Source organism: Lamprobacter modestohalophilus (genome assembly GCF_016583905.1).
GTDB lineage: Bacteria > Pseudomonadota > Gammaproteobacteria > Chromatiales > Chromatiaceae > Lamprobacter > Lamprobacter modestohalophilus.
The window spans coordinates 1-56191 of sequence record NZ_NRRY01000007.1; the positions used below are offsets into that span (position 1 = coordinate 1).

Annotated in this window: 51 protein-coding genes and 5 tRNA genes (1 of these 56 cut by a window edge); 36 read left to right on the forward strand and 20 right to left on the reverse strand. The window is 61.2% G+C overall.

The annotated features are described in order from the left end of the window. Together CKO42_RS06155 and CKO42_RS06160 are read left to right on the forward strand one after the other, a co-directional pair. A partial coding sequence (locus CKO42_RS06155) for an IS1 family transposase (RefSeq protein ID WP_242479167.1) occupies positions 1–315 on the forward strand: 315 nt, incomplete at its 5' end. Between the two features lie 61 nt (positions 316–376). After that, positions 377–604 carry a hypothetical protein gene (locus tag CKO42_RS06160; protein WP_242479168.1) on the forward strand — a complete coding sequence of 76 codons (228 nt, stop codon included), beginning with the start codon at positions 377–379 and terminating at the stop codon, positions 602–604. 39 nt (positions 605–643) lie between these two features. Here the strand turns inward: CKO42_RS06160 and CKO42_RS06165 are convergent, their stop codons facing one another. The 3 genes from CKO42_RS06165 to CKO42_RS06175 form a co-directional block, all read right to left on the reverse strand. Continuing rightward, entirely contained in the window at positions 644–6937 is a 6294-nt protein-coding gene (locus CKO42_RS06165; RefSeq protein WP_200240655.1) for a GNAT family N-acetyltransferase, read from the reverse strand. A 586-nt stretch (positions 6938–7523) separates the two neighbouring features. Beyond that, entirely contained in the window at positions 7524–8978 is a 1455-nt protein-coding gene (locus tag CKO42_RS06170) for a phosphatidylglycerol lysyltransferase domain-containing protein (protein WP_200240657.1), read from the reverse strand. 195 nt (positions 8979–9173) lie between these two features. Then, positions 9174–10154 (reverse strand): hypothetical protein, encoded by a 981-nt coding sequence (locus tag CKO42_RS06175; RefSeq protein ID WP_200240659.1) that lies wholly within the window; start codon positions 10152–10154, stop codon positions 9174–9176. Positions 10155–10514: 360 nt separating this feature from the next. Here CKO42_RS06175 and CKO42_RS06180 point away from each other — a divergent pair, with 360 nt between their 5' ends. From CKO42_RS06180 to CKO42_RS06205, 6 genes are all read left to right on the forward strand, one after another. Then, entirely contained in the window at positions 10515–12407 is a 1893-nt protein-coding gene (locus CKO42_RS06180) for a glycoside hydrolase family protein (RefSeq protein ID WP_200240661.1), read from the forward strand. Positions 12408–12649: 242 nt separating this feature from the next. Continuing rightward, on the forward strand, positions 12650–13378 hold the full coding sequence (locus CKO42_RS06185) for a hypothetical protein (RefSeq protein ID WP_200240664.1): 729 nt from the start codon (positions 12650–12652) through the stop codon (positions 13376–13378). A 10-nt stretch (positions 13379–13388) separates the two neighbouring features. After that, positions 13389–14333 carry a phosphotransferase gene (locus tag CKO42_RS06190; protein ID WP_200240673.1) on the forward strand — a complete coding sequence of 315 codons (945 nt, stop codon included), beginning with the start codon at positions 13389–13391 and terminating at the stop codon, positions 14331–14333. A 98-nt stretch (positions 14334–14431) separates the two neighbouring features. Continuing rightward, positions 14432–15397: a tRNA dihydrouridine(20/20a) synthase DusA gene (dusA, locus tag CKO42_RS06195; protein WP_242479179.1), complete on the forward strand. Its 966-nt coding sequence runs from the start codon at positions 14432–14434 to the stop codon at positions 15395–15397. A 232-nt stretch (positions 15398–15629) separates the two neighbouring features. Continuing rightward, positions 15630–16535, forward strand: coding sequence for a DMT family transporter (locus tag CKO42_RS06200; RefSeq protein WP_200240678.1), 906 nt, complete (start codon positions 15630–15632; stop codon positions 16533–16535). Positions 16536–16662: 127 nt separating this feature from the next. After that, positions 16663–17190: a DNA-deoxyinosine glycosylase gene (locus CKO42_RS06205; protein ID WP_200240681.1), complete on the forward strand. Its 528-nt coding sequence runs from the start codon at positions 16663–16665 to the stop codon at positions 17188–17190. Between the two features lie 168 nt (positions 17191–17358). Here CKO42_RS06205 and dinB read toward each other — a convergent pair whose 3' ends face one another. Next, positions 17359–18555, reverse strand: coding sequence for a DNA polymerase IV (gene dinB / locus CKO42_RS06210; RefSeq protein ID WP_242479169.1), 1197 nt, complete (start codon positions 18553–18555; stop codon positions 17359–17361). A gap of 111 nt (positions 18556–18666) precedes the next feature. Then, positions 18667–19284: a hypothetical protein gene (locus tag CKO42_RS06215; protein WP_200240683.1), complete on the reverse strand. Its 618-nt coding sequence runs from the start codon at positions 19282–19284 to the stop codon at positions 18667–18669. Positions 19285–19548: 264 nt separating this feature from the next. On the opposite strand from CKO42_RS06215, the gene CKO42_RS06220 reads away from it, so the two are divergent. From CKO42_RS06220 to CKO42_RS06230, 3 genes are all read left to right on the forward strand, one after another. Further along, positions 19549–19884, forward strand: a complete 336-nt coding sequence (locus CKO42_RS06220) for a UPF0175 family protein (RefSeq protein WP_242479170.1) — start codon at positions 19549–19551, stop codon at positions 19882–19884. Positions 19885–19976: 92 nt separating this feature from the next. Continuing rightward, complete coding sequence (locus CKO42_RS06225; protein ID WP_200240685.1) at positions 19977–21239, forward strand: DNA cytosine methyltransferase; 1263 nt, start codon at positions 19977–19979, stop codon at positions 21237–21239. 35 nt (positions 21240–21274) lie between these two features. Then, positions 21275–22453, forward strand: a complete 1179-nt coding sequence (locus tag CKO42_RS06230; protein ID WP_338034860.1) for a hypothetical protein — start codon at positions 21275–21277, stop codon at positions 22451–22453. Positions 22454–22621: 168 nt separating this feature from the next. On the opposite strand, the gene CKO42_RS06235 is transcribed toward CKO42_RS06230, so the two are convergent. Beyond that, positions 22622–23503: a phosphoribosylaminoimidazolesuccinocarboxamide synthase gene (locus CKO42_RS06235; protein WP_200240689.1), complete on the reverse strand. Its 882-nt coding sequence runs from the start codon at positions 23501–23503 to the stop codon at positions 22622–22624. A 181-nt stretch (positions 23504–23684) separates the two neighbouring features. Between CKO42_RS06235 and CKO42_RS06240 the strand changes: the two genes are divergently transcribed. Beyond that, on the forward strand, positions 23685–23990 hold the full coding sequence (locus tag CKO42_RS06240) for a DUF4160 domain-containing protein (protein ID WP_200240691.1): 306 nt from the start codon (positions 23685–23687) through the stop codon (positions 23988–23990). Then, positions 23987–24268, forward strand: coding sequence for a DUF2442 domain-containing protein (locus CKO42_RS06245; RefSeq protein WP_200240693.1), 282 nt, complete (start codon positions 23987–23989; stop codon positions 24266–24268). The genes CKO42_RS06240 and CKO42_RS06245 overlap by 4 nt, the downstream gene beginning before the upstream one ends. 151 nt (positions 24269–24419) lie before the next feature. Here CKO42_RS06245 and CKO42_RS06250 read toward each other — a convergent pair whose 3' ends face one another. The 3 genes from CKO42_RS06250 to CKO42_RS06260 are packed head-to-tail and all read right to left on the reverse strand — an operon-like array spanning position 24420 to position 27054. After that, positions 24420–25616 (reverse strand): ABC transporter permease, encoded by a 1197-nt coding sequence (locus tag CKO42_RS06250; RefSeq protein ID WP_200240696.1) that lies wholly within the window; start codon positions 25614–25616, stop codon positions 24420–24422. Positions 25617–25628: 12 nt separating this feature from the next. Next, on the reverse strand, positions 25629–26846 hold the full coding sequence (locus tag CKO42_RS06255; protein ID WP_200240704.1) for an ABC transporter permease: 1218 nt from the start codon (positions 26844–26846) through the stop codon (positions 25629–25631). Then, positions 26833–27054, reverse strand: a complete 222-nt coding sequence (locus CKO42_RS06260) for a P-loop NTPase family protein (protein WP_200240708.1) — start codon at positions 27052–27054, stop codon at positions 26833–26835. The genes CKO42_RS06255 and CKO42_RS06260 overlap by 14 nt, the downstream gene beginning before the upstream one ends. 182 nt (positions 27055–27236) lie before the next feature. Here CKO42_RS06260 and CKO42_RS06265 point away from each other — a divergent pair, with 182 nt between their 5' ends. Together CKO42_RS06265 and CKO42_RS06270 are read left to right on the forward strand one after the other, a co-directional pair. Continuing rightward, a complete protein-coding gene (locus CKO42_RS06265) occupies positions 27237–27818 on the forward strand; it encodes a Uma2 family endonuclease (protein WP_200240710.1) in 582 nt (193 codons plus the stop codon). Between the two features lie 43 nt (positions 27819–27861). Next, positions 27862–28413, forward strand: coding sequence for a Uma2 family endonuclease (locus tag CKO42_RS06270; RefSeq protein WP_200240713.1), 552 nt, complete (start codon positions 27862–27864; stop codon positions 28411–28413). Between the two features lie 149 nt (positions 28414–28562). Here CKO42_RS06270 and CKO42_RS06275 read toward each other — a convergent pair whose 3' ends face one another. Then, entirely contained in the window at positions 28563–28805 is a 243-nt protein-coding gene (locus tag CKO42_RS06275; RefSeq protein ID WP_200240714.1) for a hypothetical protein, read from the reverse strand. Positions 28806–29067: 262 nt separating this feature from the next. Here CKO42_RS06275 and CKO42_RS06280 point away from each other — a divergent pair, with 262 nt between their 5' ends. Both CKO42_RS06280 and CKO42_RS06285 read left to right on the forward strand, forming a co-directional pair. Then, on the forward strand, positions 29068–29427 hold the full coding sequence (locus CKO42_RS06280) for a DUF6444 domain-containing protein (RefSeq protein WP_200240716.1): 360 nt from the start codon (positions 29068–29070) through the stop codon (positions 29425–29427). A gap of 152 nt (positions 29428–29579) precedes the next feature. Next, the gene (locus CKO42_RS06285; RefSeq protein WP_200240718.1) at positions 29580–30077 is read left to right on the forward strand and encodes a Uma2 family endonuclease; all 498 of its coding nucleotides are present in this window, start codon (positions 29580–29582) and stop codon (positions 30075–30077) included. 67 nt (positions 30078–30144) lie between these two features. Here CKO42_RS06285 and CKO42_RS06290 read toward each other — a convergent pair whose 3' ends face one another. The 3 genes from CKO42_RS06290 to CKO42_RS06300 all read right to left on the reverse strand — a co-directional run bounded on the left by CKO42_RS06290 (position 30145) and on the right by CKO42_RS06300 (position 33060). Next, entirely contained in the window at positions 30145–30822 is a 678-nt protein-coding gene (locus CKO42_RS06290) for an ABC transporter ATP-binding protein (protein ID WP_338034861.1), read from the reverse strand. After that, the gene (locus CKO42_RS06295) at positions 30812–31957 is read right to left on the reverse strand and encodes an efflux RND transporter periplasmic adaptor subunit (protein ID WP_200240722.1); all 1146 of its coding nucleotides are present in this window, start codon (positions 31955–31957) and stop codon (positions 30812–30814) included. The genes CKO42_RS06290 and CKO42_RS06295 overlap by 11 nt, the downstream gene beginning before the upstream one ends. 173 nt (positions 31958–32130) lie before the next feature. Next, entirely contained in the window at positions 32131–33060 is a 930-nt protein-coding gene (locus tag CKO42_RS06300) for a Uma2 family endonuclease (protein WP_200240724.1), read from the reverse strand. 202 nt (positions 33061–33262) lie between these two features. Between CKO42_RS06300 and CKO42_RS06305 the strand changes: the two genes are divergently transcribed. The 6 genes from CKO42_RS06305 to CKO42_RS06330 all read left to right on the forward strand — a co-directional run bounded on the left by CKO42_RS06305 (position 33263) and on the right by CKO42_RS06330 (position 39883). Beyond that, on the forward strand, positions 33263–33733 hold the full coding sequence (locus CKO42_RS06305) for a hypothetical protein (RefSeq protein WP_200240726.1): 471 nt from the start codon (positions 33263–33265) through the stop codon (positions 33731–33733). A 115-nt stretch (positions 33734–33848) separates the two neighbouring features. After that, positions 33849–34235 (forward strand): RidA family protein, encoded by a 387-nt coding sequence (locus tag CKO42_RS06310; protein WP_200240728.1) that lies wholly within the window; start codon positions 33849–33851, stop codon positions 34233–34235. A gap of 16 nt (positions 34236–34251) precedes the next feature. Further along, positions 34252–35505, forward strand: a complete 1254-nt coding sequence (gene mltB, locus CKO42_RS06315; RefSeq protein WP_242479171.1) for a lytic murein transglycosylase B — start codon at positions 34252–34254, stop codon at positions 35503–35505. Positions 35506–35526: 21 nt separating this feature from the next. Next, the gene (recG, locus tag CKO42_RS06320; RefSeq protein ID WP_200240730.1) at positions 35527–37827 is read left to right on the forward strand and encodes an ATP-dependent DNA helicase RecG; all 2301 of its coding nucleotides are present in this window, start codon (positions 35527–35529) and stop codon (positions 37825–37827) included. 180 nt (positions 37828–38007) lie between these two features. Continuing rightward, positions 38008–38976: a 4-hydroxybenzoate octaprenyltransferase gene (gene ubiA, locus CKO42_RS06325; RefSeq protein ID WP_200240732.1), complete on the forward strand. Its 969-nt coding sequence runs from the start codon at positions 38008–38010 to the stop codon at positions 38974–38976. A gap of 229 nt (positions 38977–39205) precedes the next feature. Continuing rightward, a complete protein-coding gene (locus CKO42_RS06330) occupies positions 39206–39883 on the forward strand; it encodes a thiol:disulfide interchange protein DsbA/DsbL (protein WP_200240734.1) in 678 nt (225 codons plus the stop codon). A 250-nt stretch (positions 39884–40133) separates the two neighbouring features. Here CKO42_RS06330 and CKO42_RS06335 read toward each other — a convergent pair whose 3' ends face one another. From CKO42_RS06335 to hemA, 5 genes are all read right to left on the reverse strand, one after another. After that, positions 40134–40670: a hypothetical protein gene (locus tag CKO42_RS06335; RefSeq protein ID WP_200240736.1), complete on the reverse strand. Its 537-nt coding sequence runs from the start codon at positions 40668–40670 to the stop codon at positions 40134–40136. Positions 40671–40790: 120 nt separating this feature from the next. Further along, entirely contained in the window at positions 40791–41201 is a 411-nt protein-coding gene (locus tag CKO42_RS06340; protein ID WP_200240738.1) for a hypothetical protein, read from the reverse strand. 32 nt (positions 41202–41233) lie between these two features. After that, positions 41234–42136, reverse strand: coding sequence for a peptide chain release factor N(5)-glutamine methyltransferase (gene prmC, locus CKO42_RS06345; protein WP_200240745.1), 903 nt, complete (start codon positions 42134–42136; stop codon positions 41234–41236). Between the two features lie 171 nt (positions 42137–42307). Continuing rightward, positions 42308–43387 (reverse strand): peptide chain release factor 1, encoded by a 1080-nt coding sequence (gene prfA, locus CKO42_RS06350; protein ID WP_200240747.1) that lies wholly within the window; start codon positions 43385–43387, stop codon positions 42308–42310. Next, the gene (hemA, locus tag CKO42_RS06355; RefSeq protein ID WP_200240749.1) at positions 43387–44661 is read right to left on the reverse strand and encodes a glutamyl-tRNA reductase; all 1275 of its coding nucleotides are present in this window, start codon (positions 44659–44661) and stop codon (positions 43387–43389) included. The genes prfA and hemA overlap by 1 nt, the downstream gene beginning before the upstream one ends. Before the next feature lie 261 nt (positions 44662–44922). Between hemA and CKO42_RS06360 the strand changes: the two genes are divergently transcribed. From CKO42_RS06360 to pth, 6 genes are all read left to right on the forward strand, one after another. Then, on the forward strand, positions 44923–46617 hold the full coding sequence (locus CKO42_RS06360) for a tetratricopeptide repeat protein (protein ID WP_200240751.1): 1695 nt from the start codon (positions 44923–44925) through the stop codon (positions 46615–46617). After that, positions 46617–47486 carry a 4-(cytidine 5'-diphospho)-2-C-methyl-D-erythritol kinase gene (gene ispE, locus CKO42_RS06365; RefSeq protein WP_200240753.1) on the forward strand — a complete coding sequence of 290 codons (870 nt, stop codon included), beginning with the start codon at positions 46617–46619 and terminating at the stop codon, positions 47484–47486. The genes CKO42_RS06360 and ispE overlap by 1 nt, the downstream gene beginning before the upstream one ends. A gap of 47 nt (positions 47487–47533) precedes the next feature. Next, positions 47534–47608, forward strand: a tRNA-Gln gene (locus CKO42_RS06370). A gap of 58 nt (positions 47609–47666) precedes the next feature. After that, on the forward strand, positions 47667–48620 hold the full coding sequence (locus tag CKO42_RS06375) for a ribose-phosphate diphosphokinase (RefSeq protein WP_338034864.1): 954 nt from the start codon (positions 47667–47669) through the stop codon (positions 48618–48620). 148 nt (positions 48621–48768) lie between these two features. Next, complete coding sequence (locus CKO42_RS06380; RefSeq protein ID WP_200240757.1) at positions 48769–49401, forward strand: 50S ribosomal protein L25/general stress protein Ctc; 633 nt, start codon at positions 48769–48771, stop codon at positions 49399–49401. Between the two features lie 101 nt (positions 49402–49502). Next, positions 49503–50087, forward strand: a complete 585-nt coding sequence (gene pth / locus CKO42_RS06385; RefSeq protein ID WP_200240759.1) for an aminoacyl-tRNA hydrolase — start codon at positions 49503–49505, stop codon at positions 50085–50087. A 193-nt stretch (positions 50088–50280) separates the two neighbouring features. On the opposite strand, the gene CKO42_RS06390 is transcribed toward pth, so the two are convergent. Together CKO42_RS06390 and CKO42_RS06395 are read right to left on the reverse strand one after the other, a co-directional pair. Continuing rightward, the gene (locus tag CKO42_RS06390; protein ID WP_242479172.1) at positions 50281–51813 is read right to left on the reverse strand and encodes an OmpP1/FadL family transporter; all 1533 of its coding nucleotides are present in this window, start codon (positions 51811–51813) and stop codon (positions 50281–50283) included. Between the two features lie 247 nt (positions 51814–52060). Further along, a complete protein-coding gene (locus CKO42_RS06395) occupies positions 52061–53398 on the reverse strand; it encodes a UDP-glucose dehydrogenase family protein (protein WP_200240761.1) in 1338 nt (445 codons plus the stop codon). 293 nt (positions 53399–53691) lie between these two features. On the opposite strand from CKO42_RS06395, the gene CKO42_RS06400 reads away from it, so the two are divergent. From CKO42_RS06400 to nusG, 7 genes are all read left to right on the forward strand, one after another. Beyond that, a tRNA-Tyr gene (locus CKO42_RS06400) sits at positions 53692–53776 on the forward strand. Between the two features lie 145 nt (positions 53777–53921). Further along, a tRNA-Gly gene (locus CKO42_RS06405) sits at positions 53922–53995 on the forward strand. Between the two features lie 66 nt (positions 53996–54061). Next, a tRNA-Thr gene (locus CKO42_RS06410) sits at positions 54062–54137 on the forward strand. Positions 54138–54232: 95 nt separating this feature from the next. Beyond that, positions 54233–55423, forward strand: coding sequence for an elongation factor Tu (gene tuf / locus CKO42_RS06415; RefSeq protein WP_200240763.1), 1191 nt, complete (start codon positions 54233–54235; stop codon positions 55421–55423). Positions 55424–55539: 116 nt separating this feature from the next. Further along, a tRNA-Trp gene (locus CKO42_RS06420) sits at positions 55540–55615 on the forward strand. 30 nt (positions 55616–55645) lie between these two features. Next, the gene (gene secE, locus CKO42_RS06425; protein ID WP_200240765.1) at positions 55646–56023 is read left to right on the forward strand and encodes a preprotein translocase subunit SecE; all 378 of its coding nucleotides are present in this window, start codon (positions 55646–55648) and stop codon (positions 56021–56023) included. Between the two features lies 1 nt (position 56024). Beyond that, positions 56025–56191, forward strand: partial view of a transcription termination/antitermination protein NusG gene (gene nusG / locus CKO42_RS06430; RefSeq protein ID WP_200240767.1) — the 5' end (the start) only. 367 nt of this gene lie beyond the right edge of the window; the window shows 167 of its 534 coding nt (coding positions 1–167); its start codon is at positions 56025–56027; its stop codon lies beyond the right edge, outside the window.

Genomic DNA, 56191 nt, shown 5'->3' on the forward strand with positions numbered 1-56191 from the left:
ACTGGCGTTGTTCTTGCCTATGTGTTTGGTCGGCGTACAGATGAGGTGTTCCTCGAGCTGAAGGCTCTTCTTGAGCCATTCGGCATTAGAATATTTTTTACTGACGACTGGGGAGCCTATCAACGTCTTCTACCGGAGCAGCAGCAAGTGACTGGTAAGGCCAATACACAAAAAATTGAACGCAAGCATCTTACGCTCAGAACACGTATTCAACGCCTGGCACGGAAAACCATCTGTTTTTCCAAACTCGACGTCATGCACGATACTGTCATTGGGCTTTTTATCAATCGGTATGAGTTCGGCCTTGCCGTGTGAGAAACACATGTAGAGCACTACCAGAAAATGGACCGCATGGCACCATCATATGGCGCTGGTCATGCTGGCCCTCTCGTTTCTGGTGAAAGAGCGTATTCAGCAAAAAGCGTCCTGCCCACTGTTGAGTGCGAGAGACATCCGTCTGTTGATCATCGCCATGCTCCTCAATGATCCTGATGCCGTTGATCGGCGCATCGCACAGATGGACATCCGGCATGAACAACGACGTAAAGATATCGAGCGATATTACAGAGAAAATGACACTGACAGCGCGAATGATACTGGTTGAGTCAGGGGGCTCGGAATTAATCTAACAAAGTAGTAATAGTTACAAGTTTTCATAATCAATGAGAATCTCGTCACCTGAAAAGATCTTGGTTTTAGCATAAAACCCATCTCTTCGCCTTTCCGCATTTGGAGTGTCGGAATGGTTAAGGAACCATACACAGTGCATTTGTGAAAAATCTTTAGGGCATCTTAACGTGCCGTTTTTGTTTTCAATGCAGTACATGCGGAGACCTTCTGGGATGCTTTCTCTTGGAACATTTTTGCCCACGGGTGTTGCCTGAGGCCTTACAGCAAGAAAGGTGCCTTTCTCAATATCATGAAGCGCAAAAGCACCGATTCCCGCATTCGGGATTGTTGATGGTTTTAAACGAAAAGAAAATTGATTGGTCCTGCGGGCCAATATAACGAAATCAATCAGCGAGCCAGCGACATCTCTCGCAGTTCCAACCGTCGGAAAATAATGCAAACTCAGATCCGGGTTCGTGTTGATCTCAATAATAGTCCAAAATTGATCCTCAAGTGGTCTGCTGATGTCTTGAGCGACGATGTCGATGCCGACATGGGGCGGATCAAACACAGCCATGCGTGCCTTCACCGCAATGGGCGCAAAGTCGGGGTGAACATGATCAGTGACATCCCGGCAGGTGCCACCAACACCGGTATTGGCCACTGTGCTCAGTTGCACGCTGCAACCTGCGTCAGGCACGGAGTCTTGCGTTCGTCCCTGAGCACGGAGATAACGCTGCTCGGAAGGCCCGAGCACAATCGGGCATTGGGCCAAGCAGGGATCATGTTCGCGCTCTCGATTTTGTGCCGCGACCAGTGCTTGGATGCTGTGTTGGCCATCACCCAGGATCTGAGCAGGCAGGACTTCCGCGGCCGCGACTAGGGCGTTGCCAACGACGAACAGGCGGTAGAGATGGCCTGCTGCATAGTCCTCGACCAAGATCTGCTTCGCCTTGGTCTGGAGCGCCAGTTGCCAGGCCTGTTCGAAAGTCTCCAGGTCGGTCACCTCGGTGGTCACACCGCGACCCCAGGAGCCTGATACGGGTTTGATCACGACGGGGCAGCCCCGACGTTGTAGGTAATCCCAGGCTTCGGCCTTCTGATTCGACCAGAAGCGTTGTCCGTTGGGCGTTGGTAGTCCGTTGGCGTCCAGCAACTGCTTCGTCCAAGCCTTATTGCTGCTGGTGGCGCGCCGCGCCACTGCCCGAGTGCCCGGTGACATGGTGTTGTAGAACAGGTATGGACGCTCTCCGTCCGTGATCCGGGTCACTTTCGAGGTGAGTCGCTTGGCGTCTAGTCCACGCGCTCGGGCGGCATGACGCAATAATTGCCCTTCCAATCGAGCGTCGAGGGCAAAGTCTTTCCCTGCGGGTGGATCAAAGACCGCTGCGGGACGCAGGCTGGGCGCTAGCTCCGAGGCGGGCCATTGCTTCCTCAGGCTCAGGGCATAATCCAGTAGTTCATCGGCGAGATTCAGCGCCGGACCCGAGGTCGGAAAGGCCAGGTCAGCAATCGCCGGTTTGCTGTCGATCTCGAGGATGCTGACCGTCTGACTGGAACGACTCTGCGCGGGATCGTCGCAGATCAGTGACACCGAAGCGAGGTGCAAGCCAGAGAGATTCTGCACCGCCTGTTCGGCCAACGCGCGCAAGGAGGGATGGAGGCGGTCGCCGAGCGCTACCGTATCGCTGCCATTGGTGACACTGGCTACATTGGACAGCTGCAGCGACTGCCCCGGATCGAGAATGCTCTCCATGCTGAAGGCAGAGTCTTCCAGCAACTCCTGCCGCACTCCTGGCCATTGACGCAGCCAGGGGTTGTGCGATCGGCGCTCCTGGCGCGCCTGAATCAACGTGGCCACTGTGTCGCGGCCATTGCCAGTGATCGAGACGGGCAGGCATTCGTAAGCCCCGATTGCGCGCCCGCCTAGCACCAGGATGCGGATGTTGCGCCCGATCAGCGTCTGCTCCAACATCACGCGCGGTGCGTATTGGCGTGCCAGCTGCCAGGCTGAAGCCAGTTCTTCTAGGCTGCGAACGACCGGGGTGACGCCACGGCTCTTGGCGTGGACGACGGGTTTCACGCAGAACGGCGGGTTGAGCTCGACGCCATCGGACAGGCGCTGTCGGACAACGTCCTGCATGGCTTCCAGACTGGAGAAGACCGAACCCTGGGTGGTGGGCAACCCCTGGCGATTGAGAAGCGCGATGGTGCGATGCTTATAGGTGGTGATGGCGGTGGCGAGGATGGAGTGCTCTGGCGAATTGCGGCGAAAGATCGGCCCGGGCTCGCCGCTGTTGGGGGTGATTTCGACATAGCCGGCCGGGTGATTGATGAGTGTCAGGTTGCGACGGATCGCCGCTTGGAACAGGAGGTCTTCCGTGAACGAGGGGCGGTTTGTCCGTGACGGGGAAGCGGCTGAAGCGGTGGTCGTGACCTGAGCGGGTGCGGGGGCTGCAGGAGTGGATGTGCCAGCTGGCGTCTTGTGCGGCTGTTTGGCGGTCGCGGCAGCATCGCTGTCTATCAGGCGGACAATGTCACCAAAATCCGAATCCCGCCGCGAGCCCTTGATGAGGATGACATCGTCAGTCTGGGCCAGCTCCTGTAAGTGCCGAACCACCTCCGCGGCCTGGTCGCAGTGCGGACCCAGCAGCGCATCGGGCAGTTTGGCTCTCAGAAAGTGCATCTCTGGGCCGTGGGTGATCACCAATTCCACGCCGGTTGCCAGCAGCGGCTGGGCCAGATCCTCATGCAGTGGTTGGGCGAGGTCGCCGAGGTGAACCATGCGACCAAGCACCGCGATTTTCCGTCCTCCCGGCGGTGGCGCCGCCTCCGCCAAGACCTGAAAGGCGTTGAGCATGGAACTGACGGTGGCATTGTAGCTGTCGTCAATCAGGGTGACATCGCCACGGCGGAGCCTGACGCGGTGATGCCGAACGCAGCCCGCGTTAGGCGTGAATCCTTCCAATGCCTCGGCGGCGGCCGAAAGATCCTGGCCCAGGGCGAGGATCACCGCCAAGGTTGCTGCTGCATTGCGGATCATCCCCGGACTGGGCAAGGGCAGGTTGAAGGTGATCCGGCCTTGCGGGGTATCTAGCGTGACCAGGCTTTCGAGTCTGTTGCCCGTGTTGATATTGGTTGCGTCTAGGATGCGGATCTGCGCCTGACGACGGGTGCCGAAGACCAGGATTTGCTCGGCATGTTGAGCCGCTTTGTGACGCACCTTCTCGTAAAACGGAACATGCTCGCCGATCACTGCCACGGCCGGGCCGGTCAGGCCATCGAAGATCCGTGACTTCCAGCGCGCGGTGTCCTCGACAGAGGATACGCTCCGATCAGACTGGGAAATGCCAATTTCCGTGATCACCGAAATGGTCGGCCGGATCAGTCGGGTCACCGGCCCGCGTTTCATCCAGAGCGCGCTTTGGGCGATCTCGATGACGGCCGCGGCGTGCTCGGGATGCAGATTGGCCAGCAGGGCAAGGGCGTCAACGCGGGAATTGTAGTTGCCCTGTGTCGCCAGGACCGGATCACCGAGATCGGGCACGGGCGCTGACAGGGCGTTCAGCGTGTGCCGCAGCATGGCCACGGTAGTGGACTTGCCCGCGGTGCCAGTCACCGCCACAAGGGGGCCTGAGTAGCGTTGCCGAGCCGCTAGGGCTAATTCCAACAAGGCTTGAACTGGATCAGCAACCTGCAAGAGCGGGAAGTCGGCTGGCAAGCCAGCGACGGGTCGGGAGATCATGGCGCCGGCCAGGCGCGAGGTCAGCGTCGGCAGTTGGGTGTGGCGGTCATAGGCCTGCTTGGGCCGCGTCGACTGGGCATGACGCATGCGCTGGGCCGAGTCATGGGCAACAAAGAAAAACGGTTTGGGCAGTCGGCGGATGTGGAACATCCGGTAAGAGACCGAGCGAACCGACCAATCCGCCGGCGGCGCCACCAGCCAGGTTCCGCCGGTGACCTCTTGGAGCTGAGCCGCGGTCCAGGTTTGTCCTGGCTGGCATTGGTGAACAGAGGTTGGAAACTCGGTTCGGTACGACGGGGAGTCGGTTGCGGAGGCCAGGGACGCGAGCCCGGGAATCCGCAACTGAACGACTGGGCCAGGGTAAGGCGGAACATCCTGATGACGGTTGGAAAGAATGCCCACTTCGATGCGTAGGTCGACATTGATCAGCTTCTGCAGCCGAGGTGCGCGCAGCCCACAGAGGTCCCGGTAGATCACGCCTGGCTGCCATCGGCTCGTGGGGGCCAGCCAGTCACAGGGATCATGATCCATGCCTTCGCCCCAGGCAGGCATGGAACTGGGTTTAATCGGCACGGCGCGAATAGCCAGACGAATATCAGTCGGAATAGGGGCCTCGCAACGCCAGAAGCTTTCCACCCAGAGTATCCGACGCTCGGTGACGATCAGCGGCTTAACCTGGAGTCCGAGCAGTGTCAACGGCCCCAAAGGAACTGGATCGATCCGAGCGGATGGAGGCACGTGCTCCACGGCTACGCTGGCCGTGGTCGACGTCATCGGCGCTTCGAGGGGGGCGAGCGCATACCGGGTATAGGGGGCCGGCGGTAATGTGCTGTTGATGGCCCGCCGGGGGGGAGATAGCCTGATCTGTCCGCTATGATCCTCTGCATCCAGGACGACGGATGTGCCCAACTCCGAGCAGAGCCAGGCGAAATGATCGGTGGCCGTGCGGGCGTTGCGTCCCGATAGCTGGATCGTGTAGCCAAAGCCGATGCCAATGGGAATGAATCGAACGCGTTCGACGCCCTGGTGGCTGATCTCGAGGGCGAATAGCCCGCCGTGCTTCGGTGTCTCGCGGACTTCATCAAACAACAGATTGCCCGCATCATAGAGAATCGGGCGTTGTCGAAAGCGTTCGACGCCTTGTACACAATGGGCGCTGCTGCCCAGCACCGCATCCGCTCCGGCGTCGATGATCGCGTGGGCCAGGGCTTTGGTGCGCGGCTCCGGTCTTTCCTGCTGGTTGCGGCCCCAATGCACGGCCACCAGAACCACATCAGCCTGTTCGCGAACCGCCGTGATGCGAGGCGCTAGCGTGTCTTGCCACAGGGCCGGGGTGTCTGGATCAAGATAGGCACCTCCCGGATGGTCTTTGGTTGCGGCAAACAGGGGTTTCGTGGCGTCCAGGCTGAACAACGCGACGTTTAGGGTTCCGGCACGGCGCACCACCGGTTGGAGGGCTGCCTCCAGATGAGAACCGCTGCCGGCCTGTCCGATGCCGACACGATCGAGCCAGCGGCCTTGTTCCAGCAAGGCCTCGGGTCCGTAATCGCCGCTGTGATTGTTGGCTGTTGCGACAATATCGATATGCGCGCTGGTCAAGATGCGCAGCATTTCTGGCCGAGCCCGATAATAATGGGGGGCTTTATTGCTCCCTTTGCCTCCCTGTTCCCCAACGGTGGCCACCACGCATTCCAGGTTGGCAATGCGCAGGTCGGCGGTGCGCAGGGCAGGGATTCCGCCTAAGACGTTTTCCGCGCCGATGCTCGCGGTCAGATAATGCTGCCTTCGTCCTAAATTGATATCTCCGCCCCAAATGACCACGGCCCGATCGGGTCGTAGGCTGCTATCCAGTTTGCTCGACGCGGTTCGATGAGGCTTCGCCGCAGGTTTCTCAGCCTGCACCTTGGAGGCGGACGAAGCGACTTGTGGCAAGGGGATTAACCCGTCCCACAGGCGATACTGAACGGCCTGAGCCGCCTGGGTCATCTTGGCGAGCAGTTTTGGAGCCAAGTCGGTCGGGTAAACAATCAGGTTGTAGAGCGGATGTTCGGTCGGTTCCCAGACCCGCAGCCAGTGGCGCCGCGCCATGAAATTGACCGCGTTGACATCTCCTTGGTTGAACGCCTGCTCCAGGGTTCGCAAAAAAAGCAGGTGGCTGGGTGCGCAGTTGGCAAATGCCTCCTGGTAGCCAACCTTCCACAAAAACAAAACACCGTTCATGCGCACCGCAAATTGGGCCGCGATATCCTGACCATCGGCCTCTAAGAACCCCCATTCTAGCCAACCGTCGCGGGCGAATTGCTTGGCTGCGGCGAGATATAAAGGTGGATCGCCGGGCAGATCCTGGATCGAGCTACTGCGCTTACCCTTCCAGCCACTGTGTTCCACGGCCATGAAGCGGGCGAAGTTGTCCTCAACGCTCCGAGACCCCTCCCGGCAGCGATAGGTCACCAGTGCACGTTCCTTGAGCCGGCGTTCTTGGCGAAACAGCTCACGCCGGAACTTACTACCCAAAGTGCTCAGAAATGCGCTGAAATCATTGGGCAGCGCGATGCGATGCTCCAGACCGGATTGCCGAAACATCAGGCTGAGCCTGTCCGGATGCTGCTGAAAAGCGGCGAAGATGGGCGATGTCGAGGGTACCTGACGCCAGCGCAGAATCGGTGGACCCGAGCTCATCGCGGATAAATGACGAAAGCAGGCTTGGAGAATCACCGCTTGATTGGAGTGCGCTAGCAGATCAACGCGAACGGTATGGTACTCATCGACAGGGGCGCGGAAGTGGTGCTGAGCCCTGCCGAGTCCATGCGCCCGAAATCCCCCGACTAATGGCAAAACGCCGACCAGGCGTTGACCCTGGTAGGCAAGCAAGCAGCACATCTGCTCCGTGGGGCCGAGTTTGTGGCTGTAGAAGGCCTTCAGCCAGCCGTAACTTTGGGTGGGGTAGGCGGCAGGGCATTCATGGATCAACTGATTCCATGCGGTGGCATGCGCATCTAGCTCACGCGGATGGGTGGCTGCAATGACCTGGAACTCCGTGTTAGGCGATATGGATATCTCATCGCAACGCTTCATTGCCATCACTCAATTAGGGCTGTTGATGCAGGCGCGTTTCTCTTTCTGCGAGACCTGTCCTTGGCAGAGGTGCAGGCTTATGTATTACCTTTTGCTAGATGTGGATAATCCCTCTGCAGTTGGGCGAACCGCAGCAGCAAGAAAATTGCGTATAAGTTTGCTTCATGTTTTTCTCTAGGTCTGCAGTCAACTCTTCGCCAGCTTTAACATTTCGTTGCGCGATGTAATCGCCCTTCTTATTGCAATACAGGTTCGGATCGCAGCTGTGATTGATAAAGTAGCAGATCCCTAGGCTGTTGATGTCTTTTGGCGCATGGAGTCCTTTTCGGTCTTTGTAGCAGTACTGGATGAGTTTGTAGCGCGTAGCCTCATCTAATGTTTCGAACTCAGCCCAAGTGATCAACCGGGTTTCATCAAAGTATGCGTAAGGGGCGACTATTTCGTCTACCACAAAGTCGACTAAGGCGAAAAGTCCCACTTGGCCTGGTACCATCGTTGATGGACGCAGTTCGTAACGTGCTTGGCTGTAGCGGGTTACCGGATGACGAGCCTCATTGGTGTCTGGGCTTAGGCCTCGGGTTTCCGACTCTCCAGCGTTATTGGATAGGGAGCTTGTAGCCCGAGATGCCAGCCGAGTAACCTGCTTACCCGTGTAAGCGATATGAAATCCAGTGGGTCGAAAGCGTTGTTTCATTTCTCCCAGTCCGCGATCTCCTCCATCTGAGCCGTCATTAACGATTTCGTAGTCCTGCATGGTTGAAATAAAATGCTGGCGTATAAAATAGCCAAGATCTGCGTTATTCGGATCAGCGATGGATAATAACAAGCATCCGACATTTGGTCTTATTTCTCCCCCAAAGGTCAATGCGCGGACCTGTTGATTGACAAGATAGACAAAGCCATTCAAGTCTCGGTTGTCGAGTTGCGGAGCAAAATGAAAAGCGTTTAGGGCATAGCGCCGCTGAAAAAACACAGAGTCCGATTGTTTTTCTTTTTGCCTCTCCCAGTCGTTAAGAAGCTGACGGCATTGTGCGGCATATTCCGGGCCGTAGGGTTGGATGTCGATCTCCATCCGTCTGCTTGCGAGACTGATTTTGCGTCGCAGATTCTGAAACTGGGAGCCAGCTAGGCTGGAAAGTGCTTGTGGCGAAAAGAGATACTGTGGGTTACGCTTGGTGAGACGAAAGAGTTTTAATTGCCGCAGCTGCGGCATGTCTTGTTCGTCAATGAAATAGATCCTGGAGTTGTCCGATTGATTGAAATCATTGCTGCGTTCCAAAGCACCAAGCAATGCCGATTCCTGATAAGGGAATGGTGGGAAGACAAGGTCCAGACGGTTCTTCCTTGCATATTGATGTCTGAACACACAGAGAGAGCCGTTGCGTTCTTCCCAAAGATAGCGAGCGCTTTGGGAGCCAAGACGGACAAAAAGCAGATAGGGGAAATAGAAGTTCCAGCCCCGCTGTTGCCCTGCGATAACTGCCTGCTTGAACCTTGGTAAATCGGTCAACTGCAGAGGGTGCAGATCGCTGAGCAAGGGATTGCTCATGAGCAGAGGGTTGCTCGACTGTGCTGAGAGCACGGAGATCGGTGAGCGCTGAATGACAGACAGAAGAACGGCATCGCTACCTGCGTATGGCCTTGGCCTGCGGCCCATCTGAAGGCGTTAATCCATCAACGCCTTTCTGTTGCTGTGTCTGTGCTGGATCGGCTTTGAAGAGCGACTCAGCATGTGGCTTCACCGCTAGCGGCTACCCCGGCTAACTTTGCGAACTAAAAAAAGACCGCTTAGGAGTAGCACAAGCGTTCCGGGGGCCGGCACGTCGAAAGGGTCTCCAATGAGAGTTTGACCACCAGTCACTGGCTGAAACAAAAGGACTTGGCTTCTGTCTAGCGATTCGCTGGATACCATTTGATTGAAGGCGTGAGAGAGTAACGTTTCGCCTTTGTTGCTCAATCCAGTCACTGAGAAGTGTCCGTCAGTGATATCTAGACTAGTGTTGGTTGAATCGTAATCGTCGTACAGGCTTTCCCAGATGCCAACCTGAATTGCGCCACTTATCCATCGATCAGCAGGGTTTAGCCAGTTTCGATCGCCGAAGGTGTATTGGTATTGGTCTTCAAGTACGTCATTGACTGCGCCAAGAAAATCCAAAACGTTGTTCAAGTTACCAGTGGCAGTAATTGTTTCTTCGCTAGGCCACCACCACGGCCCCCGAGTAATTGTTCTTTGAGTTGTCGTAGTGGGGGCGCCAGCTGCGTCATCATCGAACGCATATACGCTGTATTCAACGAAACCTGCCGTCTCGAGATCATTGAAGATATCGAGGCAGTACAAGATGACTTGATCTTGGCTACGATAGAGCGTCGTAATATCGAAGTCCTCGTTTCCAGCAGACTTTGCTTCGCCATCGAAAGCGCCCGCCCTTATTCCTTGCCACCAATCGTTATGATTTTTCCTTGCATCAGGGTTATAATCGTAATCAAAACGAAGGTTAACCCCATCGTAACCAATCAGAAAAGGATCTGCCGGATTTTCAGAGAATCTGAACTCAACGCTCCCAACCGATTGCATATTATTAATGGTCAACGACGGCGTGGCTAGCGTTGCTGTTGCGCTCAAAGATAAGGCGAGCGTCGCGGCTACCAGTGAAACTTTCGGGATGCGGCAAGGAGTTTTTTGGTTCTGGTGAGCCGCTTTATCATTGGTACTCGAGTGGGTCATCGTTGTTACTCTCTGGATAGGCTCTAGTTGACTGAAATATAGTGTATTTATTGTTTTTTGTCAATTCAGATCGCGCAGCCTCGGGGGATATGTCAACGCACGTCGTTTCACTCGTGTTGAGACACCCTTGTCATTCTGAGGCGGTGCATGCAAGCTGCCCACGCTCATGCAAGGCTAGTGCCATTGTCTAGTGAAGTGAATGCGCGAGCGGTCCTTGCGTTCTCAGCGTTTCCCTCAGTGACTCGATTGAGGCTGTCAGTGGCAGTTCCTGTCACCTGACGCTGACAAATTCTGCCAGCCTGGTATCTCGTAATGTCAACGTCTCTCGGACTTCCTGTGAAAGCTCGAGCCATAGCCCCAGTGTCGACCGACTTGCCACCGCCCGTCTATCCCCTCGGAGCGCTGGAAGCGCCGGAGCGTCGTCTGCCCGGCGATCATCTGACGCCTGGTGACGCCGCCTTGCTCGCGATGCTACGTGCCGCGCTTCAGGCTATTGCCCCGGACTGGGAGGCTCTTCGTGTGGCGGTCGCAGGTGCGCAGGGACTTCGCCAACGCTGCGACCGGGTGGTGCTGATTCTCTACCAAGCCTCTGAGCAGCGTCTGATGGTCGTGCGCAGTGGCGGCGGGGGGTTATATGAGGCCCTGGAGCAGGCGTTAAAGGCGTTGAAACGGCATCCGCGCATCGGCGCCTTTGCGGTCGCTGACCAGGAGCGTTGCCGAATCCAGCTGGACATCATCGCTCAGCCCCCGGTGCCCTGTGATATTCGTGAAATCGGCATGTCCAGAAGTGGCGCCCTGCACTTCGAGATCGGTCTTGATGGCCTCGTGCTGGAGCGCGATGGCAAGCGTATCTACGTCCTACCGGGCGATGCCTATGTCCATTCCTACATGAGCATGAAGCAGCTGCGACGTCGCTTGACGCGGCTGTACGGCAACGATGTGCTGGACGCCTGCTCGTTCGCTCGCTTCACCAGCGAAAGCTACATCAGCTTTGGCGACCGCTGGGTACGATTGTGGCGTGGTCATCCGCTGAATGGTTCGCTCACCCGGGCGCGGTTGGTGGAGGCAACAGAACTGGCAGTCGACCACATCCTGAGGAATCAGCAAGCTGATGGCCGCTTCCTTTACTACTACAACGCGGCGCTGGACAGCCGCCGCGACCACGAGCACCCCAACCGCGACCCCGACAGGAACCCGTTTTACAACATCGTTCGCCACAGCGGCGGTATCCTGACGGGGCTCTACCACGCGCGCCTCACCGGGAGCGATCGGGCGCTTGAACCGATGCGGCGGGCCATCGACTACTTACTCGCCCAGACCCGGGCGTATCAGACGCGTGACGGCAGGGAGGCGCATTACATCTACTACAATCGTAAGGGCAAGCTGGGCGGTAGCGGTGTCGGACTCTATGCGCTGGCCGAACATCGCCGGCTGACGGGCGACCGTTACTACGACGAAGCGGCGCGGCGACTCGCCAACCACATCGCCGAGCAGATCACAGACAGCGGCGAGTTTATCTACTACAAGGTCTACTTAGACAAAGAGGTCACCGAGGCCGACAACGGGGACTACTTTTCTTTCTATTATCCGGGCGAGGCGCTGTGTGGCTTAGCGGGCTACTCTTTGTACATCCTAGAGGACGACGTCGAAAAGGCTCGTCTCCTGGCCGCTGTGCATCGCGCGCTGCGCTTCCTCATCGTGGAGCGACCGCGCACCCGAGCAAGCGAATACCGCGCCTTGCCCTCGGACGCCTGGCTGATGATGGCGATTATGGAGTTTTGGGACGAACCGGCCTTTCGTCGCGATCTCTACCGGGACTTCGTCTTCACAGATGCCGATGCGATGGTGCGGCAGATGTATACGGTTGATGATGCGCCTTATCCCGACTATGCAGGCGCCTTCTTCTACGAATTCGGTGAGTATCCTTACGCCGATGGTGCCCGTGCTGAAGGGCTAATGGCCGCCTTCACCCTTGCGCACAAGGTGGGAGACAAAGCGCGCATGACCCTTTATGGCCGCGCATTGAGACTGCTGGCTTGGGCGACGATGCATTTGGTCAATACCCCAGAGTCGATCTATTTTGCCGCTAACCCAGACGTCGCGCTGGGCGGCATTCGTTTTAAGTACACGCGCCAGTGGTTTCGTATTGATACCATTCAGCATGTCTGTGCTTTTTATCTGAAAATGATGCTGGATGGCCGCGTCGCTTTATCGGATGTGACTGCAGCGAGCAATGAGGAGAGTGCAACATGAGAAAGCCTTTTTCTGACACATTTAGGTTCATCCTGACTGTTTTGTTACTTGCATGGGTGTTGCCGACCGCTGCAGGCTGGAAAGACGGTCGCGAAAGTCTGCAGGAGCGGCTGCCGGTTGGGAGCGATTACGAAATCTTCTACTCGCTTTCCGGGCCTCACGCCTTTTTCGGTGGTCTGGTGCTCGAGGGTCTGGCGGAGCAGATCAACCTGGCTGTGCGGGTCTACGGTCAAGAGCTTGGTTTGGCGCCGCCGCTCGCCCTGCGGCGCTACGCCGAGGTGCGGCGCATCGATGTTCATGTACTGGACCTCGGCGATCGCAATGGCTCGGCCGCAGACGGTGTACACATCTTTGACTACCAGCACTTTGGGAGCGAGGGACCGGCGCTGACCCTGGCGATCTCGAATGATTGGCAGCCTCCGAATCGCACGCCGGAGCATGAAGTGTTTCATGCCTATCAATACGCCTACACCTTTTTCAAGAACCCCTGGTTTCTCGAGGGGCTAGCTCGCAGCATGGAAAACCTGTTCCGCGACGGTGGTTGGAAGAACGAACCCCTACCGGATAACGACGAGGCGCTGGAAGCGGTTTTGGCTGAGAGCTATAGGGCCGACCGGATGTGGAATCGTCTCGCTTTGTTGTGCGATCCAGGCTGCGAGCGCGAACCGCGGACACTGCATGATGGCTGTGAAGAATCCGATCCTCCAGTCTGTGGTCGTGCTTTGGTGCGACCCTTATTAGTGGCCTTGGATATCGCTGATGATCAAGCGGCTGATGACCGCGATCTCTCACTGACGTACTGGCCCGAAGACGAGCAGCGGTCCGAAGAGAACGAACCCTACATGTTGGAGGCGCTGGCTGATGTGATTGCGTCGCGCTGCCCGATCGCGTCCAACGTTGAATTGGCAGCTTTTCATGACCTGTTGATGCAGCGAGTCGATACGCTGCGCAGAGATGCCAGACAGCAATGACTGTTCGCCGATGAGCGCTCTGCCTGACGACTTTGCCGTCGCCTGGGATCGACTCGCTGGCCTGGGCTGGCGACCTGAGCAGATTGAGTGGGTTGAGCGCCCCTCGCAAGGGGAGCGCAATCAAGTCTATCTCTTGCGCCATGCTGGCGAATCCGCAGTGATCCGGCTGCCGCATGCAGGGCCGAAGGCGGCGGACAGGTCAGCGCGCGAGATACACAACCTCAATGCAGCCGCCGCGGCCGGTGTCACGCCGGCGCCACTGCTCGCCGATCCGACAGACGGCTTGCTGTTGCTGCCCTATCTCCACGGAGAACATCCAAAACCAGGCATGGTCCGGCGAGAGGCTGCTATCCGCCTGGGGCGTTGTCTCCGAAGCCTACACCGCGATACAGCCCCTTTTCGCTCGGGAACCGATATCCTGCGCCGTATTCGCCGGCGCATGGCCGGCGTTGCTGCGGAGGCCGATGAAGCCCGTCGGCATGCCGCTGGTCTGCCGAGTGTTGTCAGGGCGATGGAACCGGTGGTGGCAACACTGAAACGCACCGCACCGTTGCCCGTTCCCTGTCATGGCGACCTGGTGCTCGGAAACATCATCGACAATGGCGATCGGGTTCATTTCATCGACTGGGAAACCTCCACAGCCGGCGATCCACACCAGGATATTGCCAACCTGTGCCTAAGGGCACGCCTAGAGGGCGCGCCGCGTGCTGCGCTTCTCGAGACCTGTTTTGATGGTGACTCGGAGCGCTCTTTGCATCAGGCGACCGCAAGGGTCAGGCTATGGGAGCCGGCTTGCGCCCTCGACAAGGCCCTCGCGTACTGGAGAAATGGGGTCCGTTCGGGCGACGTCGATCCTCGGGTCGCAGGCTGGACGCAGCGTTGCTCAGCGCTGTTGGCTGCGCCCGGCATGCGTGCTGCCCATCTTGTTCTCGATCTCGAGACGGCAGCTTTGTGAACCCGCTTTAGATACTGAAGATCTTTGAACCCGCTGATCCTGAGAAGATGATGGTAAACCCGCCAGCGTTGTTGGACCGACGTCTCTCGGTCGCGCCGATGATGGACTGGACTGATTCGCATTACCGTTCCTTTGCGCGATTGCTGTCTCGGCACACTCTGCTCTACACAGAGATGGTGACGACCGGCGCGCTGGTCCACGGTGATCGCGCGCGTTTCTTGCATTTTGACCCAGCTGAGCATCCGCTGGCGCTGCAGCTCGGCGGCTCCGATCCGGCTGATCTGGCACGTTGCGCGCAAATGGGTGCCGACTGGGGCTATGACGAGATTAACCTCAACGTCGGCTGCCCGTCGGATCGGGTACAGAACGGGCGCTTCGGTGCCTGCTTGATGGCCGAGCCGGCGTTGGTGGCCGACTGTGTTGCAGCGATGAAGGCTGCGGTTACGATCCCGGTCACGGTCAAGAGCCGCATCGGGATCGATGATCGAGATAGTTATGAGGATCTAGTGGCCTTTACGCAAGCGGTGGCCGCGGCTGGCTGCGATGCGCTGATCGTGCACGCGCGCAAGGCTTGGCTGCAGGGCCTGAGTCCGCGCGAGAACCGCGAGGTGCCACCATTGCGCTGGGACTGGGTGCTGGCGCTCAAGCGGGATTTTCCGGCGTTGCCGATGGTGCTCAACGGCGGCGTGACGCGTCTGGATCAGGTCGAGGAGCTGCTCAGCGAGCAGCAGATCGACGGCGTGATGATTGGTCGCGAGGCCTATCAGAATCCTTGGCTTTTGGCCGATGTAGATCGGTGCCTCTTTGGTGCTGAGAATCCTGTAACGACGCCGCAGCAGGCGCTAGACGCCTACATCCCTTATGTTGAGCGACAGCTGGCCGATGGAGTGCCACTGGCATCAATGACTCGGCATCTGCTTGGACTCTTCCATGGCTGCCCAGGGGCCAAGGCCTGGCGGCGCACGCTGAGCGAACAGGCGCATCGCCCTGGGGCTGGGATTGAGGTGCTAAAGGCCGCCGCTGCTCAGGTCAGGCCGCGCGAGGCTCTGCTTGCTGATGCATGATGCTCTGACTGCTGATGCTTGATGCCCTGACTGAGCCCGCTGGAGTGGCCCGCATCCGTTCTCAGCTGCTTGCAGGAGGGCAGCTCGACGCACCGGCTGGGTGCTACCAACGCCGGTTCAGGCTTGTGCCGAACGCTCGGCTCAGACGCTCCATGCGCATTGGGCGCTGGGGGAGCGCTTGGCCTAAGTCTCGGCTGGGTTGGTTATTACCGGCCGGCTTGGTCCGGGCCTGATGAACTGGCTCTTTGTCACACTCATTTGTGCCTTCAGCGTCGCCTCGGCCGATGCGGCCACCAAGGCCTGGCTGCAGGGATTCTCGGCGCGGGAGCTGACGTTGATCCGCTTCACGTTGACGGGTGCGCTGCTCTCACCGCTGCTATTCTGGTTACCGGATTTGAGTCAGTTGCCGGCGCCGTTCTGGGCCTGGCTGATTGTCTTGGCGCCACTCGAGATTGGCGCGATGCTGCTCTACATGGCGGCGATTCGCGATCATCCGCTGTCGCTGACCTTGCCGTATCTGGCCTTTACGCCGGTGTTCTCGATGGCGATCGCGGCGCTGGTGTTGGGCGAACAGGTGAGTCCGGGCGGACTGCTCGGTGTGCTGCTGATCGTTGCCGGGGCCTGGCTGCTCAACGTCGAGCATGCGCAGCGCCATGACTGGCGAACTTGGTTGCGGCCGCTCGGCGCGATCCGTTGGGAGCCAGGCTCGCGCATGATGCTCGGCGTCGCGCTGCTCTATGGGTTGACCTCGACACTCGGCAAGGTGGCCCTGCTGTATCTGCCCTCGGCTGCGTTTGGTGCCTTTTACTTTGCCGTCATCGGCCTGATGGCGATTCCACTACTGCTGCTGTTGCCGGTCGGCGGCGCGCGATTATCGTTGCGCCCGGCGTTGCGGCGCTTGACTCGCCGACCTGGCGCCGTGCTTGCTGTCGCTGCGCTCAATGGGGTCATGGTGTTCACCCATTTCATGGCACTGCGCCTGACCGAGGTGGCCTATATGATCGCGGTGAAGCGCAGCAGCCTGTTGTTCGGCATCCTCTATGGCGCGCTGTTGTTTCGCGAGCCGAATCTGGTCAGCCGCGCGCCAGGCGGGGTGCTGATGTTGGCTGGCGTCTTCGTCATTCTTCTGGCGGGATGAGCGGTTGCGATTGGCTCACTCGCAATCTGCCGAGGCAGCGGTAACGTCTCCTGTTCCTCAAGACTCTTGATCTAAAAATCGATGACAGAGCAAGCCTGCAAAGGCGCAATAGGCGAATCCTGCACTGATGGCGATCAAGCCTAGGCTGAAAACGGCGTTCCTACCGGTTGTTGGCCCTGCCGCGCGCGTGCTGATCCTGGGCTCGATGCCGGGCGAGGCGTCATTGCGGCAGCAGCAGTATTACGGTCATCCGCGCAACGCCTTTTGGCCGATCCTTGGCGAGCTGCTTGGGATACCGGTGCAGGCGAGCTATGTCGAGCGTTGTGCGGCGCTGATCGCGCGCGGGATCGCGCTCTGGGATGTGATCGCGGCTTGCGAACGCCCGGGGAGTCTCGATCAGGCGATTCGGCCAGAGACGATTCGCGTTAACGATTTCGGTGCCTTCTTCGATGCCGCCCCAGGGATTGTTCAGGTCGTCTTCAATGGCGGCACGGCGGAACGCGAGTATCGGCGGCGGGTCCTTCCCGGCCTAAAGCGCTCATACCGAGAGATTGAAAGGCATAGGCTGCCCTCGACCAGTCCGGCGCATGCGTCGTTGCGGTTCGAGCAGAAGCTAGCGGCCTGGCGCTCTATTCTCGACTGGCTAGTGGTATAGATCCGAGTGGTTAAACGGCTCAAGGGCTGTTTACCCCGCTTCCAAGCGCGCTGATCGCGATGCTGTATCTACCGTCGCGAACAGGCGTCGTTAACCACGTGGTTAACCATCAGTGCTCGCGGTGCAATGTTCTCGGATCTGCATTCTCGTTCGAGACTTCCAGCTTGATCAAGACCGCCTCACCCCACGCTGGATGAGTCCGTCGCCGAGCTTGTCTCGGATGGCATCGAGTGTCTGATCCAGCTTGTCAGTGGTCAGCGTTGAGGGCTGCGGTTCGCTGGCCGCGAAGAGATCGGGCTGTGTTGGGCAGGCCGCCGGCTCCCAGCCGGAGAGACCAACCCCGATGAGCCGTACCGGTCGACCGCGCCAAGGACTTGACGCGAACAGCTCCCAGGCGGTCTGAAAGATTAGCTGGTCGCTCGCCGTGCGCTGGCTCAGGGTTCGCGAACGGCTGTGGGTCTCGAAGGGCTGCAGACGTAGTTTGAGCGTCACTAGTGCACCTGCAAGAGCCTGATGTCGGGCGAGGTAGCCGACCTCCTGAGCGGCCCAGTGCAGGGTCTCGCGCAGCTGCTGCTCATCGGTGACATCCTCGCCAAAGGTGGTCTCCTTCGAGATCGATTGCCGCTGCGTCACCGGCTGCACCGCGTCGTCGGCGATGCCGCGCGCCTGCAGATGCAGCGCCGTGCCGGCGCGCGCGCCCAAGGCCTGGCGCAGGCGCTCGAGGGGCTGATGCCGGACATCGCCAACCGTCTTCAGGCCCATCGCCAGCAAACGCGGCGTGGTCTTGGTGCCAACCCCACGCAGCACTGAGATCGGCATCGGGTCCAAGAACGCCTGCACCTGCTCCGCTTCGACCACGCGCAGCCCATCCGGCTTGCTGGTTTCTGAGGCCAGTTTGGCGATCAATCGATTGGGTCCGATGCCGACCGACGCGGTCAGCCCGGTCTTGTCCTTGATCAGCGCCTTCGCGCGCTCGCCGATTTGCTGGGGCGTACCGATCAGACGTTCTAGCCCGGAGACATCGAGATAGGCCTCATCAATGGAGACCTGCTCGATGAGCGGCGAGAGCTGCTGTAGCAGGCGCATGATCTGCTGCGAGACCTCGGCATAGCGCGCCATGTCCGGGCGCCGATAGATGGTCTCCGGTGGCAGCCGGCGCGCCGCTTGGGCGATGGGCATCGCCGAATGCACGCCATAGCGGCGGGCCTCGTACGAGCAGGTGGCCACCACTCCGCGACCACCGGGTTGCGCGCCGACGACCAGCGGGCGACCGCGCCATTCGGGATGATCGCGCTGCTCGATCGCCGCATAGAAGGCGTCGAGATCCAGGTGCATGATCAGGCGGCCGGGATGATGCGTTGGCATTGGGTCTGATGCGTTTGCATTGGATCTGATGCGTTGGCATTGGATCGGTGGTCTTGTCGTCTGGTCCTGCCAGGTCACTCAGGCGTCTTTTTAGCAGTTCTTCTGGCAGGGTCAGAGACGATAGTCTGCGAGCCGGTCGGTGGGAACCTCAGGGTCGGAGTAGAAGAACCGATGGTCTTCACCGAGGACCGACTCGATCACGTCGAGCGGATCATCGCCTTGTTTCAGTCGGCGGGAACTCTCGTGGATCAGGCTGAACGGGCCGGAGAGATCATCGCCTTGGCGCAGACGGCGCGTATCGCGGATTACGTGCCGCACCGCGTTGATGCTTGAGTTCATGCGGTCGATCCGTTTCTGCTTCTCGGCGATGAAGGTCGTCAAGCGTTCGAGCAGGCGCGCAGAATCCTGCCAGATCTCGTTGAGCGTTCGGATACGCTGCAGGATCAGCTCCTCCCCGAGGGTGCCGGCAACGGCGTCGGTATCGACGAGGACGCCATTGGCGAGCACGAAGAACAGGGTCCAATCCTCGGTGGGGCTCTCGGTCTCCCGATAGACGAATCGGCCGTCTTCATCGATGCGTAGCTGATCGAAGTACACCCGCAAGCCCGGAGCGGCGCCGCTGACAAGATCGCCAACGCGATAGGTCTTCAAGACGCAGTCGAAGCGCTTGGTTTGAGCCTCGACCTCGCGGTTACCAAGCGGGACTAGGAAGCTGTCGAACATGCCCATGATGTGGTTTCCTATGCAAAGGCCATGGAGGTTAGCCGCTGTCTTCTGCACACCCAAGTCCTTGTTTGGCTTGATTTCGGTCTTGTTATTGTTCTGGCTTCTGTGCCCCGGACATCAAGATTTCACTGGATCCTGGCAATTGCGGCGTCTGGATTAGCGGTGGTGGAACGCTAGTCAAGCAGCAATTGTACCGGCGCCGTCCCGTAGAATCGTGCTTCAACGGCACCTGGTGCTATCCTTCAGATACAACCTAAACGGAGCACCATGGCCATGCTGACGGTCGGCATCAAAGCCCTGAAGACGAATCCAAGCGCACTGAGCAAGGCCTTTGACAGCAGCGATAAGGTCCTGATCACTCGCCGCGGCGAGCCGATCGGCATCGCGGCACCCTTCGACGAACAGTTGCTCGACCTTGGTTTTCTGCGCTGGATCGCGATTCGCTCGTTCCAGGCTGGGGACCTGAGTCTTGGTCAGGTTGCTAGGGTCTTTGGAAAGTCCAAGCAAGAGATGATGCCGCTTCTGTCTACGCTTGGTGTCGCCATTGCGGATTACGATCTAGACGAAGACTTGGAGACCCTGCATCTGCTGGAAGGACACTAAGTGTCTGCTGTCGTCAGTGACACAACGGTGCTGATTGTGCTTGGTGCTCAGCAGCGGCTAGACTGCCGTTTAGTAAGCTCTTCGAGACACAGATGGATACATCCTCGAGACCACGCCCAACGCTGACTGCAATCAGTCTCTATACCGGAGCGGGCGGCCTAGATCTAGGCTTTGAGGCGGCCGGCTTCGAGACTCGCATTGCGCTCGAAATGGACGACGATTGCGTTGCCACGCTGCGTGCCAACCGTTCTTGGCCGGTGATCCACCGCTCAATCCACGATGTGTCGTCGGCAGACCTTCTTCGCGAAGCAGACCTTGAGTCGGGCGAAGCAGATGTGCTCATTGGCGGCCCACCCTGTCAGCCGTTTTCAAAATGCGGGTACTGGGCGACGGGCGATGCCCGGCGCTTGGAGGACCCTCGCGCCTCGACGGTTGAAGCCTATTTGCGCGTACTGCGTGACGTCAGGCCTCGTGCTTTTCTCATGGAGAATGTTGCCGGTCTGGCCTTCCGCGGTAAGGACGAAGGGATCGAGCTGATCCATCAGATCGTGGCGTCGATCAACCGCGAGCAGGGAACCTCCTATGGCGTTGAGCTACTGGTGCTCAATGCCGCCGATTTCGGCGTTCCTCAGACTCGCGAGCGTGCCTTCTTAATCGGCGCCCGTGACGGCTCGCGCTTTGGTCAGCTAGCGCCCACGCACCGCCCGGCCGACGCCGGGACGAAGGGTAGCCAGCTAGCGCTTGATCTGCCGCGCTATCGAAACGCCTGGGACGCCATTGGTGACTTGGAGGGCGAAGACGATCCAGAGCTTCGATTACGTGGCAAATGGGCTGACCTGTTGCCATCGATTCCGGAGGGGAGCAACTATCTCTATCACACCGACCGTGGCGCTGGTCTACCCCTGTTCGGCTGGCGACGCAGGTTTTGGAATTTTCTGCTGAAGCTGGCGAAGGATCAGCCGTCTTGGACGCTCACGGCCCAGCCAGGGCCGGCGACAGGTCCGTTCCACTGGAAGAACCGACGCCTGTCTGCACGTGAGCTGTGTCGATTACAAACCTTACCGGACGACTACTACGTTCTCGGCGCTCTGGGCACTGTCCAGAGGCAGTTGGGCAATGCCGTTCCCTCGGCGCTGGCTGAGGTGATCGCGCTCCAGCTGCGCCAACGCTTGCTCGGCGAGGCAGCGAGCGTTGATCGTGGTGTGTCGCTCATACCTTCCGTTCGCGGAGAGCCTCCACCGCCAGAGCCTCTGCAGCCGGTCGCTGACAAATTCGTGCATTTGGCTGGTCGTCACGAGCCGCATCCAGGGACGGGTAAGGGGCACCGCGCATCGCTGCGAGCAGCGTCGCTTTAGCTCGGTGGCCTTGGGCTTTAGGGTTTAGTAGGGCGATGACTTATCAACGATTTTCTGTCAATCGCAGCCAAAAAGCGCCTTTGCTGGCGTTTATCTTGTCGGCTTTGGATGCCGCGGGCTGTCGCGTACTCCATTGCTCTGATCCGAGCGAGGCACCGTTTCGAATCAGCTTTGAGGCACCGGATGGCGAGCGCTTAGGCATCATCGCCTATGCCTTTCTTGCAAACAGACGCACGACCCGAAATCGGCCTGTCGATGAGCATCGATTTCAGGTGAAGTACGGTCCCAAGACCGGTGAGCTGCATGAGCTCTGGCAGGACCCATTTGGTCTGTATACCACGCTCTTTCTCGGCATCAATCCCGAGCGCGGCTTCTTCGTTGCAGCTGACCCTGTGCTGCATAGCCCAACACGCTTCTTCATCTCCGTCGAATTCAAGGAACAGCAAGTCCAAGCCATCCTTGATCGCGGGTGGCTCTCGTGGGAGCGCGAGAAACGCTCCAAGGATGGCTTGGAGGAGCCTGCCGAGGTCATGGTTGGTGGCTTGCCAGACCAGTTCCTGCGCTATGTTCGGTTTGAGCGTGCGGCAAAAGGGCTGGATACCGGGCACCGCGGCCTGCTTGCCGACAAGGTGGCAGAGCTGGAGTGCTTGTCGACACCAAGGCGGGAAACGGACTCGGGAGCGTCCGTGGGGTCAGCAGGTCTGCATCAGTTGGCGACAGAATTCCAACTGACGGAAGCCGAGATACTCGATTTGCTCGAGAGTGCTCCTCGACTCAAGATGGCCGTTCGTGGTTGGGTGGCCGAGACCCATTTGCTCAGGCAGCTCGCTGGACTGCCAGTTATAACCGAGTGCACGGCGATCGAAGAGGATGGGCGTCCAGACCTGCGCGTATCGCTCCGCGGTGGCCGCCCGTTACTGATCGAGTGCAAGAATATTCTGCGGCGACCCTACGCTGACGGAAGCTATCGGCTCGACTTCCAACGCACGCGCGCAGCGAAGGGCAACCCCTGCTCTCGGTACTACACGACTGCTGAGTTTGAAGTGGTTGCTGCCTGCCTGCATCCGCAGACCGAGCAGTGGGATTTCCGTTACGCCCTCACCCGTGATCTGGACCCTCACGAGCATTGTCCAGGCAGGTTGAGCAACCGTGCCAGGATTGACTCACGTTGGGGGCAGGATGTCGTCTCAGTCCTAGAGCGGGCGCTGATTTGAGGAGGCTGTCTCCCGTGAGTAAGCAGCGGCCTGTGCCGAGGTTTGATCGGCTACATTCAGCCTCATCGACGGCATCATAGGAGCAGTTGGATCTTCCAAGCTGCTACTTCGTCGAGTAGTGCGGCGGCTCGGATTCGCTGAAAGGAGTGCCGCGTGCTGGTTGCGATCTCAACCCAGCAAACGCCGCTCCGCCTCCGCATACTTGGCAGCGGTTTGCGTGATGATGGCCTCGGGCAACATCGGACCGGGCGGTGTCTTGTCCCAGTCTAGGGTCTCGAGATAATCGCGCACGAACTGCTTGTCGAAGCTTGGTGGGCTGCTGCCGGGCTGGTATTGGTCGACCGGCCAGAAGCGGGAGGAGTCTGGGGTCAGCACCTCGTCGATCAGGTGCAGGCGGCCCTCGGCATCGAGGCCAAATTCAAACTTGGTATCGGCGATGATGATGCCGCGCTTGAGCGCATAGGCGGCGCTATCCTGATAGATGTGCAGGCTGATCGTGCGCACCTGTTCGGCAAGCTCGGCGCCGATGCGCTCGGCGGCGCCGGCGAAGTCGATGTTCTCGTCATGGTCGCCGATGGCGGCCTTGGTCGAGGGGGTGAAGATCGGCTCTGGCAGGCGATCGGCCTGGCGTAGCCCGGCTGGCAGCGCGATACCGCTGACCGCGCCGCTGGCCTGATAGTCCTTCCAGCCCGAGCCGATCAGATAGCCGCGGACGATGGCCTCGATGGGCAGCGGGTTAAGCCGACGCACCACCATGGCGCGATCGCCGAGCGCTCGACGCTGCTCGGGATCGGTGACGAAGGTCTCGACGGACAGCTCCGTCAACTGATTCGGGATGATCCCAGCCGTGCGCGCGAGCCAGAAGCGGCTGACACGGGTGAGCACCTCGCCTTTGCCGGGGATCGGCTGCGGCAGCACCACATCGAAGGCGGAGAGCCGATCGCTGGTGACGATGAGCAGATGTTCATCACCGGCGGCGTAGATATCGCGGACCTTGCCGCGGCTGAGTAGCGGCAGCTCGCTGAGTTCGGATTGGTAGAGGCTGGTCATCGGGTTTGTCGCTCGATCAGTTAAGCTGCAGACTATACCAGTCTGCCCTTGGTCGGAACGATGGTCACCCTCAGACAGCCTGCATTTTCCAGGGTGGCGATGCGCCATGAACGGTACCCTGGGGTGAGCCCTTCATCGTCCGGGTGGCGATGCGCCCTGTACCTTAGCGTCAAGCAGGATCATGCCAAAACTCTATGAGTACCTTGGTCTGCTGGTGATGTTCTACGCCAATGAGCACGAGCCTGTGCATGTCCACGGCAAGGCTCAAGGCCGTGAGGCACGCGCAGAGATCATTCTCGTCGATGGTCAGGTGACCGAGGTGCGGTTTAGCGATGTCGGTGGCCGCCCGCCATTAAAGCCAACCGAGCGGCGGAATTTTGAGGCCCTCGTACGTGCCCGAGCGGAGGAGATTGTGACCAAGTGGATCGACTTTTTCGTGCTGCACAAATCGGTCCGGCCCGAGCACATCAGTGGGAGACTGAAATGACCCCAGAGATCATCAACATCCTCTCAGCCGAGCAGGTGGCTCCCTACTGTCTGCATCTGCGTTTTGATGATGGTACAGAGCAAGTCGTCGACTTCAAGCCTTTCCTCAGCCGGGCGGTGCATCCTGACCTTCGCGCTTGGCTGCAGCCGGAGAAGTTTGCTCGTTTCCGCCTCGAATATGGGGAGCTGGTTTGGGGGGATTACGAGCTTTGTTTTCCGATGATCGATCTGTATCACAACGACATTGCTCATCGGGCATGCACCGAGCGTGCAGCCTGAAGCATGGGATCAAGCCTGCAGGAAGGGGCAAGCTTGCGGCCAACTCCGGCTTCCAATTGTCGCTGAGCAGCCGTCCATTTTCTACTTCCCGATTCTTGCCGGACAGTGGCGCTCAAATCTTGTCCCAAATCGTCGCCTCGGTCGTCGGAGACTACTCTTCATGCAGCGCCGCAACCGGGTCGAGCGCGGCGGCGCGCAGGGCTGGCAGCACGCCGGCGAGCAGGCCGATGCTGGCGGCGGTGACCTCGGCGATGAGCACGAAATCCCAGGCGGTGTGGGTCGGTAGCGCTGGCACCAGCAGGCCGATCAGCCAGGCGCCGCCGGCACCGATGATCAGCCCCGCCAGGCCGCCGAGCAGTGCTAGCAGCAGGGCTTCGAGCAGAAACAGGCCCATGATCTGGTCGCGGCTGGCACCGAGCGCGCGCAACAGACCGATCTCGGCACGGCGCTCGCGCACGGCGATGGTCATGATGGTGAGGATGCCGATGCCGCCGACCGCGAGCGAGATCGCACCGAGCGCGCCAACGACCAAGGTCAGCACATCGAGCACCGAGCCTAGCACCTCGAGCATCTGGTCCTGGGTGGTGATGCTGAAGTCTTCATGCTGGTGGCGGCGGATCAGCAGCTCGCGCACGCGCTCGGCCACCGCGCTGCTATCGGCGGCGCGATCGTAGAGCAGGTCGATCTCCATCAGCCCGTCGCGGTCGAACATCGCCAGCGCCCGCTGCACCGGGATGAAGACCGTATCGTCGAGATCGAAGCCGAGCATCTGACCCTTGCGCGCCATGACACCGATGACGCGGAACGGCTCGCCGCCAACGCGGATGCGCGCGCCTAAGGGTGAGTGGCTGCCGAAGAGCTCCTCGCTCAGCGTGGCACCGAGCACGGCGAACGGCCGGCCGCCACCGCTGTCCTCGGGCAGGAAGCGGCCGATGGCCGGGCGCATGGCCCAGATCTCGGGCACCTTGGGGCCGGCGCCGAAGACCATGGTGCGCCGGCTGCGACCGTCAGCCTCAACCGCGGCATTGCCTTGAACCACCGCCACCACCGCCTCGACATCGGGCACCTGCTCGAGCGCATCGGCGTCGGCCAGGCTGAGCGGCCGCACGGTTGAGAGCATGGCGCCAGACAGGCCCATGGTGCTGGTCTTGCCTGGTGTGACCGCGATCAGGTTAGTGCCGAATTGGCTGAACTCCGCGAGCACGAAACGGTGGATACCTTCGCCGATCGCGGTGAGCAGCACGACGGTGGCAACGCCGATGGCGATGCCGGTGATCGTCAGTAGGCTGCGTCCGCGCTGGGCGCGCACGGCGGTGAGGACGTAGGTGGCGAAATCGGGTGCTCTCATGAGGTCGCAAGCTCATCGCCCAGACAGTGCGACCACGGGATCGAGCCGCGCCGCCCGCAGCGCTGGCAGCAGGCCAAACAGAAGCCCGCTACTAACCGAGACCAACCCGGCGGCAAGTGGTGCCCAGAGCGGCACCTGTAGCTGAAAGCCTGTCAGCTGTAGATTGAGCTGCAGATTGACGGCGTAGATGCCGAGATAGGCTAGCGCGATCCCGCTCAGCGCGCCGGCTCCGGCGAGCAACAGCGCTTCGGTGAGAAATAGCTGCACCAGATCCTGCTCACGCGCCCCCAGCGCCTTGAGCAGGCCGACCTCGGCGGTGCGTTGGGCTACCGAGACCAGCATCACATTCATGATCAGCACCCCGGCGACCAACAGGCTGATGGCGGCGATGCCGACCACCGCCAGCGTCAGGGCGCTGAGGATGCGGTCAAAGGTGCCGAGCAACGCATCCTGGGTGATCACGGTGACATCGTCCTCGCCCTCGTGACGCTCGCGAATGATACGCCGGATGTCATCGGCGGCGGCGTCGAGCGCGGCCGGGCCGCTCGCCTGCACCAGGATGCGGAACAGCGAGGGGTTGTCGAACAGGGCCTGCGCGGCGCTGACCGGGATGATGGCGGAGTCGGCGAGATTGCTGCCGAGCGAGACACCGCTCGCCTGCAACAGGCCAATGACGCGGAAGCGACGGTCGCCGATGCGCAGGCGTTGGCCGATCGGGCTTTGGTTGCCGAACAGCGCCTCGGCCAGGGTCTGGCCGATGACGGCCGTGGGCGCGGCCTGCTCCGGATCAGCTGGCGATAGAAAACGACCGGCGGCCAGACTGAGATGGCGCACCTCAAGGAAATCGGCGGTGGTGCCAAGGATGGTCACCTCGCGCTCCAGACTGCGATAGGAAACTGGCGCCTCACCGGCCGAGAGTGGGGCCACGCGCTCGATCAGGGGTGAGCGCAGCAGCGCGAGGGCATCGTGCAGGGTCAGGTCGCGGGGCGTCTCGCCGAGTAGCGGCGGTGCGCCACCGCTGGTCTCGTTGCGCCCGGGCATGACGATCAACAGCTGGGTGCCGAGTCCGCTGAATTCGTCCAGCACATACTGGCGCGCGCCTTCGCCAAGCGCTGACAGGACCACCACGGCCGCGCTGCCGAGCGCCACCGCCAGCAGGGTCAGCCAGCTGCGGGTGGCATGGGCGGTCAGCGTTCGCGTCGCGCTGCTCAGGATGTCAGTGAGGCGCATCGCAGAGGATGGCTCCGTCGTCCATCTGGATGCGCCGCCGTGCGCGCTCGCCCAAGCTGGCATCGTGGGTGACGACGACCAGGGTCAGCCCCTTGGCGTTGAGTGCCTCCAGGGTCTCGGTCACCCGCGCTCGGCGCGGCTTGAGTGGCCCGCTGGCCAGGATCAACGGCAGCTCGACGTTCTCGAAGGCGGTCAGGTCAGCTCGCATTGCTGGTAGCTGGTATCACTAGGCCGATGCTTGGCGCCACACTAGCAGGCATCAAAACCAGAAGCCACAACGCTCTCTGCTACGACCCCATCTCGCCCTAGTCCCGTTAGGGTCGTTTGGATTTCCTATCCGTTATAATTTGGACCAGCACCATCCAGTACAACGATCCACCGGGGGGCATGATGTCAGCCGAACCTCAACCGCATCTCTCCTTCGACGACTGGCTCGCCATCGAGCGAACCTCTACCGATCAGCGCTGCGAATACGTCGCCGGTGAGGTCTTTGCGATGGCCGGCGGCAGCGAGGAGCACAACCTCATCGTCGCCAATGTGGTCCGTGAACTCGGCAACCAACTCAAGGGCCGGCCCTGTCGCGTCTACCCAAGTGACATGAAGGTCCATATCGCCACCGCCGAGGTGGGGGCCTATCCGGATGTGATGGTGATCTGCGGCGAGCGCGACTTCCACGACGGGCGGCGCGACGTCGTCACCAATCCGACGCTGATCGTCGAAGTGCTCTCGGACTCCACCGAAGCCTATGATCGCGGCGACAAGTTCCGCTACTACCGAAGCCTGCCAAGCCTGCAAGCCTATCTGCTGCTGTCGCAGGATCGGATACAGGCCGAGCTGTTCCTCCGTCAGTCGGACGGAACCTGGAGTCTGAGCACCTATCAGGAGTCCTCGGAATCCATCCCGCTATCGGTGATCGAGGCCGAGCTGTCGCTGGCCGAGGTCTACGACAAGGTGGAAGGGATCAGCGGTTAGGGTTTACCCGCGAATCCCGCTACAGCGAGACCAGCAAACCAAGATGGAAGCCGTCGAGCTAAAGACTGTTCATGACCTACTGCTGCACTCAGAGGAGCGCGTGGAATTGATCGGCGGAGACATTGTGCGACGGCCAATGACGCGGTTCGCGCATGCGCGGGTGCAGAGCAAGACCGATCGCACCCTTGGCCCCTTCGCCGACGATACCAGTCCGAGGGGCTGGTGGATCCTGACCGACGTCAGCGTCGCCTACGAACCCCACGAGTGTCCCTCTCACGATTTGGCCGGCTGGCGTCGCGAACGGTTGCCCAAGCCACTCGACGGCGTCATCGACCTGCCGCCGGACTGGGTCTGCGAGATCGTCTCGCCAGGCCATGAGAAAAAGGACAGGATCACCATCCCACTGCTCTTGCAGCGTCATCGCGTCCCTTGGTTTTGGCTGATCTGGCCCGAGCAGCGAACGCTGATCGCGCACGCGTTAGAAGACGGCGGCTATCGGGTGGTTGCAAGGCTCACGGCGACGGATCGCAAGCCCGTGCGGGTGCCGCCCTTTGAGGCCATGGCGCTCGACTTGGCGGGGATCTTGGAAGGATAGCGGGCCTGCCCTGCTGCGAGTTGTTGTTTGAAATGGGCTTTGCCTTTGAGCAGCCAAAGGGGGAGCGCGAACAGCCAGAGCGGGTTGCGTTTCAGGAGCAGCAGCAGGGATTGGATCAGCAGATCGGTGTGGATCAAGCAGATAAGTGTTCACTCTACAGGCGCTCTTGGAACGTCCAAACCGAGATCCGACTCATCAATGTCGTCTGGAAAATCGCTCGTGAGTGTGCCGGCAAGGGCGCGGACTCGCTCTTCCCAGGTACTCTTTGTGGCGGATAAGGTTGGTGCCGGTAACACGATGACCTCGGCTTCTTGGTAATCTGCGAATTCGGGTGGCAGTTCGATTTCGATATGCAGTGCTTCGATTGGTTGAATGGTTCTGTGGGCAAACATGGCTGGCTTCTCTGTGGGTTGATCGAGTGACCGACCTGAGTGGGCGTATATCGGCATGACGGGATGTTTGATCATGATACCGCGAGTAACCGTTTAGCCCCCCACCCAAAATCGAGTAGCCATTTCCCCGCACTTTCGATCGGCGAGTTGCGAGACAACGCTCAGCCACTGTGCGAGGATAATGTCCAGGCTTGTATGATCACCTCACCGCCCCGGGATGCATCTCAGCGACCACGATCTCAGACAACTCGACGAGGCTGCTTTGGCGAATCTGACGCCAGAGCAAGCGCGGGTGTTGCTGAGCAAGGCGATCGACGATCTCAAGCGCGCCCGCGAGCGGCTGGCCCAGAATCCGAGCAACAGCTCACGGCCACCGAGCACACGGGCGCCCTGGGAGCAGGTTGAGGCGCAGGAGCGGGAGTCTGAGGAGGCGTTGGCCACCGCTGAGCAGACGGCCGAGGACGGCAAGCCGCAGGCGGATGCGGTGCCTGAGCAGAAGGTGCCAACGCCGTCGCCCGAAGGCCAGGCTGCAAAGAAGCCAGCGGCACACGCTGGTCGGCGCCAAGGCGCACCCGGGCATAGCCGCACCCTACGGTATTTCGATGAGTCCGACGACAGGTAAAGGCGATCGTGCAAGCCCGGACTGAGCGCCACCGGTTGGGACTGCTCAACCAGGACTCCAGTTGCTCGCCCGCCAGGGTGCTATCAACGGAGAGCGAATCGCTTAAAAACCACCATGAGCAACTTTGTTTAGGTTTTTAGGAACAGGCCATGATGTCAGCCGAACCTCAACCGCATCTCTCCTTCGACGACTGGCTCGCCATCGAGCGAACCTCCACCGATCAGCGCTGCGAATACGTCGCCGGTGAGGTCTTTGCGATGGCCGGCGGCAGCGAGGAGCACAACCTCATCGCCGCCACCGAGGTGGGAGCCTATCCCGATGTGATGGTGATCTGCGGCGAGCGTGACTTCCATGACGGGCGGCGCGACGTCGTCACCAATCCGACGCTGATCGTCGAAGTGCTCTCGGACTCCACCGAAGCCTATGATCGCGGCGACAAGTTCCGCTACTACCGAAGCCTGCCAAGCCTGCAAGCCTATCTGCTGCTGTCGCAGGATCGGATACAGGCCGAGCTGTTCCTCCGTCAGTCGGACGGAACCTGGAGTCTGAGCACCTATCAGGAGTCCTCGGAATCCATCCCGCTATCGGTGATCGAGGCCGAGCTGTCGCTGGCCGAGGTCTACGACAAGGTGGAAGGGATCAGCGGTTAGGGTTCGGGGCCGGTCTCAGCTGCGGGTGGTATGGGCGGTCAGCGTTCGCGTCGCGCTGCTCAGGATGTCAGCGAGGCGCATCGCGGAGGATGGCTCCGTCGTCCATCTGGATGCGTCGTTGGGCGCGCTCGCCCAGACTGGCATCGTGGGTGACGACGACCAGGGTCAGCCCCTTGGCGTTGAGTGCCTCCAGGGTCTCGATCACCTCCTTGCCGGAGGCGCGATCGAGATTGCCGGTGGGCTCGTCGGCCAGGATCAGGTCGGGCTCGGTGACCGTGGCGCGGGCGATGGCGACGCGCTGGCGCTGACCGCCGGAGAGCTGGTCGGGACGATGTGTGGCACGGGTGCTGAGGCCAAGCGCCGCCAAGGTCTCGGCCACCTGCGCTCGGCGCTGCTTGAGCGGCCTGCTGGCCAGGATCAAGGGCAGCTCGACGTTCTCGAAGGCGGTCAGCCGCGGGATCAGATGGAAGGCTTGGAAGACGAAGCCAATGCGCTCGCGCCGCAGCCGAGCCCGCTGCTCCTCGTCCAGTGTCGTGGTCTCGGTGCCGTCGAAGCGATACTGTCCGGCATCGGGCCGGTCGAGCAGGCCGAGGATGTTCAGCAGGGTGCTCTTACCCGAGCCCGAGGGGCCCATCACCGCCACGTAGTCGCCGGCGGCCAGCTTTAGATCGACGGCGCGCAGGGCATGCACCTGCTGGTCGCCGACCTGGAACTGGCGCTCGATGCCGATCAGCTCAATCATCATCGGCCACTGCAGCTGCGCCAGCCTCAACACCCTCGCGGCCGAGTGAGAGCACCACCTGCTCGCCGGCGCTGAGGCCGGAGACGACCTCGGTCTGTTCCCAGTTGCTGAGTCCGGTCTCGAGCGCGCGCTCAGCAAGGACGCCGTCCGCGAGCAGCAGCACGCTGGCGGGCTCGCCGGCGCGGATCGCCGCGGTCGGGATACGCAGGACGTCCTCGTGGCGATCAATGATGATCTCGACATCGGCGCTATAGCCGGCCAGCAGCGCCCGATCGGCGGGCGGCTCGGCGATCACCACCTCGACCTCGACGGTGCGCGCCTGCTTCTCCTGATCTAGCACATAGGGCGCGAGTCGGCGTACCGTTCCGGCGAGCGCCTGGTCGCCGAAGGCATCGAGGGTGACGCGGGCATCCAGACCGAGTCGGACCTTGGCGGCATCCACCTCGTCGATCGGTGCCGAGATGTAGAAGCAGGCATCATCGATCAGGTCCACCGCCGGCGGGGTCGGGATGCCGGGCGGGGAGGGGGTGACGTACTCGTTCAGCTCGCCAGAGACCTCAGCGACGATGCCGGCGAAGGGCGCGGTCAGGCGCGTGCGCTCCAGCTCGGCCTGAGCGACGCCGATTTGCGCCGCGCTGACCCGTGCTGAGGCCCGCGCTGCTTCGCAATCCGCGCGCCCGGCCTGAGCCGCGGTAATAGCGCGGTCGAGACCCTCCTCGGAGGTCATGTTGCGCGCCTCGAGCTTGACCTGGCGCGCCGCCTCGCGCTCGGCCTGATCAGCCTGCAGGCAGGTCGCCAGGGATCGGGCTTCAGCGGCTTCGGCCTCACGCTCGGCCAGGGTGACGCGGGCCTTGAGGTCGAGATTCCACAGCTCGAGCAACAATTGCCCGGCCTGGACGCGGTCGCCTTCGTGTACCGCCAGCGTCTCGATCTGGCCGCCGCTGCCAGGCGCTAGCCGCGCCCGTCGGCAGGCCTTGACGGTGCCGGCGCGGGTATTGGCGACGACCTCTTCGACCAGTCCGCGCTCGACGTTCTGTACCCGAACTGCGATCGGCTGCGGCCGCGAGAGCAGCCACCAGCCGCCGATCGCGGCAGCCAACAAGAGGAGCGTCAATAGGGCTCGAACGGGGATGCGCATAGGTGGCTGCAGGACGACGATCGGTCGTTGGTGCTTGAGCCTAGAACCGGCAGTTGAGCGGCCGCGCCCAAGGGTGCGTGTCGGGCGACTACGGAAATCCAGTCGATCTAAGCTGTTATTTGATCTTCGAAGCGGTCAACTGCGGTTTCTAGGTTGAAGGCTTGACCGCCACCTCAGTCCCGGAGGTCGTCCGGGTCAATGCCGAGCTCGCGCAGCTTTGCGGCCATGACCTTGGCGCGCTGGGCTTCGGTTTCAGCCCGCTGGGCCTCGGTTTCGGCGCGCCGGGCTTCGGTTTCAGCCCGCTGGGCCTCGGTTTCGGCGCGCCGGGCTTCGGTTTCGGCCCGCTGGGCCTCTGCCTCGGCGCGCAGTCGGTCGCGCTGCCAGCCGGGCAGCACGAAGTCGGCATAGACCGGATCATCGAGCAGCATGGCGTCTTCGGGGCGGCTCAGCAGATCGGCGACCCGGAACTGAAAGCCGGGGAGCACAGCGGAAGCGATGATGCCATCAACCTCGGGCATGGGGCGGTAGTGTCCGGATGAGGGCTCGCGGCTGTAGAAGGCTCGCAGCTCGGGGTCGGCATGCAGGATGTAGTATTCAGGCACGCCGCCGGCGGCATATTCGCGCTTCTTCTGGCGGGTGTCGCGCTCGATGTCGGCCCGCTTGAGGTCTGATAGGGCCTCGATGCAGAGGTCGTAGATGCCGCGGTAGGAATTGTCATGTAGCAGTAGCGGCTTGGGGTTGGCGTTGTGTACCACGGCCATGTCGGGTCGGCGGATGACAGTGCCGGTGGGCAGTGCCAGGCGGAAGCCCATGTCCAGGCCGGTGAGCGCGGCGATCGGGCGGCTCGCCACGAAGGTTGCAAGCAGCCTCAGCAGCCAGGCATAGATGAGAAAGGTTTCCTGATTCGACACCGGCTTCTCCTCGAGTATGCCGTTGTTCCATTCGTAGCAGATCTCTGACTGATCGTAGTAGTCGCGCCAGTAGACCTCCTCCGAGACACGGCGGCCGGCCTTGGAAGGGGGGCTGAAATCAAGGTCGCTCGGTGGCAGCCGCTCGGCCGTTGTTGGTGAGCGCTGGGGGTGGGCAAGGGCTTGGTCTGACATGGCATCTCGCCTCGCTGGAGCGGATTCGGTCATCAGTCTTTGAAAACCCTATCATGGTTGCTGCAGTATCGGCGACGACAACCGCTGCATCGGTTCTTTCGCTGCCTCGGTTCTTCTCTATGGGCATCCTGGTCTATATCCTGGGGTCTCTTTAACCCTAGACCCAAGCCCGCGGTGACTTACTGACTTACGCGCGAAGCCTATGACCAATACTTCGACCAACGAGCCAGCCAGGGACGTCGCGGCAAGCCCCTTCCTGCGGGCTTTTCGCGGTAGCTTCACATCAGCCTTGCGCTGGAGCGATCTGGACGCGCTCTGGATGCGACTGCGCACCGATGCCAAGGGCGGTTGGTACCTGTACGCCATCGGCGAGCCGCCGCCGGAGGCCCTAGCCGATCAAGCGATGGTGGAGCGCTTCATCGATGAGATCGACGCCTTGCTGCGCCGCGAGCATGATGAGCGCCTGTGCGGCATCGTCTACGCCGACGACCTGCGCATTCCGAGCCTGGTGAAGATCTACGATCCCAATAACCTTGGTGTGGCTTGCGGCTCGAGCAGCAATCCGCCGCTGCCGGGCTGGGTGATGAGCAAGTTGCCGCCGGTCGATCTGCCCGCGACCCAACTGGTGCCAAAAGGCCGTCGGCGCTGGTGGCAGGCGCTGTTCGGTGCCTGAACTCATCATATTGATGCGTTCAGCGCTCGAACCCTTAGGTGTTGCGGTTCTCGCTATACTCGTCAATCTTACTCGCCCATCTCACTCGCCCATCTCACCCATTCGGAGGCGCCTCATGGCCAAACAGATCATCCATACCGAACAGGCGCCGGCCGCGATCGGCCCTTATTCGCAAGCGGTGCGCGCCGGTGATACCCTCTACCTCTCGGGGCAGATTCCGCTGGTGCCAGGAACGGGTGAGTTGGTGGCGGGCGACATCCAGATGCAGGCTCGGCAGGTGTTCAGCAATCTGGCGGCGGTGGCTGAGGCGGCAGGCGGCGATCTTGGCGATCTGGTCAAGCTCAACATCTTTCTCACCGATCTTGCGCATTTTCCATTGGTCAACGAGGTGATGACGGAGATCTTCGACGAGCCTTATCCAGCGCGTGCGGCGATCGGAGTGGCGGCCTTGCCCAAAGGGGCCGAGATCGAGATGGATGCGATCATGGTCCTCGGCGACTGATCTGGAGCATCCCATCATGCGATCACCGTTTCTCCTCCCGCTTCCGCTGATGCTCCTGCTGACACTCGTCTTCGCACTGCTTACACTCAGCGGATGCAGCTCCAGTCCGAGCAAGAAGGCCGCTAGTTCGGGCGCCAGGATCTTCCCTGACCTGAAGCTGAGCAGTCCTCAGGCAACCTCATTTGCCGGTGTGCGCCAGGCCTCGTTCAGCGCCATCGATGATGCTGGGGCTGCTGATGACGCTGGAGCGGCGAGCCGACCTGCTGGGAGCAGCGTTGCTCGCGGTGACTTTGCCGGACGTGCCGATGTCGATCGGTTCGTCGCGCGCATGGAGTCCAAAGGATTGGATCGCGCCCAGGTGGTGCGCACCCTCGAGCGCGCAGAGCATGATCCCTGGATCATCCAATACATGGAGAAACAGTGGCGCCCAGCCTCGGGGCCAACCGGGGCCTGGACGCGCTATCGCAGCCGTCACATCACGCCGGCGATGCTCGACAAGGGCAGTGCCTTTTGGACGCGGTATGCCAGGACGCTAGATCAGGCCTCGCGCAAGTATGGCGTGCCGCCTGAATACATCGTTGCCATCATCGGTATCGAGACGCGCTGGGGTGGCTTTATGGGCACGCATCGCATCATCGATGCCCTAGCAACCCTGGCCTTCGACTATCCGCGCCGTGCCGATTACTTCCAGGACGAGCTGGCCCAGTATCTGCTGATGGCCGAGGATCAGGGGTTCGATCCATTACAGCCGGAGGGGTCCTTTGCGGGTGCGATGGGCCTGGGGCAGTTCATGCCCTCGAGCTGGCATAACTATGCGGTCGATTTCGATGGCGATGGCCGGCGCGATCTCTGGGACCCGGAAGACGCGATCGGCAGCGTTGCGCGCTACTTCAATGCCCATGGTTGGCAGCCAGGCGCGGCTGTCGTCGCGCGGGCGAGCGGTGGTGCCGGGCTGCCCTGGTCGACCGATACCGGTTTCAAGACCAACTACTCGGTGGCGAATCTCAAGGCGAAGGGCATTCAGCCCGCGGTGGCGCTTCCAGACCAACGCCAGGTGAGTCTGTTGCGCTTGGATGCCGCTGGTGGCCTTGAATACTGGGTCGGCTTCGAGAATTTCTACGTCATTACCCGCTACAACAACAGCACCTATTATGCGATGACGGTGCATCAACTGGCGCAGGCGCTGCGCTCGCGGCGCGGCCTCAAACAGCCGACCTTGCGCATGACCGATCAGCCTGGCTCGGGCGCCTCCGCTGCTCCCGCCGGCTGACGGGCGAGGCCCAATCCGCTCTTGGATCAGATCCCGGTTGAGCAGCTCAAGGGCGTCGGCCCGCGCATCTCCGAGCGGCTGCAGCGGCTCGGCATCCTGACGCTGCAGGATCTGCTCTTCCATCTGCCGCTGCGCTATCAGGACCGCACTCGGCTGCGGCCGCTGGCTGACTTAGTCATCCATGAGGAGGTATTGGTCGAAGGGGAGGTCGTCGATGCCCAGATCGCTCAGGGCCGGCGGCGCTCGCTGAAGATCCGCATCGAAGATGGCGGCGGCGCGCTGTTGCTGCGGTTTTTCTACTTCACCCGCGCTCAGGTCGAAGCGATGCGTCCGGGTCGGCGGCTGCGTTGTTTCGGTGAGGTCCGCCAAGGGCCACAGATGTTGGAGATGGTGCATCCGGAGCTGCAGTCGCTGGAGCAGCCGGCTGGTCAACCAGATGGCTCGGTGACTGGTCCGGAATCGGGCTCGGCGAGCGGTTCAGCCATTGACCCGACGACTGGCATTGAAGCTGCTCTGAAGCTTGACCAAGCGACTGGCTCAGCGACTGCCCGAGAGGTTGTACCGGCGGCTGTGCCGGCGGCTGATCCAGCTCCTGGCGTGGAAGCCAGCTCGACGGCTGGCCAAGAGGTTACTGCGCCAGCCAATCCGGAGCCGGCTGGCCGACTGACCCCGATCTATCCGGCCACCGAGGGTCTGCAGCAGACCAGTCTGCGCGCACTCACTGATCAGGCCCTAGATCGCCTGCAGCGCGATCCTGCTGCGCTCAAGGATTGGATTCCCGCTTGCCTGACGGCGCCACTCCATCTACCCGCGCTTGCCGACGCCTTGCTCCTGCTCCATCGACCGCCCGCTGATGCCGGCGCTGAGCTCACGAGCGCGCTGCTCGAGCGTAGCCATCCCGCCTTCCAACGCCTGGCCTTCGATGAGATGTTGGCGCATCAGCTGGCCTTGCGTCGGCTGCGCCGGGCGCGCAGTGCGCAACGTGCTCCGGTGTTGCAGGGCGACCGCTCACTGCGCGAGCGGCTGCGGGCGCAGCTGCCCTTCCAGCTCACGGGCGCTCAGCAGCGCGTGTTGGATGAGATCGCCGCGGATCTGGAGCAGCCGCGGCCGATGATGCGGCTGCTGCTCGGCGATGTCGGCTCCGGCAAGACGGTGGTCGCGGCGATGGCCGCGCTGCAGGTGCTCGAGGCCGGACATCAGGTCGCGCTGATGGCGCCGACTGAGCTGCTTTCCGAGCAGCATTTGCAGAGTCTGCAGCAGTGGCTGGAGCCGCTGCAGATCGAGCTGGCTTGGCTCTCCGGGCGGCACTCGGGCAGTGAGCGCGCGCTGATTCTGGAGCGTATCGCCGATGGCCAGGCGCGGGTGGTGGTTGGCACCCATGCACTGTTTCAGGCCGAGGTGCGCTTTGCTGAGCTTGGGCTGGTGATCATCGATGAGCAGCACCGCTTTGGGGTGCATCAGCGCCTGAGCCTGCGCGAGAAGGGCGAGCGTGATGGCGCGATTCCGCACCAACTGATCATGACCGCAACCCCGATCCCGCGCTCGCTCGCGATGTCGGTCTATGGCGACCTGGACCTGTCTGAGATCGATGAGCTTCCTCCGGGGCGCAAACCGATCAAGACGGTTGCGCTACCAGACAGCCGGCGGGATGAGGTCATCGAGCGCGTCCAGGTGGGCTGTCGAGACGGGCGCCAGGCGTATTGGGTCTGTACGCTGGTCGAGGAGTCCGATGCGCTGCAGGCACAGGCCGCCGAGGATGCCGCGACCGATCTGCGCGAGCGGTTGCCGGGTCTGCGCATTGGCCTGGTGCATGGGCGCATCAAGGCACAGGAGCGGGCGCCGGTGATGGCGGCGTTCAAGGCCGGTGAGCTGGATCTGCTGGTGGCGACGACGGTGATCGAGGTCGGCGTGGATGTGCCCAACGCCAGCCTGATGATCATCGAGAACCCGGAGCGGCTCGGATTGGCGCAGTTGCATCAGCTGCGCGGTCGCGTTGGGCGCGGCAGCATCGATAGCGTTTGCTTGCTGATGTACCACCCGCCGTTGACGCGCGCGGCGCGCGAGCGGCTCGATATCCTGCGCCGCGAGGCGAGTGGCTTTCGCATCGCTGAGGCCGATCTGCGCATGCGCGGTGCCGGTGAGGTGTTGGGAACCCGCCAAGCCGGTGCCATACAGTTCCGGCTGGCCGACCCGATGCGAGATACCGCGCTCGCCCTCGCAGCACGGCATGCGGCCGATCGGCTGCTCAGGGACTGGCCTGAGCATGTCGAGCCACTGATTCGGCGCTGGCTCGGCAGTCGTGACGACTATGGCTATGTCTGAGCGGAGCCATCGCCAACCGGAGCCGCATCTCCAGCCTTCGTGGTCGTGGGTGCTATGCGATAATCGCCGGCCCGAGACGTCCGCGCCTTTTGTATCTGGCGCGCGTCTCGTTCGTCCATCACCGGTCATCGGCCTAGATAGGCTGTAGCCTGCACTTGTCAGAGACCATCGAATCATCGAATGAGCGTTCGCGAGACCAAGATCAGCAAGCCGGGTGAGCTGCCGGTAGCGGTAGCGGCGGCGTCGACATCGAACCCGAGCCCAGGCTCGGCATCGGCCCCTGACTGGCGCATCCGGCTCGATGCCTACGTCCGCTTGATCCGACTCAACAAACCGATCGGCATCTTCCTCTTGATGTGGCCCGCGCTCTGGGCGCTCTGGCTTGCCGGTGAGGGCCATCCGCCCTGGCAGGTGGCCATCATCTTCGTGCTCGGCGTGGTGCTGATGCGCTCCGCCGGCTGTGCAATCAACGATTTCGCCGACCGAGACCTGGATGGCCATGTCGCCCGCACCAACGCGCGACCGCTGGCTCAGGGTCTGATCAGCCCCGCTGAGGCCGTCGCGGTGTTCCTGCTGCTAAGTCTCGCCTCCTTTGGTCTGGTGCTGTTCCTGAATTGGCAGACCATCGCGATGTCGGTGGTGGCGGTGACGCTGGCGATGATCTATCCGTTCATGAAGCGCTTCACCCATGTACCACAGCTGTTCCTGGGGGCTGCCTTCGGCTGGGCGGTGCCGATGGCCTTTACCGCCATCCAGGAGACCATCCCGCTCTATGCCTGGGTGCTGTTCGTCGCCACCGTGATCTGGGCGCTGATCTATGACACCGAATATGCAATGGTCGACCGTGAGGACGATCTGAAGATCGGCATCAAGTCGAGCGCGATCCTCTTCGGCCGTTGGGATCGGTTGATCGTTGGTCTGCTGCAACTGCTGATGCTGCTGATCCTGGTTTGGGTGGGGCTGCAAGCGGGTCGTGGCATGGCCTTTTTCATCGGCCTTGCAGTGGCCGCAAGCCTCTCCATCTACCAGCAATGGCTGATCCGCGTGCGCGAGCCCAAGCCCTGTTTCGAGGCCTTTCTGAATAACAACTACTTTGGCATGGCCGTCTTTGTTGGTCTGGTGGTCGACTACCTTCTGAAACCAGCCTAATTCAAGGGTCCATCCACGTTTAGAGCCGCGCCCAGAGAGCAGACTAGAACCGCGGATTCAGCGGATAAGCGCTTGGATTTCAAGCGGCTCCGGCCAATACCTGCCTCATCTGATTGATGGCCTTGCGCTCCTCGCCAAACGACTATCTTGGAATGGCTAAATCTGGCTCGATCTGTGCCAGCGGCTGCGTTATACATTGAAAACGACTGAAATCATCTGGAGGAGCATCATGTCTGCGCGATCTATCATCCAGCAGCGCCCGTCTCAGTCGGGCCTGCTCATAGCGCTGTTGTCTGCGTTTGTGCTGCTTAGCCTGTTGAGCGGCTCTGCGCTGGCGGCGGCGAGCTTTGACGAGGGCATTGAATACAAGCGGGTTGCCGAGCCGCAGCGCTTGGAGCCTGGTGATGATGTCGAGGTGCTAGAGCTGTTCTGGTATGGCTGTCCGCACTGTTATCAGCTCGAGCCAGCCATTGAGCGTTGGCTCGAGAACAAGCCGGACGGCGTCAGCTTTCGGCGTCTGCCGGCCGCTGCCTCGAGCCGCTGGATTCCACATGCCAAGGCCTACTTCGCCGCCGAACAGCTCGGTGAGCTGGAGAAGCTGCATGAGCCGCTGTTCAAGGCATTGCACGAGCAACGGCGGAGGATCTTTACCGATGAGGAACTGTTCGCCTTTGCCGCTGAGCAGGGCATTGACGAGCAGGCCTTTCGCGATGCCTATCAGTCGTTTCCGGTCGACATGAGGGTCCGTCAGTCGGCTGATCTGGCGCGTCGTTATCAGCTCTCTGGTGTGCCTGCGATCGTCGTCAACGGAACCTATATCACTGGCGTGACCGAAGCCGGTGGGCGCGATCAGCTGTTCGAGCTCGTCGACGTCCTGGTCGCGAAAGAGCAGGCCGCAAGCGATTGAGGTATCAACGTTTAAGGCGATTGCCGGAAAAGCTCGTACCGAATTGCGCAGGATTTTCGTTTGCCTTCGAGGAGCGTCGCCGGGAGCATAGCCGGGCTATGTGACCGGCGGCGCGACGAAGAAGGCGAGCGAAAAGACCAGCAAGGCGGTATGAGCTTTGACAGAAATCGCCTAAGGCGCCGTCGGTGAGCGATTGGCGCTGTGTTAGCTAGGCTAGATGTAGACTAGACTAGACTAGGCTAGATCGATCTCAAACGGCGGCGTTTTCAGCTGCCGGCTGAGCGATCGGTGTCGCATCCGGATTCGGAAAGCGCTCGACCACCCAAGCGGGTAGCTTCGCCTGGCTGGCGTTGTAGAGAGCATCGGACTCGACGATGATTAGCACCAAGACCGTGACCATCACTGGCAGGATGCCGATACCAGCAACGAGCGCGATGGCGGCTTCCTTCATCATCCCGCCATAGACGTGACCAGCCCAGCCGAGGAGCATGGCGACCATCAGCAGTGACAGCATGCCGATGAAGATTCGGCTGCGGCGCGCGCAGACCTGCCAATGGCACATCACATACCAGGGGTCTCGGCCGATTGAGCGGTGCGCGCGCCAGAGCGTATAGGTGAGGATCGAGAAGGAGATCGCCGGGATGATCGCCATTACCCAGGGAAAGCTGCCGGCAATGCCGCCGGCTGCGACGGCCATTAGGATGTGGTTACCGATGAGATTGGTGAGGAAGATCTCGTGCGGGATGTTGGCCTGCTTGATCTCGCGGTCGCTGACTTCAAAGCGCATAGGGGGCTCGACGGACTCGGGGCAATCGCCAGATCATAGAAGGCTCAGCGAACGCTGTCACGCTGCGCAAGCAACCTGATGATCCGCGATCCAGATAGCGCCTGCCTGCCTGTCTGTTCGCTAGAGATAGCGCCGCCAATGCTCGGGTCGCGGGTCGCGGCAACCGTGCTCCAGGTTTTCCCAGCGCTTCGCGAACACGCGCTTGGTCGAGTTGCTGTCGCCGCGAGCGCAGCCGTGGTTCTCGCGATAAGTGCCTTCGGTGTAGTAGTAGAGCGAGCGCCTGAGCTTGAAGATCAGGGCGCCATCGAGATGCAGGCCGAGCTCAGCGAGGGCGTCGTTGATCTCTTCGAGACAGGTCCGTTGCAGATCGTAGGTCAGGTCCAAGACGATCGGCGACAGCGGCTCGGCACGTAGCACGCCATCGACATCCGCTAAAAAGCTCGCCGCGGTGCTGGCGTCGTTCCGCTCCGGGTGCAGATCACGAAAATGGATCTGACGTTGTTTGATGCGATCGGGGTCGGGTGTTTCCATAGGGGAAGTATGCTTAATCCAGGGGTCGGTGATCAAGGTCTGGGTGAGCGAGATGTCGGTGATCGAGATGTCCGTGCAGTCCGGCTGTCGCATCCGCAGGTCACGCGTTCCTGACCCGCAAGATCATGCAGGGTTTCAATGGCCGCGAATCCCTGTGTCTTCATTAGCCCTCGGAGGCTCGGACCTTGGTCCCAGCCGTGTTCGATGGCGAGCAGGCCGCCGGGCCTGAGACAGCGCGATGCATCGGTGATGATGGTGCGAATGGCGTTCAGACCATCGTCGCCTGAGATCAGTGCGGCAATCGGCTCGAAGCGGACGTCTCCTTCGACGAGGTGCGGATCATCGGGACGCACATAGGGTGGGTTGCTGAGGATGGCATCGATCGACGCTGCGCCCAATGTGCTCGACCAGTCGCCACGGATCAGCTTGAGATTGTCGAGCTGAAGCTCAGCGGCATTGAAGGCGGCAACGGCGAGGGCAGCGGCGTCACGCTCGATGCCGAGCAAGGTCCAGTGCGGACGCGCACGAGCCAGTGCGGCGGCGATCGCGCCGCTGCCGGTGCCGAGGTCGGCGATCTGTAACGCGGCCGATGCCGGCAGTCGCTCAAGCGCTTGCTCGACCAGGATCTCGGTCTCCGGGCGCGGGATCAGCGTTGCCGGGCTGACGCGCAGCTCGAGGCTCCAGAATTCACGCCGTCCGAGTAGGTACGCGATCGGCTCGCCGGCGAGGCGTCGTGCGATCCAGTGCTCGAATTGCTGTTGCTGGGCTGGGCTTACACAAGTCTCTGGCCAGGCGATCAACTGGGTGCGCTCGAGCCCTGCGGCTGCACCCAGTAGCAGATCGGCCTCGAGTGCCGCGCTGGTGTGGCCGGCGGCGGCCAGGCGCGTGCTGGCAGAACGGCGCAGCTCGGCGATGCAGGCGAGCGGTGCACTCATCCCGGCGAATCCTCTTGATGTCGAGCAGGTCAGTCGTCGTCAAGGCGGTTTCCGGCAATCGCCTCAGTCGCTGTCTATGGGTGACGTCCTGGTTGTCGCCAGACAGCGGCGTTCGCGTCACCACCCCGGACGCTGAAGCGCTTGTTTCAGGGTATGCGGTGCGCGACCCGTTCAGTCCGTGGTCAGCTCGGCGAGCAGATCGGCCTGGTGCTCGCGCTGCAGCGGCTCGACGACTTGGTCTAAGTTCCCCATCATCACCTCGTCGAGCTTATACAGCGTCAGGTTGATGCGGTGATCGGTGAGCCGGTTCTGCGGGAAATTGTAGGTGCGGATGCGCTCGGAGCGATCGCCGCTGCCGACCTGTAGCCGTCGCGAGGCGCTTTGTTCAGCAGCTTGCTCTTCCCGCGCGGCAGAGAGCAGCTTGGCCTGCAGCAAGGCCAGTGCCTTGGCGCGGTTCTTGTGCTGTGAGCGTTCGTCTTGGCATTCAACGACGATGCCGCTTGGCAGGTGGGTCAGGCGCACCGCGGAATCGGTCTTGTTCACATGCTGCCCACCAGCGCCAGAGGCGCGATAGGTGTCGACGCGCAGATCGTTGGCGTCGACGCTGATCTCGTCGACCGAGTCGACCTCGGGGAGGATCGCCACGGTACAGGCCGAGGTGTGGATGCGGCCCTGGGATTCGGTCTCGGGCACACGCTGTACGCGATGCGCGCCGGACTCGAATTTGAGCCGTGAATAGACCCCGCTGCCGCTGATGCGCACGGCGACCTCTTTGTAGCCGCCCATCTCGCCGTCGCTGGCGCTGATGATCTCGTGGCGCCAGCCGAGCAGTTCTCCATAGCGCAGATACATGCGCAGCAGGTCGCCGGCGAACAGCGCCGCCTCGGCGCCGCCGGTGCCGGCGCGGATCTCGAGATAGATGTTGCGATGGTCGTTTGGGTCGGGTGGGATCAGGAGCCGATTGAGTTCGGGCTCGAGCTGCTCGCGCCGCTGCTCGGCCGCGTCCAGTTCCTCGCGCGCCAGTTCGGCCATCTCCTTGTCGCTGAGCATCTCACGCGCGGAGTCGATCTCGGCCTCGAGGTCGAGATAGCGCTGCCAGCAGCCGATGACCGGCTCCAGCTGTGAGTATTCTCGGCCGAGATCACGAAATCGGTTTTGATCCGATTGCACCTCGGGCTCGGCCAACAGGGCAGTGATCTCAGAAAAGCGTTCGGCGAGCCGATCGAGCTTGCCCCGAATGGATGGATTCATCAGTGACCGGTATCTTGACCCTGCGAGAGCTGGAATAGCTCATTCGCCGCGTCCAACAGCTCCGATTGGCCCTCACGACCGGCTTGGCGCAAGCGCACACTGGGTTCGTGCAGAAGCTTGTTGGTGAGGACATGAGCGAGGTGGCGCATGACCTCCTGCGGAGGCTTGCCGGCTGCCAACTGGCGGGCCGCCCGGGAGTAGGCCTCATCGCGAATGCACTCGGCACGGGCGCGGTAATCCTGGATCAGTGAGACCGCGTCGAGCGAGCGCACCCAAGCCATGAACTCGTCGCAGTGCAGGTCGATGATCTCGACCGCCTGCTCGGCGGCGTGGTTGCGTGAGCGCATCCCCTCGTCGACCACGCCCTGAAGATCATCGACCGTATAGAGATAGACGTCACGCAGCTGGCCGACCTCGGGCTCGATGTCGCGCGGCACGGCAATGTCGACCATGAACATGGGTCGATGCCGGCGTTGCTTGAGCGCCCGCTCGACCGTGCCCTTGCCGAGCACGGGTAGCGGGCTTGCGGTTGAGGAGACGACGATATCGGCCTCGGGTAGATGGCTAGCCAGCTCGGTCAGGGCGATGGCGTAACCATCGAATTGGGCGGCTAGGCGATGCGCGCGCTCAACCGTTCGGTTGGCGACGATGATGCGGCCGATGCCGTGCTGATGCAGATGGCGAGCGGCGAGTTCGACGGTCTCGCCGGCGCCGATCAGCAGCGCGGTCTGTTTGGTGAGGTCGCTGAAGATCTGTCGCGCCAAGCTGACCGCGGCGAAGGCGACCGAGACCGGACTGCTGCCGATGGCGGTATCGGTGCGCACTTGCTTGGCAACCGCGAAGGTGCATTGAAAAAGGCGCCCTAGGAGCCTGCCGCTTCCGCCGACCTCGCAGGCGGTCTTGAAGGCCGCTTTGACTTGGCCGAGGATCTGCGGCTCGCCCAAGACCATCGAGTCGAGGCCGCAGGCGACCTTGTAGAGATGCTGAACGGCCTCGCGATCTTTATGCGCATAGAGATGTTGCGCGAAGAGCTGCGGCTCGATGCCGTGGAAGCTGCCGAGCCAGTTGCGCAACGGGGTTTCGATATCGCGCGTATCGGTCGCGCAATAGATCTCAGTGCGGTTGCAGGTCGAGAGGATAATCGCCTCATCGGCGGGGCTTTGTTCGAGCAGCGTGCGCAAGGCGGCGACGATGACATCGGGCCCGAAGGTCAGGCGCTCGCGGATGTCGACGGGTGCCGTCTTATGATTGAGTCCGAGTACGATCAGTGGCATGGCGGAGATAGAGGGCTTAGCCGGTTGTTGCGTTTGCCCCGCTCCGCGTAACGGCGATGGCGGTGCTTTGGGGCCGCGAGTGGTTGCTTTCCGCGATAGGAACTGCATGAGTATACTGCGATCGAAACGAATACCCGGCTGATCGCGGTCAACCATCTGCCTGCACTCTCTATGCGTATACACACACGATTCCTGTCGCTCCTGACGCCGTTGCTCGCACTGGTCGCGTTGGTCAGCAACGCTGATCAGTCTGCTCCGCCTATGTTGCAACCCGCTACTCCAGGCTCAGCCGACGCCTCTGCCTCGACATATCTAGGCCCGGCAACCGGCCAGGCACTCGGCCAGGAGCCGCCGCAAGAGCTCAGCTCCGAGTTGGTCTACACCGCATTGGTTGCCGAGGTTGCGTTGCAGCGGGGCGACTATGCTGCGGCCTTCGAGCATTTTCTGGCGGCCGCTCAATTGGCACAAGAGCCTAGCCTTGCTGAGCGCGCCGTGCGCTCGGCGCTGAATACCGATCGCCCGGAAGCCGCGCGTCAGGCGCTGGATCTCTGGACCGAGCTCGAGCCTGATGCCCCCAAGGCGCATCAGCTGTCGGCCTTTCTTGCGTTGGAGGCCGGCAATCGCAGTATTGCCATGGCATCGCTGCAGCGCGTGATCGAGCTAGGTGGCGTGCCTGGCCAAGGCTATCTGCAGGCGGCGCAAATCCTTGGGCGCTTGCCTGATCCGAGCGATCGTTTGGCGCTGATGCGCGAGTTGGTCGATGCGCTCGACGCCGACAGCGATCCGGATGCCCAGTATGCGTTAGCGACGCTGGCCGCAGCAGCCGGCGAGGATGATGCTGCGATGCAGCTCGCCGAGCGTGCGTCGGTGTTGCGCCCAGGCTGGACTGATCCAAAACTGTTCTTAGTCCGTCTGCTGGTGGGGATGGAGCAGCCAGAGCAGGCGCAGGCGGCGCTCGAGCGCTACATCATCCAGGCGCCCGAGGATGCCGAGCTGAAATTGATGAAGGCGCAGCTGCACATGGATGCTGAGGAGTCAGAGCAGGCACTCGCGGTGTTCAATGAGCTGCTCGAGCGCACCCCCGAGCGTCCAGACGTTCTGTTTGCCGCTGCGGTTCTCGCGCTCGACATCCGCGACCTGGATGCAGCTCGAGAGTATCTGGAGGCGTTGAAGCGTCTCGGCAAACGGCCAAACGATGTTGCCTTCTTGCTCGGGCAGGTCGAGGAGCAAGCGGGCAATAGCAAGGCTGCGCGGGGGCTCTACGACGAGGTGCGGGGACAAAATCGGATCAATGCCCAGGTCAGGATTGCTCGGCTGTACGCCAAGGACGGAGACGTTCAGCGCGCGCGTGAGCTGTTTCAGCAATTGCGTGATCAATACCCCGGTCAAACCTCGGCCTTCTATTTGCTCGAAGGTGAGATGTTGCGCGACCAGGGCTTAGCGCAACAGGCGCTCGGCGTCTATGACCTGGCCCTCGGCCAAGAGCCCGACAATGCTGACCTGCTCTATGCCCGTGCGATGTTGGCCGTGGGGATGGGGCAGGTGGCCTCACTGGAGCGCGATTTGCGCCGAATCTTGATCGCTGATCCTGATCATGTCGACGCTCTGAATGCGCTCGGCTACACGCTGGCGGATCGCACCGATCGCTTCGATGCGGCGGCCTCCCTGATCGAACGCGCGCTGCAGCTCCGTCCAGATGACCCCGCGATCCTCGACAGCATGGGTTGGGTGCTTTATCGCCAAGGCCAGCCTGAGAAGGCCGAGGGTTTTCTGCGTCAGGCATTGGACCAGGGCTTCGATGCGGAGATTGCGGCGCACCTGGGCGAGGTGCTGTGGGCGCTCGGGCGGCAGGACGAGGCGCGAGCGATTTGGCGGCACGCGCTCGATGAGGCCCCGGATCACGAGTACCTGTTGCGTGTGCTGAGTCGTTTTCGCTTTTCGCACACCGACAACTGATGGCGATCCTGGTGCCAGTGCTGACCCCTCGACCTGATACGGATGGTGCCTGGCTGGCGCCTGCGAAGCTGAACCTGATGCTGCGGGTGCTCGGGCGCCGCGCTGATGGCTATCATCGATTACAGACGGTGTTTCAATTTGTCGATCGCTGCGATCGGCTGTATTTCGATCATCGTGACGATTCAAGGATCGAGCGGCTCGAGGGACCGGCTGAGGTTCCGCCGGAGCAGGACTTGGTGGTGCGCGCCGCACATGCGCTGGCAGAGGCGACCGGCTGTCGCTCCGGTATCAGTATCCGCGTCGACAAGCATCTGCCGATGGGCGGCGGGCTCGGTGGTGGAAGCTCGGATGCGGCGACCACGCTGCACGCGCTGAACCAGCTTTGGGGCACTGGGCTGTCGGTTGAGCAGCTCGCTGAGATTGGTCTGCGGCTTGGGGCCGACGTGCCGGTCTTCGTTCGCGGTGCCGCGGCTTGGGGTGAGGGGGTCGGAGAGACCCTGGTGCCGGTCGAGCTGCCAACGCCTTGGTATCTGGTGCTGGCGCCGCCTTGTCATGTTGCGACGGCCGCGGTGTTTGCTGACCCGGGATTGACAAGAGACTCGGCGCCAATCACACTAGTGGACTTTCTTCGCGGCAATGCCGTTAACGACTGTCTGCGGACCGTGCTGGACCAGTACCCTATCGTCAGACAGGCGTTCGATTGGCTTGCTGATCGCGCTGAAGCAAAGCTCACTGGAACCGGAGCCTGCCTCTTTGCGGCGCTACCGAGTCAGTCTGAGGCTGACCAGTTGCTCGCTGAGGTTCCGGACGAGATTCCGGCCTTCGTTGCCCGCGGTCGAAATCGGTCTCCGCTGTTTGGCGTGGCCTAACGCGCGGAGCCAGAAGACGTACAGCCGACGAAGCCGGGTCGATCCATTGGGGCGTCGCCAAGAGGTAAGGCACTGGGTTTTGATCCCAGCATTCCCAGGTTCGAATCCTGGCGCCCCAGCCACACTTCACCAAGCCGAGAGTGGCCATAAACGGTGCCGCTTGAGACCAAAGGACAATCTGTGCAGGCCAGTGCCATGATGGTGTTCTCTGGGAATGCCAACCCGGCGCTCGCCGCTGAGATCTGCGCTCATCTTGGGCTGCCGCTGGGCAAGGCCGTCGTTGGTCAGTTCAGCGATGGCGAGGTGATGACGGAGATCCAAGAGAACGTGCGTGGGCGCGATATCTTCATCGTGCAGCCGACCTGCGCGCCGACCAACGACAATCTCCTCGAACTCTTGGTGATGATCGATGCGCTGCGCTGGGCCTCGGCCAAGCGCATCACCGCGGTGATCCCCTATTTCGGCTACGCGCGCCAGGATCGACGTCCGCGCTCGGCCCGCGTGCCGATCACCGCTCGCCTCGTCGCCAAGATGATCGGCTCGGCGGGCGCCGATCGCGTGTTAACCGTTGACCTGCACGCTGACCAGATCCAGGGCTTCTTCGACATCCCGGTCGATAATGTCTATGCCTCGCCGATCTTGCTCGGCGACGTGTGGCGGCAAAAGCACGAGAACCTGATGGTGGTCTCGCCTGATGTCGGTGGTGTGGTGCGTGCGCGGGCCTTGGCGAAGCGGCTTGACGACGCCGACCTTGCCATCATCGACAAGCGTCGCCCGCGCGCTAATGAGGCCAAGGTGATGAATATCATCGGTGATGTGCGCGGTCGCTCCTGCGTACTCGTCGATGATCTGGTCGATACTGCTGGCACGCTGTGCCAGGCGGCTGCGGCATTGAAAGCCCAGGGCGCATCCCGGGTTCAGGCGTACTGCACACATCCGGTGCTGTCGGGACCCGCGGTCGATAATATCTCTGTCTCGGCACTCGATGAGCTAGTGGTGACGAACACCATCCCGCTGCGCCCGGAGGCAAGTGATTGTCCAAAGATTCGGCAGCTGGGTATTGGCGAGCTGCTCGCCGAGACCATGCGTCGGGTCTCGAATGAAGAGTCGGTGAGCTCATTGTTCGTCGACTGATCAAGGTTAGCGGACATCGCGCCTCGCCACCCCGTTCGATGAAGCGTTTGCTTCAGGGTAACGCGGTCGGTCTGCGTTGACCCTATTGGCGCCGGCATCTGGTCGCGGATGCCGGCGTTTTGTTGTTGTTTAATCTGGAGACTCAGTCATGAGTGATCTGTTAGAAATTTTGGCACAGCCGAGGAGCGATACGGGGAAGGGTGCGAGCCGCCGCCTGCGTCGTACCGGGCTGGTGCCTGGAATCGTCTACGGTGCCAATGCCGAGCCGGTGATGATCTCGGTGCGTCATAATGAGCTCGAGCGCCAGCTCGATCACGAGGTGTTCTATTCCAGCCTGCTCGATCTGAAGCTTGGCGATCAGACGACCAAGGTCGTGCTCAAAGACCTTCAGCGTCATCCGGCGAAGCCATTCCTGCTACATGTGGATTTTCTGCGCGTGAGCAGTGACGAGAAGCTGCGCCTGACGATCCCGATTCACTTCCTTAATCAGGAAAGCTGCCCTGGCGTCAAGCTAGGCGGAAAGGTCTCGCACAACGTCACTGAGATCGAGGTGAGCTGCTTGCCGGCTGACCTGCCGGAGTATTTGGCTGTGGATATGGCAGAGATGAACCAGGGCGATATCGTCCATGTCTCCGAGCTGAAGCTGCCACCCAATGTTGAGCTCACCCACTCGCTTGACCCTGAGACGCCGGTGGTGATGATCTATGCGCCGCAGGCCGAGAGCACGGGCGAGGAGGGCGCTGATGACGCAGAGGGTGGTAGCGAGACGGCTGCGAATTGATCGCCAAGACTCGGTGAAGGAGATCGCGGGCGCTTTGTTCAGCGGACCGCCCGCGATCGCTCAGATGATCCATTCGCCAAACCATTAGCCGATTCATTCGCATGTCGGACAGTGGCATCCAACTCATCGTTGGTCTCGGTAATCCCGGAGCCCAGTACGCTGGCACGCGTCATAATGCCGGCTATTTCCTGGTCGATCGGGTCGCTGAGCGCTCCGGTGCCGAGTTGCGGCCCGAGGCCAAGTTCTATGGTCTGATGGGGCGCGTCAATCACCCTGAAGGCGATCTTCGGCTGCTGAAGCCGACCACCTTCATGAACCACAGTGGGCGTTCGGTCGCCGCAGTTTGCCGCTATTTCGATATCGAGCCGAGTCGCGTGTTGATTGCCTATGATGAGCTGGACCTCCCGGTTGGCACAGTCAAGCTGAAGCAGGGCGGGGGGCATGCCGGTCACAATGGGATGCGCGATAGCATCGCCGCCCTCGGCAGTGCCGACTTCTGGCGGCTGCGTATCGGCATCGGCCATCCCGGCAGCAAAGAGCAGGTGATCGGCTATGTGCTCAGCCATCCATCTCGGGCTGACACCGAGGCGATTGAGGATGCGATCAACGATGCGGAAAGCTGTGTGCCGGAGATGTTAGCGGGTGAGTATCAGCGGGTCATGAACCGCTTGCATTCCAGGCCCTGAACAGAGACCTTCAGCGCACACTGGACTTCAACAGAGGTCTTCTATAGCCATTCGCCCTGATTCGCGGATGCGAACATCCGGTGGAATCTGGGCTTTTGGGTCAGCGTTGTCCGGCAATCAGATCGAGCGGCCATAGAAAGCGACAAGCCGCCTCGCGGCGGCTCGTCACTTCCTCCTTGGGTCTCTACTCGTCTCAGAACAGCCAGGCGAAATTCACGCCGAGTTCGTACTGATGCATCTTGATCTCTGGTGCCTGGCCGCCAGTGAACTCGCCAGGGCCGGAAACGCTGTCTTCCGGCGCATACATACCCCAGAAGGTCATCTCAAAGTTGTCCCTCAGCAGGTAGCTGGCGCCTAGCGTGTAGTGAGTGGTGATAGTTGCTGGTGCCAGCGTGTTGAAGGCGACCTGTTCATCGCTGATCGGGTTGTCGCCGTAGCTGAAGCCAGCACGCAGTGTCAGCCGATCGTTCATCGCGTACTGGGCGCCGAACTTGAACACCGTCATGTCGTCCCAGCCGAAGCCAGCGCCTTTGGAGCCACCGAGGCAGTAGCGTGAATCGTAGCTGGCGCCGGGTTGGCTCGGCATTCCAAATGCCGCGTTGAGATCGCATTTCAACGCGAGATCGTTGTTGTTCGCGATCGCAGGAACCTCGCTGTACCAGATTTGCTGGACGTCAAAGGCGAGTGACAGCTGATCGTTTGGACGCACAGCGATGCCGATAGTGCCGACCGGTGGCAGGTCGAACTTGCCTCCCTCGGCAAACAGGTCCGCATATTTCTCGAACTTCCCCATGTACATCTTGGTGCGGTAGGAGGCACCGATCGAGAACATCGGGTTGACGTCCCACAGGCCACCGACTTGGAAGCCGAAGCCCCAAGCCGAATCTTGGCCATTGTCGGTCAGCTTGGTCGGCGTGACCGCGCTCGTCATCTGACTTGCGAGCACACTTTGAGTAAAGGTTTCGGTGAATCCTTGGAAGGCGCCGACTCCCTTGACTTCGATGGTCTGGTAGCCGATCAAAAAACTCGCGCCGAGACTCAAGCCCTCAGCGACTTGACGTGAGTAGGCGAGAGAGACGCCAAGTTGCTCGAGATTCACCCCAGCGTTACCGGCGCCCTGCATGCTGGTTCCCGGGAACGGCGGAGGATTGGCACCGGGGTTATTTCCGCCAAAGGTCCCGAGGTTAAACAAGGTGTCCCGGCTGCGGAAATCCGTATTCATGCCGCCGTTACCGAACATCGCGATGCCGATTGAGCTGACATCGTTGATCGGATGGGTATAGCCGAAACCCGGAACGAGGAAGTCGTTGTTTTTGCTCTCGACTTTCCCTGTTCCTGTGGCGCCGCCGCCAATCGGCGCGAATGCACCAGTGGCCTGGTTTGGTGTCAGGCCGTCGTACTCGCGGAGCGGTTTGAACCAAGAGAAGCCGACGTCGGCGCGCCGACCAACCTGATTCGCGGTGGCTGGGTTGCCAACGATGGATAAGCTGTCCTGTGGTAGCGCTGCCTCACCCGCGCCGGCCATGCCCTTGGCTTTGGGTGAATAGGCATGGGACATGTAACCGTTGGTCGCGTGCGCAACTGGCATCATGGCGCTGCAAGCCAACGCTAATGCGCTGAGTTTTAATGTTTTACGCATGGTTGTCGTACTCCTCCTCCTCGTTGGTCGATGTGTTTTCACCACGCCGCTGCCCGTTTGAACTGGAATGTTGCGGTGTTGAAACATTTGTTGCACAAGGTTACGACGTTGTGGGAGATTGTCAACGAGCTTGATTGCGTTTTGTCATGTTATCTTGAGCGATTATGTAAGAGCGCAGTGTCATCAGCGCACTGGTGGACACTAAGCAGCCTGCGATTAAGACCTGTGAATCGGTGCCTTGAGGCCGGTTGGCGCAACCCAGTGGGCTTTGCAACGAGCGGGCTGTGCAATCAGCGCAGCCCGTCGAGCGTCGAGGAAGAGGGCGGGGCGGGCGTCAGACGATGCAGGCGGGCACGCGTCCGACCGAGACGTAGGTGAGACCCGCGCCGTTGACCTGTGCGGGATCGAACAGATTGCGTCCGTCGAAGATCACCGGCGAGCGCAGCTGCGCCTGTACGGCAGACAGGTCAGGGCTACGGAACTCGTTCCACTCGGTGACGATGACCAGAGCATCGGCGCCCTCGACGGCGGCCATGCGGTTCTCCACCAGCTCTAGATCAGCACGATCTCCATACAGGCGCCTGGCCTCCTCGGCTGCGACCGGGTCAAAGGCGCGCACCCGCGCACCTGCGGCCCACAGCTGTTCCATTAGGCGGCGGCTGGAGGCTTCGCGCATGTCGTCGGTGTTGGGCTTGAAGGCCAGGCCCCAGAGCGCTAAGGTCTTGCCCTTGAGGTTGCCTTGGAAATACTGCTCGATCTTGCTGAAGAGCAAATTCTTCTGGCGATCGTTCACCGCTTCGACGGCCTGCAGCAGGTCAGCCTGATAGCCTTTGGACCGGGCCGTTCGCTCCAGCGCGCGGACATCCTTCGGGAAACAGGAGCCGCCGTAACCGCAGCCCGGATAAATGAATTGGTAGCCAATGCGCGGATCGGAGCCGATGCCGACGCGCACCATCTCGATGTCGGCGCCGACCGCCTCGGCGATGTTCGAGAGCTCGTTCATGAAGCTGATCTTGGTCGCGAGCATCGCGTTGGCGGCGTACTTGGTCAGCTCTGCCGAGCGCACGCCCATCACCATGACGCGGTCGTGATTACGGTTGAAGGGGGCGTAGAGGGCTCGCAGCAGCTCGCCGGTGCGTGGATTGTCAGTGCCGACGATGATCCGGTCCGGGCGCATGAAGTCGTCGATGGCGGCGCCTTCCTTCAAGAACTCGGGGTTGGAGACCACGTCGAACTCGACCGCATGGCCGCGTTCGTGCTGGGCCAAGCGCACCGTTTCCGCGACTCGATCGGCTGTTCCCACTGGGACTGTTGATTTGTCCACGATCACGCGGTAGCTGGTCATGTGCTCGCCAATCGCCGCGGCCACCGCGAGCACATGGCGGAGGTCGGCAGAGCCATCCTCGTCCGGTGGTGTGCCAACGGCGATGAACTGGAACAACCCGTGGGCGACGCCCTCTTCGGGATCAGTCGAGAAGCGCAGGCGGCCGGCCTGCTTGTTCTTCGCGATGAGGTCATCGAGACCAGGTTCGTAGATCGGCACTCCGCCACTATTGAGCAGGGCGATCTTGTCCACGTCGACATCGACGCAAAGGACCTGATTGCCGACCTCGGCGAGGCAGGCACCGGTGACGAGACCGACATAGCCGCTTCCAAAGATCGTGACATCCATTGAGATTCCTCGTGTGTACAGTGTGGTCGGAGGGTTCAAGCCTGGCGAGTTTACCGTAACCTGATTTGAACTGGCCTCGGAGTCGCGTTGCAGCGACGATCGGTATGGCCGCTTGTTGCTGATCACTGCTGATGACTGCTGATCACGATGCGGCTTGAGGTAGCACAGCACTGACAGATCGAGCGTCAGTGATCCAGATGCGGTTCGGCTAGGGCGGATCGGCCGGTCTCGATTGCCGCGTTTGGTGTTGACGCACCCTCCATCACGCGTTATTCTGCCGCGCTCAGCTGATTGGAGGGGTTCCCGAGCGGTCAAAGGGATCAGACTGTAAATCTGACGGCTCAGCCTTCGGAGGTTCGAATCCTCCCCCCTCCACCATTAAAGCGTGCTCATTAGCTTCAAGCTAGGCTGTATGCCAGCGTGAACGCCGCGCCGCAAGTCGGTTGCGGAGCGGTGAAAGTTAAGGTCGGTTCGGTGCGGCGTTGCCCTGCTGCTGCCACGCCCTCATGCTTCTGGCCGCTATGCGGGTGTAGTTCAACGGTAGAACCTCAGCCTTCCAAGCTGATGGTGTGGGTTCGATTCCCATCACCCGCTCCATTGATGTATCGCGTCGAGACCCGGACAGGGCCAGAGGCTCGGCAAGATTTCGGAATCAAGACATCTGCCCATGTAGCTCAGTTGGTAGAGCACACCCTTGGTAAGGGTGAGGTCACCGGTTCAACTCCGGTCATGGGCTCCACTTTCGTCAACGAGTCTGGTGTTCTGGGCTTGCTCGACGGTTCGTTACAGTAGATTGGCAACAAGACGACATCCAAGCGCGCGGAGATAGGGTCAGTGTCCAAAACAAAGTTCGAGAGAAACAAGGCGCACGTCAACGTTGGCACGATTGGTCACGTTGACCATGGCAAGACCACGCTGACGGCAGCGATCACGGTGCATCAGGCGAAGAAATTTGGTGGTGAGGCACGCGCCTATGACCAGATCGACAACGCCCCTGAAGAGCGCGAGCGCGGCATCACCATTGCCACCGCCCACGTCGAGTACGAGACCGACAAGCGCCACTACGCCCACGTCGACTGCCCGGGACACGCCGACTACGTCAAGAACATGATCACCGGCGCGGCACAGATGGACGGCGCCATCCTCGTTGTCTCCGCCGCCGATGGCCCCATGCCCCAGACCCGCGAGCACATCCTGCTCTCGCGTCAGGTCGGCGTGCCCTACATCGTCGTCTATCTGAACAAAGCCGACATGGTCGACGACGCCGAACTCCTAGAGCTGGTCGAGATGGAAGTCCGCGAACTGCTCGACAGCTACGAATTCCCCGGCGACGACACCCCGATCATCACCGGCTCCGCGCTCAAGGCCCTCGAAGGTGACGAAAGCGAGATTGGCGGCCCCTCCATCGACAAACTGATGGACGCCCTCGACAGCTACATCCCCGAGCCCGAGCGTGCCATCGATGGCGCCTTCCTCATGCCCATCGAAGACGTCTTCTCCATCTCCGGGCGCGGCACCGTCGTCACCGGACGTGTTGAGCGCGGCATCGTCAAGGTCGGCGAAGAAGTCGCCATCGTCGGCATCAAAGACACCGTCAAGACCATCTGCACTGGTGTTGAGATGTTCCGCAAGCTGCTCGACCAAGGGCAAGCCGGCGACAACATCGGCGCCCTGCTGCGCGGCACCAAGCGCGACGACGTCGAGCGTGGTCAAGTCCTGGCCAAGCCCGGCTCGATCACCCCGCACACCCACTTCGAAGCCGAGGTCTATGTGCTGAGCAAAGAGGAAGGCGGACGACACACCCCATTCTTCAATGGCTACCGCCCGCAGTTCTACTTCCGCACCACCGACGTCACCGGCGCCTGCGAACTGCCCGAAGGCATCGAGATGGTCATGCCCGGCGACAACGTCAAGATGACCGTCAAGCTCATCGCCCCGATCGCGATGGAAGAAGGACTGCGCTTTGCCGTCCGTGAAGGTGGCCGCACCGTCGGTGCCGGTGTCGTCGCGAAGGTGATTGAATAGCTGCTCGTCGCGGCAACAGGATCGAGCAGGTAGGGCAGCTCCAGGCTATAGGCTGCCTCGGTAAGCTCCAGAATCCGCTCAGCACAGGGAAGTGATCGACAGGAATCGATTTTTCTAGGCCAGTAGCTCAATTGGCAGAGCAGCGGTCTCCAAAACCGCAGGTTGGGGGTTCGAGTCCCTCCTGGCCTGCCAAACATGCACCTACAAGGTGCCCGGTAACCCATGAATGCACGAGCCGAGGCCGCTTCGACCGGCCTGGATACGGCCAAACTTGCCGCCGCGGTCCTCTTGTTGGCAGGCGGCATTTGGGCGTTCTATTTCTTTGCTCCGTACTCGGTGCTGTTGCGCACCTTGGGCTTGCTCGTCATCGCGAGCGGCGCCGCTGCCCTGGCCTTGACCTCCGCTCAAGGTCGTCAACTCTGGCGCTTTGCGCTGGATTCGCGCATGGAGGTCCGGAAGGTCGTTTGGCCGACCCGCCAAGAGACCATCCAGACGACGCTCATCGTCATCGTCATGGTCTTCATCCTCGGTCTCATTCTGTGGCTGTTTGATACGATCCTGCGCACGATCTTTAACCTCCTCGTTGGGAGTGGCGGCTGATATGGCCATGCGCTGGTATGTGATTCACGCCTTCTCGGGTTTCGAGAGCCAGGTTGCCAAGTCGCTCCGTGAACGCGCCGCGCGTGCCGGAATGGAGGACGCCTTCGGCGAGATCTTGGTGCCGACAGAGGAGGTCGTCGAGATCCGGAACGGCCAGCAGCGCAAGAG

Bases quoted from the DNA above. Each gene is read 5' to 3' on its own strand.
- CKO42_RS06160 (WP_242479168.1), top strand. From the start codon at position 377: ATGCTGGCCCTCTCGTTTCTGGTGAAAGAGCGTATTCAGCAAAAAGCG.
- CKO42_RS06165 (WP_200240655.1), bottom strand. From the start codon at position 6,937: ATGTTTCGGCAATCCGGTCTGGAGCATCGCATCGCGCTGCCCAATGAT.
- CKO42_RS06170 (WP_200240657.1), bottom strand. From the start codon at position 8,978: ATGAGCAATCCCTTGCTCAGCGATCTGCACCCTCTGCAGTTGACCGAT.
- CKO42_RS06175 (WP_200240659.1), bottom strand. From the start codon at position 10,154: ATGACCCACTCGAGTACCAATGATAAAGCGGCTCACCAGAACCAAAAA.
- CKO42_RS06190 (WP_200240673.1), top strand. From the start codon at position 13,389: ATGAGCGCTCTGCCTGACGACTTTGCCGTCGCCTGGGATCGACTCGCT.
- dusA (WP_242479179.1), top strand. From the start codon at position 14,432: ATGATGGACTGGACTGATTCGCATTACCGTTCCTTTGCGCGATTGCTG.
- CKO42_RS06200 (WP_200240678.1), top strand. From the start codon at position 15,630: ATGAACTGGCTCTTTGTCACACTCATTTGTGCCTTCAGCGTCGCCTCG.
- CKO42_RS06205 (WP_200240681.1), top strand. From the start codon at position 16,663: ATGGCGATCAAGCCTAGGCTGAAAACGGCGTTCCTACCGGTTGTTGGC.
- dinB (WP_242479169.1), bottom strand. From the start codon at position 18,555: ATGCCAACGCATCATCCCGGCCGCCTGATCATGCACCTGGATCTCGAC.
- CKO42_RS06215 (WP_200240683.1), bottom strand. From the start codon at position 19,284: ATGGGCATGTTCGACAGCTTCCTAGTCCCGCTTGGTAACCGCGAGGTC.
- CKO42_RS06220 (WP_242479170.1), top strand. From the start codon at position 19,549: ATGGCCATGCTGACGGTCGGCATCAAAGCCCTGAAGACGAATCCAAGC.
- CKO42_RS06225 (WP_200240685.1), top strand. From the start codon at position 19,977: ATGGATACATCCTCGAGACCACGCCCAACGCTGACTGCAATCAGTCTC.
- CKO42_RS06230 (WP_338034860.1), top strand. From the start codon at position 21,275: ATGACTTATCAACGATTTTCTGTCAATCGCAGCCAAAAAGCGCCTTTG.
- CKO42_RS06235 (WP_200240689.1), bottom strand. From the start codon at position 23,503: ATGACCAGCCTCTACCAATCCGAACTCAGCGAGCTGCCGCTACTCAGC.
- CKO42_RS06240 (WP_200240691.1), top strand. From the start codon at position 23,685: ATGCCAAAACTCTATGAGTACCTTGGTCTGCTGGTGATGTTCTACGCC.
- CKO42_RS06245 (WP_200240693.1), top strand. From the start codon at position 23,987: ATGACCCCAGAGATCATCAACATCCTCTCAGCCGAGCAGGTGGCTCCC.
- CKO42_RS06250 (WP_200240696.1), bottom strand. From the start codon at position 25,616: ATGAGAGCACCCGATTTCGCCACCTACGTCCTCACCGCCGTGCGCGCC.
- CKO42_RS06255 (WP_200240704.1), bottom strand. From the start codon at position 26,846: ATGCGCCTCACTGACATCCTGAGCAGCGCGACGCGAACGCTGACCGCC.
- CKO42_RS06260 (WP_200240708.1), bottom strand. From the start codon at position 27,054: ATGCGAGCTGACCTGACCGCCTTCGAGAACGTCGAGCTGCCGTTGATC.
- CKO42_RS06265 (WP_200240710.1), top strand. From the start codon at position 27,237: ATGTCAGCCGAACCTCAACCGCATCTCTCCTTCGACGACTGGCTCGCC.
- CKO42_RS06270 (WP_200240713.1), top strand. From the start codon at position 27,862: ATGGAAGCCGTCGAGCTAAAGACTGTTCATGACCTACTGCTGCACTCA.
- CKO42_RS06275 (WP_200240714.1), bottom strand. From the start codon at position 28,805: ATGTTTGCCCACAGAACCATTCAACCAATCGAAGCACTGCATATCGAA.
- CKO42_RS06285 (WP_200240718.1), top strand. From the start codon at position 29,580: ATGTCAGCCGAACCTCAACCGCATCTCTCCTTCGACGACTGGCTCGCC.
- CKO42_RS06290 (WP_338034861.1), bottom strand. From the start codon at position 30,822: ATGATGATTGAGCTGATCGGCATCGAGCGCCAGTTCCAGGTCGGCGAC.
- CKO42_RS06295 (WP_200240722.1), bottom strand. From the start codon at position 31,957: ATGCGCATCCCCGTTCGAGCCCTATTGACGCTCCTCTTGTTGGCTGCC.
- CKO42_RS06300 (WP_200240724.1), bottom strand. From the start codon at position 33,060: ATGTCAGACCAAGCCCTTGCCCACCCCCAGCGCTCACCAACAACGGCC.
- CKO42_RS06305 (WP_200240726.1), top strand. From the start codon at position 33,263: ATGACCAATACTTCGACCAACGAGCCAGCCAGGGACGTCGCGGCAAGC.
- CKO42_RS06310 (WP_200240728.1), top strand. From the start codon at position 33,849: ATGGCCAAACAGATCATCCATACCGAACAGGCGCCGGCCGCGATCGGC.
- mltB (WP_242479171.1), top strand. From the start codon at position 34,252: ATGCGATCACCGTTTCTCCTCCCGCTTCCGCTGATGCTCCTGCTGACA.
- ubiA (WP_200240732.1), top strand. From the start codon at position 38,008: ATGAGCGTTCGCGAGACCAAGATCAGCAAGCCGGGTGAGCTGCCGGTA.
- CKO42_RS06330 (WP_200240734.1), top strand. From the start codon at position 39,206: ATGTCTGCGCGATCTATCATCCAGCAGCGCCCGTCTCAGTCGGGCCTG.
- CKO42_RS06335 (WP_200240736.1), bottom strand. From the start codon at position 40,670: ATGCGCTTTGAAGTCAGCGACCGCGAGATCAAGCAGGCCAACATCCCG.
- CKO42_RS06340 (WP_200240738.1), bottom strand. From the start codon at position 41,201: ATGGAAACACCCGACCCCGATCGCATCAAACAACGTCAGATCCATTTT.
- prmC (WP_200240745.1), bottom strand. From the start codon at position 42,136: ATGAGTGCACCGCTCGCCTGCATCGCCGAGCTGCGCCGTTCTGCCAGC.
- prfA (WP_200240747.1), bottom strand. From the start codon at position 43,387: ATGAATCCATCCATTCGGGGCAAGCTCGATCGGCTCGCCGAACGCTTT.
- hemA (WP_200240749.1), bottom strand. From the start codon at position 44,661: ATGCCACTGATCGTACTCGGACTCAATCATAAGACGGCACCCGTCGAC.
- CKO42_RS06360 (WP_200240751.1), top strand. From the start codon at position 44,923: ATGTTGCAACCCGCTACTCCAGGCTCAGCCGACGCCTCTGCCTCGACA.
- ispE (WP_200240753.1), top strand. From the start codon at position 46,617: ATGGCGATCCTGGTGCCAGTGCTGACCCCTCGACCTGATACGGATGGT.
- CKO42_RS06380 (WP_200240757.1), top strand. From the start codon at position 48,769: ATGAGTGATCTGTTAGAAATTTTGGCACAGCCGAGGAGCGATACGGGG.
- pth (WP_200240759.1), top strand. From the start codon at position 49,503: ATGTCGGACAGTGGCATCCAACTCATCGTTGGTCTCGGTAATCCCGGA.
- CKO42_RS06390 (WP_242479172.1), bottom strand. From the start codon at position 51,813: ATGTTTCAACACCGCAACATTCCAGTTCAAACGGGCAGCGGCGTGGTG.
- CKO42_RS06395 (WP_200240761.1), bottom strand. From the start codon at position 53,398: ATGGATGTCACGATCTTTGGAAGCGGCTATGTCGGTCTCGTCACCGGT.
- secE (WP_200240765.1), top strand. From the start codon at position 55,646: ATGAATGCACGAGCCGAGGCCGCTTCGACCGGCCTGGATACGGCCAAA.